We start from the raw sequence: 57671 nt of genomic DNA on the forward strand, positions 1-57671 counted from the left end.
TTTTGAAATCAACGTCGTCGACGACCCGGAGCCGCCGCCCCGGGGCAGCCACGACGACCAGGACCGGTTCGGGCCGACGGACTACGACTACTCCGAGCCGCCCACCGCCGAGCGGCCGTTCGTGACTCCGCAGCCGCAGACCCCGCCCGCCGCGTACGCACCGCCTCCGGTGCCGCCGCAGCGGCAACCGGAGCCTGCGTACGCTCCGCCGCACGCGGAGCCGGCCAGTTCCTGGGAGGCGATGGCGAACCCGGTCCCGTTCCAGGCCGGGCACCCGGAGGAGACCGAGATTGCCGCCCGACGGCTGGCCGCGATGCTGCGCGACAACCCCAGCCTGCTGGACGACTGATCCCGACGGACGAGAAAGGCGGCCACCTCACGGTGGCCGCCTTTTTCTACTCTCCGTAGCAGGTCGCATGCGCTTCGCAATCGTCGATCACTCGTCCGCACCGGTGCACCCGCGTCCGCTTTCGCCGACCGCGGGACGTCTGAGATGTCTGACATGGGCCTTTCAGGCGATATGCGGCGCTGCCCGGACGACAGCCCTTTGAGTCACGCTAAGTAGCTCCGTAATGTCCTATTACGTCCATGAGCGCGGCCGACCTCGCTCCTGGAATCTCACGAATGGTGACGGGGACGGAGGTAGCGATGTCGGTATCGGACGGCTGGCTCATCGCGGTCGCGGGCTACGCGATCCTGCTGGCCTGGCCGCTCACCACCGTCATCCTCGTCTGGTTCGCGATCCGCTACGTCGGCACGCACCGCGCCTCGGTCGTCAACCGGAAGCTGGCCAGCGGCGGCGGCCGGCCCGACCACTTCTGGATCATCGTGCCGGCGCTGAACGAGGAGGCCGTGGTCGCCAACACGGTCACCGCGGCGCTCGGCCTGCGCGGCCCGGCCGGCACGCTGTCCCGGGTCCTGGTCGTCGACGACGGGTCGGACGACCGTACGCCCGAGGTCCTCGCCGCGATCAGCCACCCGCGCCTGCACGTCATGCGCCGTGAGCTGCCCGAGGCCCGGCAGGGCAAGGGCGAGGCGCTGAACGCGGCGTACCGCTTCATCGCCGGGCTCACCGAGCGCGAAGGCGTCCCGGCCGAACGGGTGGTGCTCGGCATCATCGACGGCGACGGGCAGGGCAGCGACAACATCCTGGTCGAGGTCGCCCGGCTGATGGGCGACACCAAGGTCGGCGCGGTCCAGGCACAGGTCCGGATCCGCAACCGCGACAAGCTCCTCGGCGCCGTGCAGGACCTGGAGTTCGGCGCGATCGTGGACGCCTGCCAGAACATGCGCAACGCGCTGGACACCGTCGGCCTCGGCGGCAACGGCCAGTTCAGCCGGCTCTCCACGCTGATCTCACTGGGCACCGCGCCCTGGTCGAGCTGCCTGGTCGAGGACATGGAGCTGGGCCTGCGGATGCACCTCTCGGGGATGTCGATCCGCTACACCTCGCGCGCCTCGGTGACCCAGCAGGCGGTGGTCGACATCCGCCGGCTCACCCGGCAGCGCACCCGGTGGGCGCAGGGCAACCTGCAGTGCGCCCGTTACCTCGGCTCGCTCTTCGCCTCCGGCAACATCGCCCGTACCGCGCTGGTCGAGATCTTTCACTACCTGGTCTCGCCGTGGGCCAACGCGGTGGTCACCATCCTGCTCACCCTGACCGGCGCGGTCGGCACCCTCGGCCTGTTGATCGGCCACCCGCTGCCGATCCTGCCCACCTGGTTCGCGCTCGGCGAGAGCCTCGGCATCTGGCTGGTCGTCACCATGTTCCCCGGCCTGGTCTGGGTGCTCGTGCACCGGGCCAAGCGCGCCGACGAGGCGTTGCCCCGGATGCTGCTCGCCGCCCTGGCCTACCCGGCCTTCCTGCTCCTCGGCATGGCCGCCACCTATCGGGCGCTCGGCCGGCAGCTGACCGGCAAGCACTCCTGGGCCAAGACCGAACGCCTCGTCGAAGAGCCGCTCGCCCTGCAGACCGCCTGATCCCGCAGGCCCGCTCCACCCTCTCCCCCCGTAAGTGAAGGAAGGCTCCCCCATGTCCCTTCGCGAAGTCCATCTGATCGGCGGCACCCGCCCCGAAGCCGTGAAGCTCGCCCCCGTCGCCCTCGCCTTCCGCGAGGCCGGCCTGCTTCGCCCGGTCCTGCTCGCCAGCGGCCAGCACCCGACCATGGTCAGCCAGGCGCTGGCGGCGTTCGACCTGGAGCCGGAGATCACCCTCACCGTGGAGCGCTTCACCGGCACCCAGGCCGAGCTGCTCACCGCGATGATCCAGCAGCTCGACGAGCTCTGGTCGGTACGCACCCCGGCCGCCGTGATCGTCCAGGGCGACACCACCACCAGCCTGGCCGGTGCGCTCGCCGCGTTCTGGCGCCGCATCCCGGTCGTGCACCTGGAGGCCGGTCTGCGCTCCGGTGACCTCGAGTCGCCGTTCCCCGAGGAGGCCAACCGCCGCCTGGTCGCCCAGGTCGCCGCGCTGCACCTGGCGCCCACCTCGCTGGCCGCGATGAACCTGCTGGACGAGAAGATCGCCACGAGCGACGTGCTGATCACCGGCAACACCGTGGTGGACGCGACCCTGGCGATCGCCGCGCGGCGACTGCCGTACGAGAACCCCGCCGTCGCCGCCGCCCGTGCGAGCAGCACCAACCGCCTGATCCTGGTCACCGCGCACCGCCGCGAGTCGTGGGGCGAGCCGCTGGACCGGATCCTCGGCGCGGTCAAGGAGCTGATCGCCCGGTACCCGGACATCGACGTGGTGCTGCCCAGCCACCCCAACCCGGCGGTCCGCGCCCAGGTGGACGCCGCGCTGGCCGGCGTGGAACGGGTCACCGTCACCGACCCGCTGCCGTACCCGGACCTCGCCCGGCTGCTCTCCGAGGCCTACCTGGTCCTCACCGACTCGGGCGGCATCCAGGAGGAGGCGCCCTCGTTCGGCGTGCCGGCGCTGGTGCTGCGCGATGTCACCGAGCGCGTCGAGTCGCTGCACGCCGGCTGCGCCAAGCTGGTCGGCTCCGACCCCCAGGTGATCCTCGCCGAGGCGTCCGCGCTGCTGGACGACGAGTCGCGCCGGAACGCGATGACCGCCGGCGGGAACCCGTACGGCGACGGCCGCGCAGCCGCCCGCACCGCCCAGGCCACCGCCGCCCTGCTGGGCCTCGCCCCCGTCCCGGAGGCCATGCCCGTCCAGCCGGCCCAGCGGCCCACCACCCAGATCGGAACCGCCGCCTGATGCGCACCTCGAAGGTCACCCGACGCGCCCTGCTCGCCGGGGGTAGCGCCGCCGCCGTCGCCACCGCGGTCGGCCTCAGCACCCTCCAGGCCGACGCCGCGACCACCGCCCCGGCCACCGGCACCGCCGGGACCAGAACCGGCAAGGGCGGTCCCGGAGCCGGCTCGGCCAAGACCCTGGTCCTGTACGACACCACCGGTGACTACGGATGGCTCGGCGAGGTCTACGCCACCCAGACCGCGAACCTGAGCTCGCGTTTCGGCAGCTGGACCGCCGCGCCGGTGGCCCGTTACAAGGCCGGCGATCTGTCCGCCTACACCGCGGTGATCTACCTGGGCTCGACGTACGACGAGCCGCTGCCCGCCGCGTTCCTGACCGACGTGATGGCCACGACCAAGTCGGTGACCTGGGTCTACGACAACATCTGGCAGCTGGCCGCCAAGGACGGCTTCGCCGCCAGGTACGGCTTCGCCAGCGGCGTTTTCGACCTCGCCGAGGTGACCGAGGTCGGTTACAAGGGCCGGAAGCTGACCCGGAGCGGCGACAACAAGTCCGGGATCATGAACCTGTCGATCAGCGACAGCGCCAAGGTCACCACGCTGGCCACCGCGGTCCGCGCCGACGGCACCAGCTTCCCGTGGGCGGTACGGTCCGGCAACCTCACCTACATCGGCGAGATCCCGTTCTCCTACGTCACCCACGACGACCGCTACCTGGCCTTCGCCGACCTGCTCTTCGACTCGCTGGGCGGCGGGACGACCGAACGGCACCGCGCCCTGATCCGGATCGAGGACGTCGGGCCGGACGCCGACCCGGAGCAGCTCCGGGCGGTCGCCGACTACCTGGCCGCGGAGAAGGTGCCGTTCAGCGTCGCGGTCTACTCGCGGTTCCGGGACCCGAAGGGTGTGCACAACAACGGCAAGGCGCAGGACTACACCCTGGCGAACCGGCCGAAGGTGGTGGCCGCGCTGAAGTACATGCAGGCCAAGGGCGGCACGCTGATCATGCATGGGTACACCCACCAGTACGGCTCGGTGGCGAACCCGTACGACGGGGTCAGCGCGAACGACTTCGAGTTCTACCGGGCACACGTCGACTCGAGCGACACCGTGATCTACGACGGCCCGGTCGCCGAGGACTCCGCGGCCTGGGCCACCTCCCGGATGCTCGCCGCCAGACAGATCTTCACCGCCACCGGCTTGGGCGCCCCGAAGATCTTCGAGTTCCCGCACTACGCCGCCAGCGCGCCCGACTACCAGGCGGTCGAATCGCTGTTCGGCAAGCGCTACGACCGGGGCCTGTACTTCCCCGGCGTGCTGACCGGCGCCAAGTACGACTACAAGCGCCAGTTCGGTCAGTTCTTCCCGTACCCGGTGCGCGACGTGTACGGCTCGGTGGTGGTCCCGGAGAACATCGGCAACGTCGAGCTCGAGGCGTTCAACAACCACCCGGTCCGGATGCCGGCCGACATCGTCGCGTCGGCCCAGCGCAACCTGGTCGTCCGGGACGGCGTGGCAAGCTGCTTCTACCACGCGTATCTGGGCACCGACGAGCTGAAGAACCTGGTCACCGGCATCAAGTCGGCCGGTTACTCGTTCGTGAGCGCCGACTCGATACTCAACGGCTGATCCTGTCGTTTCGAGGAGGCCGCCGCCCGGACCATCGGGCGGCGGCCTTCGCATATACTCACCAAGAGGACATATGGACGTCGTGGACTACTGGGTACGCTCCTGGACCTCGGACGATCTGATCGCTGCCCGCAAGGTGCTCACCCCGCACGTCGAGGTGGAGTGGAACCTGGACGCCCCGGTCGACGACGAGGAACTGCTGCAGGTGCTGCACCGGATCGCCGCGTTCGCCGACCGGGTCGAGATGACGTCCAGGACGGACGCCCTGGACGGCGCGGCGCTGATCTACGACCTGACGGCGCCGTTCGGCAACGCCCGGCTCGTCGAGTTCCTCGCCGTCGAGGACGGGCTGATCACCGAGATCCGCCACGTCTACGACGTCACCGCGATCGACCGCTACTTCCCCGGCCTGTACGCGAACTAGCGCGCCGGGGTCGGCAGCGCCCGCTCCAGCAGCTCGAACAGCGCCGCCCAATGCCGCCGCTCGCCCTCCGCGTGGTGCGCCGCCGTGTCGGACATGGTGAACCCGTGCGGCGCACCCTCGTAGAGCTCCGACGTGTACGTGACACCGGCCCCGGCCAGCGCGGCCTCCAGCGTCGCGATGTTCTCCGGCGTCATCGACCCGTCGTTGTCGGCGTGCCCGAAGTAGACCTCACCGGTGATCGAACCGACCCCCAGATGCGGGCTCTGCGCTTCCTCGCGGACCACCCCGCCGGCGTGGAAGCTGCCCAGCACCGCGATCCGGTCGGGCAGCGCGGAGATCGCGATCAGCCCGTTCCGCCCGCCCATGCAGTACCCGACGATCCCGGCCGGCCCGGGCGCGACACCCTCCTGCGCGCCGAGGAAGTCCAGGTACGCACGGACATCGGCGACCAGCAGCTCCGGGGTGAGCGCCCGCACCAGCGGCATCACCTCCCCGAACACCGCACCGCGCCGCTCGGCGTCGAGAAGATCGGCCGGGTCCACCAGCGGGCCACGGCGGCTGCGGTAGAACAGGTTCGGCAGCAGGACCGCGTACCCCCGCTCCGCGATCCGGTCGGCCATCTCGCGCAGCCGCGGCCGGACGCCGAAGGCGTCCATGAACATCAAGATCGCGGGGTACGGCCCCGGCCCGGCCGGTTTGACGAAGTACGCGTCGGCCCGGCCGCCGGCGGCCGGAACATCGATCGAGATCTGCTGCATCGCCGCATCCTCTGCACCTTGGTCATGATCCGCGCGACCGTAACATCGCGCCTGGCGGCTTTCCCGCCCCAACGTCGTATTCTGTGGCGCATGGCCACCCGGCTCCGCGCGGATGCCCGCCGCAACCGAGCAGCCCTGCTCTCCGCCGCTCGCGACGTCTTCGCGGAACAGGGGCTGGATGCTTCGCTGGACGAGATCGCCCGCCGGGCCGGAGTCGGCAACGCCACCCTCTACCGCCGTTTCCCCAGCCGCCGGCACCTGATCGCCGAGGTCTTCGCGAGCCACATGACCGCCGCGGTCCGCCTCGCCGACCAGGCCTGTGAGCACCCGGACCCGTGGGCCGCCTTCGTCGGCTACCTGACCCGGGTCTGCGAGCTGCAAGCCACCGACCGGGGCCTGGCCGAACTGCTGGTGACCAGCGCCTTCGACGACGACGAGCGGCTCTCCGCGCTGCGGACCGCCGCTCAGCAGCGCGCGGTGGACGTGCTGACCCGGGCCCAGCGGGCCGGCCGGCTGCGCGCCGACTTCACCTGGCACGACCTGTGGCTGGTGATGATGGCGAACGCCGGCGTGAACCGGCACGCCACCGAGCCGAACGCCTGGCGCCGGCAGTTGTCCCTGCTCATCGGCGGTCTCGCGACCCGGTGACCGGCCGGTCACGGTGCGGCTTTTAAGGATGTTTAAGGCAGCTGCCGGAGACCCTTAAGACGGCTTGGACAAAGAATCTTCTCCGTCAGCATCCCCCTTGATCGGAGTCGTCCATGCAACGCACCCGTCTGCGACTCGCCATCTACTCCACGGCCGCAGTCCTCGCGGTCGGCGGCGGCATCGGCGCGGCGCTCGCCGCCACCACGAGCAGCGCGGGCAGCCTCACCGCCAGCTTCGTCAAGGAGAGCGACTGGGGCACCGGGTACCAGGCGCACTACACGATCACGAACAACACCGGCACCGCGGTGAACGGCTGGCAGCTGGTCTTCGGCCTGCCGGCGACCGCCAAGCTGGGCAGCGCGTGGGACGCCACGGTCACCACCAACGGCAACATCGAGACCGCGAAGAACGCCTCGTACAACCCGACCATCCCGGCCGGCGGGTCGGTCACCTTCGGCTTCGTGGTCGCCGGCCAGGGTGACCCGACGAGCTGCGCGATCAACGGCGCGTCGTGCACCGGCGGTGCCGCGACCACGGCACCCACCGCGGTCCCCACCAAGACCGCGACCACGGCGCCCACCGCGACCCCCACCAAGACCGCGACCGCCACGCCCACGGCGACCGCCACCAAGACCCCGACCGCGTCGCCGACCGCCAGCCCGACCAGCTCGAACGGCTCGTCCAGCGGCGTCCTGGTCGCCCCGTACGTCGACATGGGCGTCCTCTCCAACGGCGGCACGCTCTCGGCGCTCGCGGCCGGCGGCAACGTCAAGTCGTTCAGCCTGGCCTTTGTCACCGCCTCCGGCTGCAAGGCGAGCTGGTTCGGCGCGTTCGACCCGCGGGCCAAGCAGTTCGCCGACCAGATCAGCGCGGTCCGCGCGGCCGGCGGTGACGTGAAGGTCTCGTTCGGCGGTGCGACCGGCGTCGAGCTGGCCCAGGCCTGCACCTCGACCAGCGCGCTGCAGGCCGAGTACCAGGCCGTCGTCGACGCGTACAACCTGAAGTACATCGACCTGGACATCGAGGGCGCGGCCTCGGCCGACACCGCCTCGATCGCCCGCCGCTCGACCGCGCTCGCCGCGCTGCAGAAGGCGAACCCGGGCCTGAAGATCTCGCTGACCCTGCCGGTGCTGCCGGAGGGCCTGACCGGGGACGGCCTGAACGTGGTCAAGTCGGCCAAGAACGCCGGCGTCGACCTGGACCTGGTCAACATCATGGCGATGGACTACGGCCGCGCCGGCCAGGACTACGGTGACCTCGCGATCCAGGCGGTCAAGTCCACGAAGGACCAGATCAAGTCGATCTACGGCAACAGCGACGCGGCGGCCTTCAAGATGGTCGGCGTCACCCCGATGATCGGCAAGAACGACGACAACGGCACGTTCACCCAGAGCGACGCCCGGGACCTGCTCGCGTTCGCCAACACGAACCACCTCGGCTTCGTCTCCTTCTGGGAGCTGCAGCGGGACAAGAACGCCTGCCAGGGCGCGCTCTTCCAGTGCACGAACATCAGCCAGACCGCGTTCGAGTTCTCCAAGATCTTCGCCGGCTTCAAGGGCTGAGCAAGCCACGCTGAACAAGCGCGGTTCCCGGGCGGACACCCCCGGGGACCGCGCCTTTTCGTACCCCTGATCGGGTTCGTCGGTTGCCGGAAGGTCAGGCGAAGCCGCGCCCGGTCTCGGCGAGCGACTCGCGGGCCAGGTCGTAGAAGCTGACCTCGGGGCGATGCTCCAGCCACACGTTCAACGACACCCGCAGGACCGTCAGGAACGTCGCGGCGAGCAACTGACTGCGTACCCCCAGGGGGTCGGCCGGGCCCAGGCGGACCGCGAGTTCCGCGGAGATCTCGCGTTCGAGCGCGGCGAACGTCTGCACCTGCGCCGCGGCCAGCGATGGATGCCGGCGGACCATCCGGCTGCGCGCGACCCACTCCGGGTCGACGACGCCGAGCCGGCGGTAGAAGATCTCGGCGGCCGCGCAGAGCGCGACCCATGGCGACTCCGTCGCCGGCCGCTTCCGGAGGATGCCGGCCAGCAGCCGCATCCGCTGCAGGTCGCCGTAGAAGAGGGCCTCTTCCTTGTTGGCGAAGTAGTTCGAGAAGGTACGCCGGGAGACGCCCGCCTCGTCCGCGATCGCCTCGACCGTGACCTTCTCCGGCCCGTGCTCGAACGCCAGACGCAGGGACGCCTCGTGCAGCGCCTGCCGGGTCGCCGCCTTCTTCCGCTCCCGAAGTCCGGGTTCGGGCGTCGTGTCCCCCGCAGCCTCGCTCATGCACAGAGCGTACCGGCGACGCGTATCACTTCCCGACGGGAAAGTTTGCGCACCGGGAACCCCCGAAAGATAGTTGTACGTGGCAACAACTACGTCAGGAGCCGCCTTGACTCACCCCGGTGGCACCCAGCCCGGTGCCATGACCCACCGCGAGATCCTGGAAGCCCTCTCCGGCCTTCTGCTCGTCCTCTTCGTCGCGATGTCCAGCTCCACCATCGTCTCCACCGCTCTACCGACGATCATCGGTGACCTGAACGGGACGCAGAACCAGTACACCTGGGTCGTCACCGCGACTCTGCTGACAGCCACCGCATCCACCCCGATCTGGGGCAAGCTCGCCGACCTCTACAGCAAGAAACTGCTGGTCCAGGTCTCGATCGTGGTGTTCGTACTGGGCTCGATCATCGCCGGCCTCACCCAGAACACCGAGCAGCTGATCGCCGCCCGGGCGTTCCAGGGCCTCGGCATGGGCGGCGTGCAGGCGCTGGTCCAGGTCGCCATCGCGGCGATGATCGCGCCCCGCGAGCGCGGCCGGTACAACGGCTATCTCGGTGGCGTGATGGGCCTGGCCACCGTCGCCGGGCCGCTGCTGGGTGGCGTGATCGTGGACACCGACTGGCTCGGCTGGCGCTGGTGCTTCTTCATCGGCATCCCGATCGCGATCCTCGCGCTGATCGTGCTGCAGAAGACCCTGCACCTGCCGGTCCTCCGCCGGGAGAACGTGAAGATCGACTACCTGGGCGCCACCCTGATCGCGGCCGGCGTCAGCGTCATCCTGATCTGGGTCTCGTTCGTTGACGACTCGTTCGCCTGGATCTCCTGGCAGACCCTCGCCATGGTCGGCGGCGGCGTGCTCCTGCTCGCTCTCGCCACGTTCGTCGAGTCGCGGGCCGCCGAGCCGGTGGTCCCGTTGTCGATCATCCGCCAGCGCACCACCGCCCTGGCCATCCTGGGCAGCCTCGCGGTCGGCATGGCGATGTTCGGCGGTGCCGTCTTCCTCGGCCAGTACTTCCAGATCGGCCGCGGCTACAGCCCGACCGAGGCCGGCCTGCTCACCATCCCGATGATGTTCGGCCTGGCCTTCGCCTCGACCGTGGCCGGACGGCTGATCACCAAGAGCGGCAACATCAAGCCGTACGTGGTGGTCGGAACGATCATCCTGGTCGGCGGCTTCGGCAGCCTCTCGGTGCTCGACCACGACACCTCGCTCTGGTACGTCGGCGGCGCGATGTTCCTGGTCGGCGCCGGGGTCGGCATGTCGATGCAGAACCTGGTGCTGGCCGTGCAGAACACCGTCGCGCTCAAGGACATCGGCGCGGCCAGCTCGACCGTGGCGTTCTTCCGCTCGCTCGGCGGCACGATCGGGGTCTCGGTGCTCGGCGCGGTCCTGGCCCACCGGGTCGCCGACTCGATGACCGAACAACTCACCGCGATGGGCGTGCACTCGACCGGCACCGGATCCGGGGTCAGCGCTCTCAACCTGGGCAGCCTGCCGCCGGCGATCCAGCACGTCGTGCGGGTGGCCTACGGCGACGCGACCGGGCACATCTTCCTGATCTCGATGTTCATCGCGGTGGTCGGGGTGATCGCGGCGGTCGCGATGAAGCCGACCAAGCTGCGCAGCACGGTCGACCTGGCCGCCCCGAAGCCGGCCGAGCCCGAGCCGGCCGCAGCCGCGGTGACCCAGGGCTGATCACCGGCGCGGTTTTCCTCAACCCGGGGCCGGCGCGACCGAATGGTCCCGCCGACCCCGGAGAGGAGAACTCGGATTGAGCAAGCGTGCGATGGACGCCGAGAAGCTGTCCGCTGTCCTCCTCACCATCGAGGACCGGCGTTCCTGGGATGCCAGGGCCGAACTTGCCCGCGCGATCGAGCTGGAACAGGTTGCCCGGGATCTCGGCGACGACCTGCTCGCCGCCCGCGCCCGGCTCTGCCAGATCAACATGCGGATGCGTCGCGGTGATGTCGCGGCGGCCGCCGAGCAGATCTGGCACGTGCACCAGTGGGCGGTCGAGCACGACGCCCGTCAGCTGCTGGCCCGGACCCACCTGATCTGGTCCGCGATCCACCTGCACCTCGGCGACGCCGAGCAGGGGCTGGAGCACGCGGTGCTCTCCGTCGAGCTGCTCGACGACGAGTCCACCGAGCACATGCACGTCTGGCACCGGACCAAGCTGGCCGACGCCCTGTACTTCGCCGACGACATGGAGACGGCCCGCGTCCGGTACGCCCAGGCGGAGGAGATCGCCCTGCGCGCGGGCTCGCCGGCGCTGCTCTGCATGCTGAACAACTACGCCTATGCCGAGTCCTGCAGCGGCAACCGGCAGCGCGCCGGGGAGGTGGTCGACCGCCTGCAGCAGCTCGCGCTCGACTGGAACACCCCGCTCGAGCCGGCGTTCCTGGACACCATCGGTTCCGTCCAGGTCAGCAACGGGCAGTACGCGCGGGCCGAGGCGACGATGCAGACCTGCATCGAGCGGTACGCCGAGGGCCAGTGGGACGACGCCAACGCCATGGCGCAGTACCTGGTCACCCTGGCCCAAGCCCAGCGCGGTCTCGGCCAGCACGACGAGGCCCAGGCCAGCCTGGACAAGGCCCTCCAGGAGTGCCGGAGCCGGGATCTCGGCGAGTCGCTGGTCCGCGCCCACCGGGAGCAGGCCGAGCTGCACGCGGCCCGGGGCGACTTCGCCGCGGCCTTCACCGCGCACCAGGCGTTCTTCAAGGTCTACCACCGGCAGCAGTCGCTGAAACGGGAGGCGCGGGCCCGTACCCGGCAGGCGATGTTCGAGACGACCGAGGCCCGGCAGGAGGCGGAGCGGTTCCGCGAGCAGGCCCGTCGCGATCCGCTCACCGGCCTGCACAACCGGCGGTACGTCGACGAGCGCCTGCCCGATCTGATCCGTACCGACCCGGCGCTCACCGTCGCCCTCGTCGACCTGGACCACTTCAAGCAGATCAACGACCAGCTCTCCCACGACATCGGCGACCAGGTCCTGGTCCGGGTCGCCCAGGTGCTGACCCGGGAGGTCGCGGCGGCCTGCTCGGACGGCTTCGTGGCGCGGATGGGCGGCGAGGAGTTCCTGGTGGTGCTCCCCGGCACCGAGGTGCCCAGCGCCACGGCCCACCTCGACGGCATCCGGCTGACCATCCGCAACCAGCACTGGTCACCGATCACTCAGCATCTGCCCGTCACGGTCAGCATCGGCGTGGCCGGCCTCGTCGACGCCCCGGAAGACGCCCAGGCACCCCTGCTGTCCACAGCGGACAGTCATCTGTACGCTGCCAAGCACGGCGGACGCGACCGCGTCGTGTCGGGCACGGGACTTCGCGGATGCATCGGCCATCCGTCGGCCGCCTAGTCTCGTCCCACGCTGTCATGCCACGCCGTGACCACCTTCGGATTCCGGGGGTGATATCGGTCAATCGTTGGCGCTAGGCTGGACCGGTTGTCGAAGATCGACGGTCGGGGTCGGGCGCAAGGAGGCGGTCGTGCAGCAGGACAGTGACAGCTCCGTACCCAAGGAGACCGCGCCGCCCGGGGTCAACCCGAACATTCCGCACTCCGCCCGCATCTACGACTACTGGCTGGGCGGCAAGGACAACTTCGCCGTCGACCGCGCGGTCGGCGAGGCCATGATCCAGGCCATCCCCGGCATGCGCTACATGGCCGGCGAGAACCGGAAGTTCGTCCACCGCGCCGCCCGCGACCTGGTGGCGAAGGAGGGCATCCGGCAGTTCCTGGACGTCGGCACCGGCATCCCCACCTCGCCCAACCTGCACGAGGTCGCTCAGCAGGTCGCCCCCGAGACCCGGGTCGTCTACGTCGACAACGACCCGATCGTGCTGGTCCACGCGCGCGCCCTGATGCGCAGCTCCGCCGAGGGCCGCAGCGAGTACATCAGCGCCGACATCCGCGACCCGCGCTCGATCCTCGACGACCCGATCCTGACCGACACACTCGACCTGACCAAGCCGGTCGGCCTCACCCTGATCGCCATCCTGATGCTGATCGCCGACGAGGACGACCCCTGGGGCATGGTCGCGGAGCTGCGCGACGCGATGCCATCCGGCAGCTGCCTGGCCATCACGCACCCCACCGCGGACTTCAACCCCGACGAGGTCGGCCAGGCGGTCGCCGCGGCGACCGGCGCCGGGATGACCCTGGTGCCCCGCACCGAGGAGGCGGTCGCCCGCCTCTTCGGTGACTGGGAGCTGCTGGAGCCCGGGCTGGTTCCGGTCTCCGGCTGGCGCCCGGACTCCCAGGTGGACGACCCGCAGGCTGCTTACTACTGGGCGGGAGTCGCCCGCAAGCCCTGACCCCGGTGGTCAGCCCAGATCGTGCCCACTCAGGTTTCTTCCACGCAAAGACCTGAGGCGGGTGCACCCAGATCGGCCCCGTCCACTGCCCGGGCGGGGCCGATCCAATTTCGCCGCCGCGTCGCCGGCTGAGGCGTTCGGCGGCAACCTCGGGGTTGGACCGGATGGGTGGCCCAGCACGGGGAACCGGGCCACCCAACCGGCGTCAGACGGGCGTGTCGCGCAACGCCCGAAGTCGTGGCCGCTTGCAGGCCGGCGGAACCGGAACCCGTCCGGCACGGATCAACACTTCCCGGACGGCACCCTCGCGCCCATCCGGATCGACCACGACGCCCCGCACCCCGAGCCACATCTCGCCCTCGTGCGGGATCGGCCGACGCCAGTCGACCCGGAGCACGCGCAGCCGGATCGCACCGATGCCGTAGCAGTAGTCGGACTCGGCGAACTCGCACACCGGCCAGCGAGGCCGGGAGGGCCGCAGCCGGTCCTCCCGGACCCGCGGCGCCGAAGCCATCCATCGCGAGCGGGCGTGCGGGCGCCCACCGGTCCGGCGGCAGGTGACGAGCTCACTCGCGCGCGTCGGAATCACCCTCTTCGGTCCGCGGCTCGGCGACGGTCGTCCCGCCGGGCCGGCTCAGTGCGTAGCGAACACCACCGAACCGGTGACTGAGCGCACTGGCCCGGGTGGAGGCGGCGAGCACGTCGCCGGTTATCTCCGAGTGCCGATGAATCGGAGGCGGATTACCCCGGCGCGGACTGTCAGTCACGCCGGGGTCACCCGAATCAGGATGTTCCGGGCCGATGTTAGGTACCGACACACTCGTCACCTCTCGCTCGGACGCCCCCGCCAGGGAGCCTTGCGCCGAGGCCGCAGACGTCGCTCCGCGACCGACCCGTCACCCAAAGAGTTCACTCTGCGTGACCCTCCTTGGATGGGCTCACGTGAGTTATCATGCTCAGAATCCCGTGCCTACGCAAGGCCAGATGCACGTGCATTTGCATCACCGCCACAAATAGCCACGAGGACAACACACCCCGGGTCGAACGGCGATCCGGGCGAACCGAGGGAGCTTGGAATGACCTACGTGGTCAACGGCATGCCAGCCGGTCAGCTGCAGGGCGTGACCTGGCAGAAGAGCCGTCGCAGCAACCCGAGCGGCAACTGTGTGGAGTGCGCTGTCCTGCCCGGCGGCGATGTCGCTGTGCGCAACTCCCGCGACCCCGAGGGGGCCGCGTTGATCTACACCCGGGCCGAGATCGAGGCCTTCCTCGGCGGGGTTCGCGACGGAGACTTCGACAACCTGCTGGCCTGAACGCCAGGCGTGCCACCGGCCCGACAGGCCGACCCACACGAAAAAAGGTCCGGCCGGACGAGATCGCCCGGCCGGACCTTCAACCCTTTGGATGTCCCGCGAACACCTCAGATCGGGCGCCCGACCTCGTTGAGCAACTTTCCGAGGATCTCCGGCGTGTGATTCGGCGGCTCCGCGTCGATACAGACGCGCTCCATCGCCATCGCGTACTGATCCACGTCCTCGCGTTTGTCGAGGTAGATCGCGCTGGTCAGCTGCTCCACGTAGACCACGTCGGGCAGTTCCGGCTCGGGGAACCGCAGGATCGCGAACGGGCCACCGGCCGCCGCGTGCCCGCCCGCGGTGAACGGGATGATCTGCAGCCGCACGCTCGGCAGCTTCGACGCCTCGATGAGCGCCTCGATCTGCGAGCGCATCACCTCGACACCGCCGATCGGCCGGCGCAGCACCGCCTCGTCGATCACCGCCCACAGCTGCGGACCACCCGGGCGGGTGAGAATCTGCTGCCGCTGACGGCGCACCTCGACCCGGCGGTTGATCTCCTCGGCGGTCGCGCCGGCGTGACCGAGCATGATCACGGCCCGCGCGTACTCCGGCGTCTGGAGCAGGCCGGGGACAAACTGGATCTCATAGGTACGAATGAGCGTGGCGGCCGCCTCCAGCCCCAGGTACGCCTGGAACCAGGAGGGCAGCACGTCGTTCAGCTGCTGCCACCAGCCGGGGCTGTTGGCCTGCCGGGCGAGCCCGATCAGCGCCTCACGCTCGTCCTTGTCGACCACGCCGTACAAGGTCAAAAGGTCCGCGACATCGCGTTCCTTGAAGCTGACCCGGCCGAGCTCCATCCGGCTGATCTTCGAGCCCGAGGCGCGGATCTCGTAGCCCGCCGCGTCCCGGGTGATCGCTTTCGACTCCCGCAACTTGCGGAGCTGAGAGCCGAGCAGAATGCGCAGCACGGTTGGACCGCCGCCCGGCGCCTCCTCCTGCGAACCCGCGCTCACTTGACTCCTCGTCGCCGCGCCGTGACTGCCGGAAGACAGCCGCATGCATCCTAGAGCGGAGATCGTCTACCGCGAAACCATGTCAAGCGTAGTCCCGCCAAAGCTGATGCGCGCTCAGATGCACGTGCAGACGGCCTTGCGGACGCACTTGATGACGAGCATGATAGCTGACAGACACGTATCGACTGCTAACGCAGCGTGCCGAAAACTTCGGCTGCTCGGCCCTTGCGCGCAGTTGATGCTGCCTGATGGCCCCTTGACGCCGCCTCGAGAGCTTGGAGGCATCGCAATGCCGAACTGGCTGACATCAACGCCGACACTCACTCCTCCGCAGCGCGACCCGGCGGACGTGGCCCCGGCCGAGAGTTACCGCCCGGCCGACCCGGTCTGGGTCTATCGGGACGGCTGGCGAGCCGGCGTGATCGAGGCCGCCTCACCCCGCGCCGTCACTGTCACCTACCGCCCAGGCGCGCACCGCGGCACCGGTGTCGACACCTTCACCGCGCCCTACGTGACCTCACGCGATGACGATGACCCTACGCTCGACCACCGTGGCCTGCGGCTGGTCCGGCGGAAGCCGATCGCGTCATGACCGGCGCCGTCACCGTCTCCGCGATCGTCGGCCTGCTCAGCCTCTTCTCCGGCGTCGCCCTCGGGTGGTACCTGCGGCGCACCAACGACTGGTGCCCCACCTGCGGCGAGCAGCTCACCTGCGGAGACTGCAAGATGAGCGTGCACTGGCCGGAGCAGGCCGCCGCCGGTCACCGTTAGCTGATCCCGCCGACCGATCAGCCGGGCGGGCTTGGCGCCGCCTCGTGCGGCTCTCCAATCGTCGGCCGCTAGCTTTTAGCGGTGGATACACCTTCTGAAGCCGGCCTGACCGGTCTCTCCGCGGCCGGCCGCAACCTGCTCTTCACCGACGCCCGCACCGCCTCGTTCTTCGCGCCGACCCCCGTCACCGACGAGCAGCTCAGCGAGATCTGGGAGCTGGCCAAGTGGCCGCCGACCCAGGCGAACACGCAGCCGCTGCGGGTGCTCTACGTCCGTACGCCCGAGGGCAAGGACCGCCTGATCAAGCACCTCGCCGAGGGCAACCGGGCCAAGTCGCAGAGCGCGCCGGTCATCGCGGTGCTCGCCCTCGACACCCAGTTCCACGAGCACGTGCCGCAGGTCTTCCCGCACGTGCCGGGCCTCAGGGACGTCTTCGAGAACGACCTCGACAAGCGGATCACGGACGGTACGTTCAGCGCCGCGCTGCAGGCCGGATACTTCATCATCGCGGCGCGCGCGATCGGTCTGTACGCCGGCCCGATGGCCGGTTTCGACAAGGCCGGCGTGGACGCCGAGTTCTTCCCGGACGGGCGCTTCAAGTCGCTCGTGGTGGTCAACCTCGGTCACCCGGCGGAGAACGCGTACCGGGACCGGCTGCCCCGGCTCGACACCACGACCACGGTGCAGTGGGCCTGAGCGATTGAAAACGGACGGCCCGGCGGTCAACCGCCGGGCCGTCCGCCGTCGTCGAGCTGTGGACCCGCTATGGGTTGTGCCGCTCTGGCGACATTCCCGGTTGATCGGCCCCCGAAAGGGGTAGTTTCGAGCCGTCCATCTTCGCAACGGAGGTGACGGCGTGCTCGAACCGCGGGAGCAGCGGGAATTCGACGACATGACGGCCCGGCTACGGGACACCGATCCAGCCTTCACCCGCCGGGTCAGCCGGTTGCCGCTTCACCAACGCCGGCGCTGGCTGACCTCGGCGATTCTGCTGTGGAGCCTCGCCCCGATCTGTCTGATCTACGGCGGCTGGACCGGCGCCCTGGAGGCCACGCTGGCGATCGCCTACGGCGCCTGGCTGCTGCACAAGCGCCGCCGGGCGACCGGCCAGTCCTCCTGGCCCTCTTCCACGGACCGTCGTCCGGCCGCGGAGACCTGACCGCTCAGCTCCAGCGATCGCCGGTGAGTCGCTCGTAAACCTCGACATACCGCGCCCGGGTCGCCTCGACCACCCGCTCCGGCAGCTCCGGACCCGGCTCGGTCCGGTCCCAGTCGGTCTCCCTGGTCGCCCAGTCCCGCAGCACCTGCTTGTCGAGGTAGCGCTGCACGTCGCCGGGCTGCCACTCCTCCGCCGCCCAGAACCGCGAGGAGTCCGGCGTGAGCAGCTCGTCCCCGAGCTTCAGCTCCCCCGCCTTACGCCCCAACTCGATCTTGGTGTCCGCGATCAGGATCCCGCGGGCCGCCGCGATCTCCGACCCCCGCCGGTAGATCTCCAGCGTGATCCTGCGCAGCTCCTCGGCCTCGTCCTTGCCCTCCTGCTCGACCACCTGCTCGAAGGTCATCGGCTGGTCGTGCCCGGCCCCGACGGCCTCCTTGGTGCTCGGCGTGAAGATCGCCTCCGGCAGCTTGGACCCCTCGACGAGCCCGGCCGGCAGCGGAACGCCACAGATCGCCGCTTCCCGCTGATAATCCTTCAGCCCGGAGCCGGCCAGGTACCCACGGGCGATGCACTCGACCTTCACCATGTCCAGGCGCTCGCACCGGATCGCCCGGCCCTGCCACTGCTCCGGCACGTCGGTCGAGGAGATGACATGGTTCGGAACGACGTCGCTGAGCTGGTCGAACCACCAGAGCGACAGCTGAGTGAGGATCTTTCCCTTGTCCGGAATCGGGGTCGGCAGGATCACGTCGTAGATCGAGATCCGATCCGAGGCGACCAGGATCAGGTCCTCACCGTCCGCATAGACGTCCCGAACCTTGCCGGAGTGCAGCAGCTCCACGTGTTCCCCTCAGATCTGGCAGGTAGGCGTGCACTTTCACGCTATCGAATGGCCCCCGCAGCAGGTCGGCAGGTAGGAACAGAAGATCTCGGGCGCCCGATGGAGGATCCCGAAGCAGCCACGAGCCGATAGGTGCCACGGTAATCCGACAACGCCGATCAGGCCGCCACCACCGCCGGCATCGGCCGGGTACCCGCTCCACGCGATCCGCTTCGAGTCAGCCCGATCTTTCCGCTGCGCATCCGCCTGGCGCCAGGTCGGGACCGGCATCGAACCAACGAAGCGATCGGATCGTCACCGTTCGCATGAACCTGTTCTACATCAACACGCGGACCGACCTCACCCGCCTCGCCAGGCGCCGCCGTCGCCAGGCATGTTGCGCCGAACAGCAGTCCGAAACAGCCACAACCGGCGAAGTACCTGGCGGCGACGCCGGCTAGAGTAGCGATCATGGCGCAGACCTATCGAGTTGTCGACCTCTTCGCAGGGTGCGGCGGCATCACGTCCGGACTGCACAAAACCAAGCGCTACGAAACGGTCCGCGCCGTCGAGATCGATATCGCTGCCGCCACGACATACACCGAGAACTTCGGCGAGGGCCTGGTCTACCCGGACAGCATCACCGGCTGGGAGGTTGACGACCGGGCCAGGAAAGCAGACGTGGTGGTGGGTGGTCCCCCATGTCAAGGCTTTTCAAATCTGGGCCTCAAGCGGCCGGACGATCCTCGCAATCAGTTGTGGCGTGAATATGTCCGAGTCCTTAACGCGATCGAACCCAAAGCCTTCATCATCGAGAATGTCGACCGCTTCCTGACCAGCGAGGAATTCAAACTGCTGGACAAGGAGTCCAAAACAGGAAAGCTCCGGGACTACGAGCTCCGGCCTCACCTGGTCAATGCAGCCGAGTTCGGTTCTGCCCAACTACGTCGCCGGGCAATCGTGATCGGCACTCATCGCGATCTTGACCCGATCGAGATTCCTTCCGAAGGTCGGCTCCCACGAGAAAAGTGGGTCACCGTGAGAGATCGCTTGAAATACGTCGATCAGCGAGTCGCCGAGGATAATCAGCTCCTTCCGAAAAGGTCGATCAGCCATCACGGAAAAGTTCTTCCCGGCGCCTTCTCGGGACTCGAGATCCACGTAACCCGACGCTACGAGGACTTTTCCCGCGAGAGATTCAGGGAGATTCCTGCCGGCGGTAACCGGTTCGACCTACCGGACCGCCTGAAGAGTCCTTGCTGGCTACGCCACACAACCGGATCCGGTGACGTGATGGGCCGGCTCCGTTGGGACCAGCCCTCCGTCACGATTCGAACCGAATTCTTCAAACCGGAGAAGGGTCGCTACCTGCACCCTTCGGAGCATCGAGCGATCACCCACCTGGAGGCCGCCCTGCTGCAGGGATTCGACAACGACTTCAAATGGTGCGGCTCAAAGGTGCAGATCGCCCGACAGATCGGGAACGCCGTGCCAGTCGAATTGGCAGAGGCCATCGGCAGGGTTGTTGCCGAAAGCTTGGACGCGCAGGGCTGATCGCCCCAGATCACTCCGAGCGTGGGGAATCGAGCCGGACCATCGCCGCGATCCGAGCGGCAGCCTCGATGGGATCCTCGTGCTCCCAGATCCGAACCACCTGCCATCCCAGCTCGGCCAGGTGGCGATTCGTCGCCGCGTCCCTTTCCTGGTTGGTGGACAGTTTCTTCGCCCACCAACCGGAGTTGGCTGCAGGACTGGTCGCATGTTCGGGGCACACATGCCAGAAGCAACCGTCGATGAACACCGCGATGCGAGCCCGAGTGAATGCGATGTCCATCGTCCGTCGTGGCATGCCGGGCACCGGAAGCATCACCCTGAATCGCAGACCCATTGCATGCAGGAGCTTGCGGATCGCGAGTTCAGGCTGCGTATCGCGCCGCCGCTGACGGCTCATCCGGCCCGACACCGACACGGAGCTGGGCACAGGGACCTGTATATCCGGCACACCATCGACACTACCCGTTGAGCGTCCACCTACCTGCGAACGTACCTCCCGATCGACACCTCGTCGACCCCGTCTGCATGAGCACGCGTGCGCGCATGCCGGACATCCAAGATCGTGCGGGCGATCTCAGGACGCAGCAAAGTCTCGGGCAGACCGAACAGATCCTGAAAAGCGCCCCGACGCATCAGGATCTTGAGCACATCCCTCAGCGCTTCGGTCTCGTTTGTTCCCGTCCAGTCCTTGGGCCATTCCTTGGCGAGTGAACGAATCAGCTCGGGAGACCCTCCGATCGATCGACGTCTCGCGAGAATTTGGTCGAAGTTTCGTTCCGGGAACACATCCAGCAAGTGATACGGGTTGTCGATTCTTACGTCGTCGCGGAGCAACTCAGCGCGCCACCACAGTCGACCGAACACATGCCGTGTGATGTCAGTGGCGAGCAGCCGGTCCTCCGGCGGTTGCGGAAATCTCCATACAGTGACGTCAGGAAGCAGAACCGCGGCCAGGAAGGCCCACATTGGTCTCACCGCCGCCTCGGCGGGTACCAAGTTCATGTCGGCATGAAGCAAGCGTGCGAGTGTGGTGTCGAACTCGTGCACCGATCGACCGAGTGGCCGGCCAGGGAATCCGTGCCTTGCAGCAAGATCGACCACCTGGCTTCGAAGCCAGGCAAGCCGATCCTGTGCTGCCCTCACCCCACCCGTTGCCGCGAAATACTGGCCCAAATGGGAGGTGTCCGAAAGTCGAGCCAGGTCAACTGCCCCCTTGTCCCGGATCTCGATATACCGTTCTTTCGCTGCGTTAGCCGGCAAACGCGGGTATAGAGTACTCATTCCTCGGCCGCCAAAAGTTCGGTGGCACCTTGAACAAGGGTCGCGAACAAAGGTAGATCGTTCTCCCTGATCCGCCTGAGTTCGACCAGGCCATCGTCCAGATGACTCGACATGTAGAACCGCATGAGGCCCTGAAGCACGGTCCCCAGAGAATCCTTCCCAAAATCCTCTGACATTCCGAAGGCCTCGTCTGCCAATGCCCGTTCCAGCATTGTTCGGGTGATGTCCGTCCTCAGCATCGACAACACCGCACGATCGATGTCGTTGGGTGAGCCGGCTCTCCCGACCGCCGCGACGATCGACGGATGTTCTTGATTTATCAACAACTGGATGGCACCGAGAGCTGTCGCATGCAGGTCAGAGCCGATCTCGAGAAACCATGCACCGCGGTGCGGAAGACTCGACTCGGAGAACGGGACGAGCGCGATGGGGAACAACGGGGCGTCCCCCTGGAGGCGAATCTCCGTCGACTCACTCCACAGGTTGCTTCCGACGAGATGAGCGGTGCCTGGCCGTGGATCAGCCGGTGCCGCGAGTACGACCAGCGTCTCCAGACTCACGACACCGCCCAGCCGTTCCCCGGCAATGTCCACGTCGATCACGTAATCATGCACATCGTCTCTGAGCGGCAGCCAGATGGCCGAGCCTCGCAACAACGACGGCACCGCATTCCAACGAACGCTGATCGCCAGGGCGGTATCAGGTCCGAGACCGACCGCCTCTCGACAGACTGCCGGATCGATTGCCAGCCGGCGGCGAAGCCGTAGGCGGGTCTGGTAGTCCCAGTCAGGCAGGCTCACCGGAGCCTCCCGCTCGCCTTCTGAGTCCGGATCGATGACCCATGCTGTAGCATCCACCATCCCACGGGCAATACGTCGGTACGGCCATGCCCGGGTTCCTCTAGCTGCCATGGGGGATCTTGCCTTCGGCTCGCAGGACCGAGATGTCCATCTGTGTGATCGTGTCGGGTACTGGCTGAACGACAAGAGCCACCCGTTGGCCTGCGGTCGCGTCCGACAGGTCGAGTTCGTCACCTTGGCGTTCACCCGTGCCGTAACGCCAGCCCAGGACCACCGGTTCGTCGAACCCGTCCGGGGGCTCCTGCTCGCGGCTGCCGTCCGCCACCATGATCCCGGCTGTTCCCTGTACGACGAGATGCCCGTTGCCCACCACGAGAGCGTCCTGTACCAGCAACAAACCGATCTCCGAGTCCTCGAAGTACGGGTCGCCGTCCAAGCGAATCGAGACGCGCTCCCTTCCGGATCGTTCCGACCGTTCGGAGCCGATTGCGGTCGAAGTCGCTGGGGCCACGTCGTTTCCCTGCGGCTCGGCACGTCCGCGCTCGGCCCCGACACCACCGGGAGCCATCTGTGGCGCCAGTGCGGATGCTGCACCGGTTCCCGTTGCGGCTGCGACAAGAGAACCGAGGAAGTTGCTCACGGCGCCGAGAGGGGCTCGAGCCGCGTTTGACCTGACCTCGGCAGGCCTCGCAAACTCAGCCAACCGCTCCTTGATTCGGGTGAAAGTCGTTCGGACGAATGTCCTTTCCAGCCCTTCCAACTGGGTGAACACCCAATCGTCATGGGTGGGGGGCTCAGCAGCCGCGTACGTTCGGTCCATGTCGTCCAACGCTTTGAATACACCGGCATACGCAAGGTTCGCGCTGATGGGTTCCGGGCCGGCGTGATACTTGACGACAAGCTCCGGTGCTCGCATCAGACAGACATGGTGAGGCGCACTCGTGATGCCGAGATCCTGAGCGGCGGCAGGAGGTTCGAAGACGGGAATGAGTTGCCGCTCGAGCGCAATGCGGCCGAGCTGCTTCTTCGGATTTCCACACAGCAAGGTCTGAGCCTCATCGCCCTCCTGAAGCCGTCGATATGCGGCCACGAACGTCTTCAGTCCTCGGGTCTTCTCCGGAATCGGTACAGGAACGCTCAGCCCGTTGTGCCAGACCCGGGGGACCATACGTTCCGTGCCTCGTTGCTCCAGCAGGATCGGCCACAGGTTCCATGCGATCGCGTCCGCGAGATATCGAACTGCCTCGTCGTCGCTCTGATCGCCGAGGTCCGGTTCGACGATGATCACGTCTGTGCCGGATTCATCCGCATCGAACGGCTGCAGGCCGAGTGCCTTGGCTGCCATCTCGGCGTCAACGCCGACCAGCGGCTCCACGTGAGCCTTCTCGGCATCTCCCCACCAGTGACGTCCGGTGTACGGGCGAAGCTCACCGTTCTCGCCGGCTATTTCCATCGACTCACCCAGGCAGATGCCGATGAGTCGATTTTGCAGGCCCGCCGGTGTTGGAGTGCGCGTGTGCACCAGGATCGTGCCCGCCCGGGACATCTGATAGAGAATGCTCTTGCCGTAGCCGTAGGTACCCCCACCGCGTTTGGTGTCAGGTGGGTCGCCGACATTGAGGACGAAGGACACCCAGTCTCTCGGCTCATCGCCGCGTGCGATATCGGCTCGTGTCGGACCACCCAGCCCTTTGGTGCCGCGATCGCTCACCGTGAGGGTGCGAACGATGGTCGAGTGCCACTCACGACCCCTGAGGATCTGTCTCAGCGGGAACTTGTCGCTGTGCGGGGCGCCTTCGAGCAACAGCGTTCGCCAAGCGTTTGCATTCTGCGGCGGGACGACCGAAAGATTTATGGTGAACCCGACCGGGCGTCCCCCGACCCGGGCATCCCAGCTGTTCTGTGCCGACTCCCTGATCAGAATCGCCGGCCAAGGTATCGGCGGCTTTCCGAGCGTGCGCTTGATGCCCTCGGCGCTGATCGATCCGGCCGGCGGGAATGGCTGCGAGTACCAGCGTGCCTGTTTCAACTCTTCACCAGTGCTGTCATGAACTCGACGACTTCGTCACGCTGCATGGGCGGCGGCGCGAAATCGAGATCGATCGTGTAACGGACGTTCGAGAGTCCCGGCGGGAGACCCTCGGAGAAGGATGACGGAACGATACGGGGGAATCCGTCCGAAACCCGGAAGCTTGCTTCCTCGACAACCGTGAAACGGACCCCGGCATACTTCTCCTGGTCCGCAATCATGTAGCCGGCCTGGGCGAGAAGATGCCAGAATTCGCGCGGACGGTGGACCCGGTCGGCGATCGCGGCCACCAACTCCGGCAGAGATCTGCCCCCAGCGTCCGCGGTATCGAGACGCATCCAACGCAACATCAGCCCACCACCGGGCGGCTCGACCAACTGATCGATCCCATGGATGCGAGCCGGTCGCCCCTCATCCGAGACCGTCACCTTGATCTCCGCCGCCCTGCCGTTGGCGAGAAAGTCGTGCGGCGCGCGGTTCGGACCATGCCAGGCCCCGACCGAATCGAGGTCAAGATCTAGTAAGGAATCGAGGAAATGCAACTCGCCGTACAGGCCTGCCAGCTGCTCCACACCGAGCTGTCGCCCGCTCCGGAAAAGCTCGTGCCATCCGTCGATGACCTGGCCGACAACCGTCAGCGGGTCCTCCGGCTCGGCGGCCAACGCCGCTATCACATCTGCGCAGAGACCCGTAAAGATGTCGGAAAGGTCTGCACGATGAAGTGCCAGGTTCGCATAACTCCGAGTACCGGACTCCGCTTGCAGACTCAGCGGCAGTAGATGGACCGCCGCCGCACGGGTGTCCGCGCGAATGTGGTGCCCCACCGGGACCGGCACCAACAGGTGCCTGCTGCGATCCGGCCCGAGAGCACACAGGAGCGGCTCACCGGACGTCTCGACCGGCAGCGCAGATGTAAGCCACGTCGGGCGTCGACGTGTCCGTTCCAATGCCTTCCAATGGTCCGCCACAACACTTCTGAGATCGCTCACGGAGCATCGTCCTCGAGCTCCTGCTTCAAGATCTCCGGGTCCTCTTCCTCCCAGTATCTACCGCCCTCGACCCGGGAGAGATCAGCGGAGACGTAGTCATGCTCGACCTCGCTGTCGCGGGAGGTCGCCGGTGTCGGGAACACGAAGGCCGCACCGAGCACGACGTCGTACGGGGCATTCAGCGGATGCCGCCCTCGCTTGGCCGAACTTTCCGAGATCGGGTCGATCGGATACAGCAGGAGCAGACCGTGTTCCGGTCGCTGCGCTCGACGGAGTTTGTCGACCTCGGATCGTTTGGTCACGTCGATGCCGTCCGGAACAGCCAGGTTGATCGCTGCGTCTCGAGGACCGGACAGCGTCTTGATGTCCGCCAGCGCGTCCTCGACACCGTTGATTCTGCTACGGCGAATCATGCCGATCTTCGTGCCGTCGGGCAGCTTCCAGCTCGGCGCCTCCTTGCTCGAGCTCCCGAAGACCGCGACGTCCCAGTTGAGCAATGAGTTCTGCTCGACCCGCTTCTCGATGTACCGCTTGAGCAACGGAGGGCGCGCCTCTTCGGATCGCTCGTCGAACTGATACTCGCCCAGAAAGCGAATGACGTCACGGTAGGTGACGTCACGCCAGAGCCTCCGATCAGAGGCATCGAGCTTTTCCGGCCGACCATGCTGCTGCGCTGCCTGGACCAACCGGAACCCGGCGTCCGCATTCTGCCTGAGCCAGTCGGAATCATCCCGGCCCGTCCGGAAATAGCGGCTCTCCACGAGGTCCCCGCCGTATGCCGCATGCGCTGTGACCGCGGTCTTCATTCTCGCCGGCGCCGTGACCAACATCTTCGGGTGCGTCCGAATCCGGACGGCGAACGTCAGCGGATTCTTGTCCTCCGTCAGATAGCGATCGATATCTTTGCGGATCTCGGCCTCGACCACGGCCAGGTGCCGGAACCAACCGGCAAGTTCGGCAGTCATCCAGATTCTGGGCAGATCGCCGTAGCCAGCGCGGTGACCGAACCATCGACCCATTTGCAGGAGTGTGTCGTACGCCGAAGAGGCGCGAACAAAATAGCTGGTCACCAGCCCTTCGAGCGTCAGGCCGCGACTGAGCGTGTTACCCCCGACAGCGATTGCCACGACCGGGCCGGACTCGTAGTCCAGCCGGTCCCTGCTCCGAAAGTTGTCGACGACGACCCGGCTCCGCTCCAGCACTGCCGGCAGATGCCGCAGAACCGCGTCGAACGGAACGCTCTCCTGGCCGAAATCCGCCGCCTCAACTCGGCTGCGCTCGTCCGCCCACTGTGTTTCCAAATCCATGTACAAGTCGTGATCATCACTGCGAAGAGCGAGTAGTACTTCCTGACGCAGCCCTTCGAGGGGGGCACGAAAGTCTTCGTGAATCCCTGTCTGCAGGGTGGTGTGGACCAGCATGGTCGAATGCGGTATGCCGGTCGCCCGCTCGTGGCGCGCAGCCGTGGCCAACCAGAAGTAGAGAACGGCTTGCCGAAGTGACGGCGTCATCGTGGGCATGAAATCGACCGCGGCCGCCCGGTTGATCGGCCGCACGAACTCGACCTCCTCGTCGGGGATCTCCCGGATCATGTCCTCGCCGCCCGGAACCTCGTTCGGGTCCTCGCCGTCCAACGGATCACGGCCGAACAGCAGAGCAGGCCCCTGGTAACCCTCCGGCGCCTTGAGCCTGACGATGAAGTCCCGCGGGTAGAAATCCTCCTTGACGGCAGGATCTATGAGCAGATTCGCGAACGGCGTCGCCGTGTAGCCGATGTAGTCGACCTTGGTGAACGACTTCAGAAGCTTGCTCATCAACGGATTTATCACCTTGCCGCCGACGGTGGCCTGGTCGGCCTCGTCATCGATCACCAAGGTCGGGCAGTCGCGCAGGTACTCCCTCGCGGAGGAGAGCCAGTCGTTGAGCTTTTCGAGTACCTTGGCGTTCTTCTTGACCACCAGGAGCACTCGCTGGTTCTTTGCGGAAAAGTACGCCGCCGCGTTGCCTTTGGGGTGGAAGTCCGAGTCAACCGTCGTGACCTCGTGCCACTGAGCAGGGTTGAGACGCACCAACTCGCCGGCAAGTCGCGCCTGGGTCTGCCGCCTCAAGGCGTTGTGGATACCGGAGAGCACGATGAACAGCCGATATCCGCGGTCAGCTGCTTTCGCCATGACGGCGGTGAAGTTCGCGGTCTTGCCCGACTGGACGTAGCCGAGGGCCAGACCCATGCTCCGGAAATCTTCCGAGCCGGGATGGTCCAAGAGGCCGACCACCTTGGTCGACTCCTCGTCGAGAATCTCGATCGCATCATCGCTCCAGGGGCGTGGGCCGCTCCGGAGTTTGTTCTTCAGTGCGGGCCAGAACCGGTCATCCGAGCGGGGACCGGTATACCAGGTCAGACGCCCTGATTGATAGACAACGTTGGGCTCCCGCATCTCACGAATCTTGATGACCTCGGCCTCGTGCCGCTGCCTGATCATTTCGATAATGTCGTCAGGAACTCTGAGCAGACGAAGGCGCTGAACAGCCTTCTCGGGCGTGCTTCGATCCGCGATCGATTGGAATGCCTCGTACTGGTCGTCCAGCTCGTCCTCGTCCATCATGCAGCCATACTCCCCGTTCACACGCCCAGACCCGCGCCGAGACTTCCCGACGTTCGCCTGAGATCTCATCGACGGTTGGCGCCTGAAGCGCGACGAAAGCCCGATCGCGCAACAGATGAAGATGCAACAAGACGATGATGCCGGCCTTGTGCCGACGGCCGTATGGCATCGCTGGCACAGCGTCGTATGAGATTTGACGAAGCGGCAGGTGACCGTGGTGATCACGGGCTCGTACGGCTTGAACCAGCTCTCCTCGGCATCATGACCCGAGTGGTCTCGGTGCGACAGGACAGGTCGCCGGCCAAGGCAGATGGGGTTGCGACGAGACGACAGAAGACCCTATTTCGATTCAAAAAGTACATCAAGACAGATGGCCCGGCTATCAGCCGAGCCATCCGTGCGCAGGATGCAGCGAGGGTCAGCCGTTCAGGAGTTTCAGCATCTGCTGGACCTGGTCGGCGCGGGACTGCTTGACCCGCTCCGCGAACTGTTTGGTCAGTTCGTTCGCGCCCTTGTCCAGCTCCAACTGCGCCATCTCCACCGCGGCGTGCTGGTGCCCCAGGAAGAGGTTGAGGAACGCGGTCTCGAACTCCGCGTCCTTCACCGTCTTCAAGGACTTGATCTCGGCGTCGGTGGTGCCCGGCAGGCCGCCGTGATCGGCGTGGACGCTGACCCGCTTGTCGACCGTGGTGGGTTTGCCCCATTCGGTCAGCCAGTTCTTCATCATGGTCAGCTCGTCGGTCTCGGTGAGCTGGACGGCCTTGGCCAGGTCGGCGACGTCGGTGCGCTGTGCGCGGGAGGCGCCGATCGCGGCCATGTCCAGGCCCTGCTGCTGGTGGTCGACCAGCATCTGCAGGAACATCACGTCGCGATCGTTGAAGGTCGAGCCGGCGGTGACCTCAGCGACGGCCGCGGGCGCGGACTTGGTCGGCTCGGGTGCGGGGCTCGTGCCGCAGGCACTGACCAGGAAGAGCAGCGCTACCGCTGCCATCCGGCGCTTCACAGCGGCAGCCAGAGGGCGAGCGTGAAGATCGACGGCTCCCAGCTGCGGATCGACGTGTGGCCCTGACGGCACTTGTAGGAGACGCCGTTGTAGGTCACCACATCACCGGTCTTGTAGCTGACGCCCGGCGCCCATTCGCTCCCGCCGGGGGCGGCGGTGGTCGGCGCGACGGTGGTCGCGGTCGGCGCGGCCGTCGGAGGCTTGGTCGTCGGCGCCGTCGTAGGCGCCGTCGTCGGGGCGGTCGTCGGGGCGGTGGTCGGTGTGGATCCCCCGCTGCCGCCGATGTTCAGGTCCACGCAGTTGTAGAAGGCGTTGGCCGTGTCCCCGATGTTCCAGACAGCGAGCACGGTGCGCTTGCCCGGGAACCTGCTCAGATCCACGGTGTGGCTGACGATCGCCTCGGGGATCGCGTTGTTGTCGTTGAACGTGGCCGCCTCGACGCCGTCGACGTAGTAGACCCAGCTCGCGGTCCGGTGCCGGGCGGTCAGCACCCAGTTGAACTTGACCGAGGTGCCGACGGTGGTGGCCGGCCAGCTCCGCGACTCGTCGTTCAGGACCGTGAAGCTGGCGTTGCCGCCGTTGCACTGCTTGGAGCCTTTCGGAGCCTCGACGCTCTGCGGCTCGAACTGGATCGCGCCGCAGTCCTTGACCGTGCCGGCGGCGCATTGGGCCTGCCGGCTCGGCGGTGACGAGACGTAGCCGTGGGCCAGCGCCGGTGAGGCGATCACCAATGTCGAGCCGGCCATCCCGAGGGCGGCCAGTGGATAGGCGATCTTCCTGCGCATCTCGGTTCTCCAGACATCGTCCCGGCTTCGTTACGAGCCGGAACGGTATGGGGACCTGCCATAACGCAGCCTTAAGACGACCGAAAACCGGCCTGAAAACGACGCTCCTCGACAGCGGTCAGCAGGAAACCGACACGAGCACCGCCCAACGGGCTTCGCCCGACAACCAGTTCCCCCTGTACGGTGTCGGCCGCCCGCCGCACGATGTCCAGCCCGAGCCCGGTCGAGCCGGCGCCGCTGAAGCCGCGACGCACGGCCGCCTCGGGGTCGGCGATGCCCGGCCCGGCGTCGTCCACGAGCAGCCCGGTCGAGGAGACGCTGACCCGGAACGCGACGCCGTCCGGCGTGTGCGAGAAGACGTTGCCGAGCATCGCGTCGACCACCAGGATCACGTCGCTGCGCGACATCGGCACCGTCACCGGCTCGTGGCCGCCGACCACCTGCCACGGACGCTCCTGGTCCTCGGCAAGCACCGACCAGAAGGCGAGCCGGTCGGCGAGCACCTCGACCAGGTCGCAGGTCTCGGTGCTGCGCGCCTCGGTGCCCAGCCGGGCACCGGTGATGATCGCTTCGAGCTCGTCGTCGAGCAGGTCGCAGGCCTGGCGCATCCTCTCGGCGATCGGGCCGGGCGGGATCGCTTCGGCGTCGAGGCGGAGCGCGGTCAACGGCGTACGCAATCGGTGGGAGAGGTCCGCGGCCAGCTCGCGCTCGCGGTCCAGGAGGCGCCGCAGGTCGCCGGCCATGCTGTTGAATGCCTGGGCCGCGTCGCGCAGCTCGCTCGGGCCGCTCGGGGTGATCCGCTCGCTGAGTTCGCCGCCGCCGAGGCGGCGGGTCGAGGCGGCGAGCTGGCGGGTCGCCCGCACCAGTTGGGCGCCGAGCCGGTCGGCGAAGAACGTCGACCCGAGCACCAGCACCACGGCCAGGCCGAACAGGGCCAGCCAGGCCTTGTAGACGCCGCGGTACATCTCGGCGTCGCTGACGAACACCTCGACGACGACGGTCCGGCCGTCGGTGAGCACGGTCGGTTGCAGGTATGCGAGTCCACCGGCGGCGACGGCGGTCCCCGACCGGCGCTGTTTGGCGGCGCGCTCGACGGTCTCCGGCGGGAGGTGCGAGGTCCCGATCGGGTCGAGGCCCGGCAGGTGTACGGCGAGCAGCCCGGCGCTGCCCGCCGAGGTGCTGGCCACCGCACTGGTCAGCGCGGTCGGGTCGGCGTTCACGCCGAGCACCGTGACGATCGAGGTGGCCTGCTGCCGCGCCTCGGAGATGGCCTTGTCGTGGGCGATCTGGCGGGTCGCGACGGCGAGCGGCACCAGGAACGCCAGCGCGACCATCGAGGTGATCGCCAGGGCCAGCCGGTTGAGTGCCCACCTCATCGCGGGTCGACCATCATCACGCCGACACCGCGCACGGTGTGCAGGAATCTCGGTTTGGCGGCCGTCTCCCCGAGTTTGCGGCGCAGCCAGGAGATGTGCACGTCGATCGTCTGCTCCTCGCCGATCCGGACCTGGTTCCATACCTGATTCATCAGCTCCCGCCGGCTGATCACCTGGCCGACCCGTTCGGCCAGGTAGGTCAGTACGTCGAACTCGCGACGGGTCAGTTGCAGCGGCTCACCGCGCAGCTCGGCGCGGCGCTGCCGGGGCTTGATCACCAGTTCGCCGACGGTGATCGCGCTCGGTGCCTGCTCGGTGACGGTACGGGCGCGCCGCAGCACCGCCGCGATCCGGGCCAGGATGTGGCCGCCGGAGAACGGTTTGGTCACGTAGTCGTCGGCGCCGGCGCTCAGCAGTGCGATGATGTCCGCCTCCGAGCGCCGGGCGGTCGCCACGATCACCGGCACGTCGGAGACGGTGCGCATCATCCGCAACGCGTCGGTGCCGTCGATGTCGGGCAGCCCGAGGTCGAGGATGACCAGGTCAGGCCGCTCTTGAGTGACGATCTTCAGTGCCTGGGCGGCCTGGCCGACGGGTCGCACCACGTGGCCGGCGTCGGTCAGGGCACGGGTCAACGCGGCCGCGATGTTGCGGTCGTCCTCGACCAACAGGATCAACGCCATGGCGTACACCATAGGACCAGGTGAGAGGATGAGCCTCGTGCGATCTTCCAGGTGGTTTCCGGTAGCCGGCTGGTTCGTGGCGACCGCGACCAGCATCGTGCTCTCCTGGGTGGCGCTGCTCCCGGTGCTCAACGCCGCTCGCGCGGATGTCGGGGCATTGCCGGACATCGATCAGATCCCGGCCGCCGACGTCACGCTGGCGCCCCCGGCGACGAGCACGCCGACCGGTTCCCCGGCCCGGTCCGCGCCCGCGACGGCGGCGCCCGGCGCGGAGCCGACGAAGACCGGCGGCCCGACGAGGAAGCCGGCGACGACCAAGCCGACGGCCGCCGCGACGACGAAACCGGCGACTACCACAGTGGACGGTTGGACGGTCACCACGGGCGCCGACGGGGTTCGGACGTACGTCCGCTCGTTCTCGGTCGAGGGTGGCCGCGCTGTGATCAAGATGACCAGCGACGGCGTCGTCTCTCTGGTCACCGCCACTCCCGCGGACGGTTTCACGGTGGAGAAGACCCAGAGCTCGCCGACTGACCTGGCGGTTTACTTCAACGAAACCAACCACAGCTTCATCATCCGCGCGATCTGGTTCAACGACGCGCCGTTTACCGAGGTCAACGAGATCGGTTCATAGAAGTTCCTTAATTTAAAGCGCTCTCTCGCCCGAACGAGGGTTTTCCCTGATTCGGGGACGTTCGTCGATGCCTAACGTCTCACCACAAGTCATCCAGTGGTGTGACCCATCGTCCACGGACGGTCGAGCCCGCCCGCAACCCCCCGGGCGGGAAAGGAGCAGTGCGTGAAATCCCGTACCCCTGTCGTCGTTGCCGCGGTCTCCGCGACCGCGGTGGCCTCGGTGGCTGTGGCCCTCGCCGGACCGGCGACCGCCCAGCCGAGTGTCTCCGCATCGCCCGCCGCAGCCGCAGCCCAGGCCGCTTCATCCCTCTTCGCAGCCCGTCCCGCTGCCCTGCACGCCGCCGCGGACGAGACCTTCGTCCAGCACGACGTGATCTCCACCGAACGACTCCAGTACGTGCCGTTCGACCGGCTGTACAAGGGCCTCGCCGTGATCGGCGGTGACGGCGTCGTCGTCACCGACACCGCCGGCCAGGTGAAGTACACGTCGGTGGCGCAGGACGCGCCGCTCGGCGCGATCAACACCACCCCGACCCTGAGCGCCGCCGACTCCCTGAAGATCGCCAAGAGCGAGCTGAAGACGGTCGCCGGCGTCGAGGGCACCAAGCTGGTCATCCTCGCCACCACCGGGACCCCGGCCCTGGCCTGGGAGTCCACCATCAAGGGCACCAGCACCGACGGCCCCAGCCGACTGACCGTCGACGTGGACGCGGCCACCGGCAAGGTGCTGCGGACCTACGAGCACGTGACGGACGTGGCCGGCACCGGCACCGGCTGGATCAACGGCTCGGTCAGCCTGGACACCACCCTCTCGGGCAGCACGTACAGCCTGAAGGACCCGAGCATCGCGACGCTGACCTGCCAGGACGCGTCGACCAACACGACCTTCAGCGGCACCGACAACGTGTGGGGCAACGGCACCGGATCCAACAAGGAGACCGGCTGCGTCGACGCCTTCTACTCGGCGCAGAAGGAAAAGGCCATGCTCTCCACCTGGCTGGGCCGGACCGGCTTCAGCAGCAGTGGCGGCGCCTGGCCGATCCGGGTCGGCCTGAACGACCAGAACGCGTACTACGACGGCACCCAGGTCCAGATCGGCAAGAACACCGCCGGTAACTGGATCTCCTCCGCCGACGTGCTGGGCCACGAGATCGGCCACGGCATCGACGACAACACCCCGGGCGGCATCTCGAACAACGGCACCCAGGAGTTCGTCGGCGACGTGTTCGGCGCGGCCACCGAAGCCTTCGCGAACAACCCGAACGACCCGCCGGACTACCAGGTCGGCGAAGAGGTCAACCTGGTCGGCAGCGGCCCGATCCGGTACATGTACAACCCGTCGCTCGCCGGTGACGACAACTGCTACTCCAGCAGCACCCCGAGCCAGGAGGTGCACGCCGCGGCCGGCCCCGGCAACCACTGGTTCTACCTGCTCGCCGAGGGCACCAACCCGACCAACGGCCAGCCGACCAGCACCCGGTGCTCCGGCTCCGGCGCCATCACCGGTATCGGCATCCAGACCGCCACCAAGATCTTCTACAACGCGATGCTGATGAAGACCAGCAGCTCGTCGTACCTGAAGTACCGCACCTGGACGCTGACCTCGGCCAAGGCTCTGGACAGCACCTGTGCGCTCTTCAACACCACGAAGGCCGCCTGGGACGCGGTGAGCGTGCCGGCCCAGTCCGCCGACCCGACCTGCACCGGCGGCGGCACCACCCCGCCGACCAGCTCGCCGACCTCCAACCCGACCGGTTGCACCGGCACCAACGCCACCGACGTCTCGATCCCGGACGCCGGCTCGGCGGTCACCAGCTCGATCACGATCAGCGGCTGCGCCCGCAGCGCCTCGTCGACCTCGACGATCGCGGTGAACATCGTCCACACCTACCGGGGTGACCTGAAGGTCGACCTGGTGGCGCCGGACGGCACGGTCTACGCCCTGAAGGCGACGTCCACCTCGGACAGCGCCGACAACGTGATCACCACCTACACGAAGAATCTCTCCAGCGAGGCGGCGAACGGCACCTGGGGCCTCCGGGTCCAGGACACCTACTCCGCGGACACCGGTTACATCAACACCTGGACGCTCACCGTCTGACCGTCCGACCGCTAACGGGGCGCTGCCATCCGGCAGCGCCCCTCCGCGCATCCCGAGGTTCGCTCCTCACTCCCGCTCAAATCCATTTCGCCGGTACGCCCTACGCGTCCCGCGCACAGGCCTCTCGGCCGAGCACCGTCTGATGTGGTGCGACGAGGGTCACAGTGACGCCGGAACGTGATCTAGGACGCTTACGGTTCCCGGCAACGCTTGGACGGAAGGTCACACAGTGGCTGACGTATACGGGGCCGTAGTGCCCTTGCGCCCGACCGGGGTGCTCGCCGACGTGTGGGGCCGGTCCGCCGTACGCGATGTGATCCTGACCCTCGGCGCCGCCGGCGCTGTCGGTCTCGCCGCGCAGGTCGTGATCCCGGTGCCCGGCTCGCCCGTGCCGATCACCGGGCAGACCTTCGCGGTGCTGCTGGCCGGCGCGGTGCTCGGGCCGGGCCGTGGCGCCGCCGGCATGCTGCTCTACGTGGTGGCGGGCGCCCTCGGCATCCCGTGGTTCGCCGGCGGCTCGTCCGGCTGGCCGGCCGCGACCGGCGGCTACCTGCTCGGCTTCGTCATCGCCGCGGCGCTCGTCGGACAGTTCGCCACGCTGGGCGCCGACCGCCGCCCGGGACACACGATCGGCCTGATGTTCATCGGCAACCTGCTGATCTACCTGGTCGGGATGCCGTGGCTGGCGCTGATGACCACGATGGACCTGCCCACCGCGTTCAGCAAGGGCGTCGTGCCGTACCTGATGGGCGACGCTCTGAAGATCGCGCTGGCAGCCGCTCTGCTGCCCGGCGCCTGGCTGCTGCTCAACCGCAGGCGCGGATAACCACAGGCTGTGCGCACAGCCTGTGGATAACTCGAACGGGTGTGCGAATGACGGCGATCGGATGGCACGATGATCGCGTGTCGTCAAACGAGCTCCGCCCGACGTACCCGGTCAAGACCGAACGCCTGCTGCTGCGCCCGCTGACCACGGCTGACGCAGCGGCGTTGCTGGCCTACCGCAGCCGTCCCGACGTCTGCCGCTATGTGCCGTTCCACCCGATGACCCTCGAGGTGATCGCCGAACGGCTCAGGACTCACTGGGCCACCACCACACTCACCGACGAGGGCCAGCACCTGACCCTGGGCATCGAGGAGGCCGGCACCGGCCGGCTGGTCGGCGACGTGATCCTCTTCTGGCACAGCCGTCTGCACCGCGGCGGCGAGATCGGTTACATGATCAATCCCGAGTTCTCCGGCCGCGGCTACGCGACCGAGGCGGCCCAGGCCATGCTGAAGCTCGGCTTCGAGGACCTGGGCCTGCACCGGATCATCGGGCGGATCGATGAACGCAACGAGCCGTCCGCCCGGGTCCTGCGCCGCCTCGGCATGCGGCAGGAGGCCCGGCTCGTGCACAACGAGCTGTTCAAGGGCGAGTGGAGCACCGAGGTCGACTTCGCGATGCTCGCCGACGAGTGGTTCGCTAGATATCCAGATTCGCCTCGATCCGTTTGAGCTGGTGCCGGGCCAGCGCCAGGTTGGCCCGGTCCTTGTGCAGCGCGAGGTAGAGGAAGAGGCCCTGCCCGGAGCGCCCGGTCAACGGGCGGATCAGGTGGTACTGCGAGTCGAGGGTGATCAGCACGTCCTCGATGTTCTCGCGCAGGCCCAGCATCTCCATGGTGCGCAGTTTCGCGCGGACCACCTCGGTGTTCGCCGCCGACGCGACGGTCAGGTCGAAACTCCGGTCACCCCCGGCGACGCCGAGGGCCATTCCACTGCTGCGATCGACCAGTGCGACGCCGATGGCGCCGTCGATCTGCATCGCGTCCTTCAGGGCTACGTCCATATCCGGCACTTCGGGTTCCTCCCATGGCTCGCTCCGATCGACATCGACTTTCACCGACCCCGGGGAAACCCCGTCGCACATGATGTCCGGCTTGAAATGTCGGGCTCCGCCACTCTTGAATTGGCAGCGAGCGAGTTGAAGATTTTCGCAACTCCGAAAGTCGCCAAGACGCGTAACCGGGCTGTTCTCCCCGCGTTGGCCGGTGTGAATGACTGGAGGGGACCCGTCGTGTCAGTGCCGCTGTACCAGGCGAAGGCCGAGATGTTCCGGACCCTCGGCCACCCGGTCCGGATCCGGGTCCTGGAACTGTTACAGGACGGGCCACGACCGGTCCGGGACCTGCTCGCCGAGATCGACGTGGAGGCGTCGAATCTGTCCCAGCAGCTCGCGGTGCTGCGCAGGGTCGGCATCGTGGTCTCGTTCCGGGAGGGCTCGCTGGTGATGTATGCCCTGAGCACGCCCGATGTCGCGGACCTGCTCGCGGCCGGCCGCCGGATCCTCGGCGCCGTGCTCACCGACCGCGACGGCCTGCTGGTCGAGCTACGCGCTCAGAACCGGCCCGGAGCCCGGACCTGACACCCGCCGTGCCGCCTAGCCGGTGGCCTCGGCGGTCGCTCGCCGCGCGGGGCCGGCCACGGTGTACGCGACGAGCCCGCCGGCGCCCAGCAACAGCGCCGTCACCACGGCGGCGCCGCTTCCCGGGGCCTGCGTCTGCCAGGTCAGAACCGGTCCGAGCGTCCCCTCCGAGCGTGGGAAGAGGATGGCCGCCAACGTCCAGCCCAACGGCACGAACCACGACCGGGACGGGCTGATCACCGTGGCGCCCAGGGCGGTCAGGCCCAGCAGCCCGGCCGCGTCCCGCGCCACCAGCGACGCGGGCCCGAAGCGTGCCGGGGTGACGAGCGTGACCGCGAGCAGCGCCACCACGAGCAGCAGAGCCGTCACCAGGTGCGCGGCCCGCCGGAGCGGCCAGGAGAGCGCGGCCGTGCGCTCCAGGGCGCCGTCCGGGCTGACCAGGGTGGTGGTGAGGGCCGCCACCAGCAGGAGCACCGTCAGTACGACGAGCTCTGGGCCCGCGTCGCGGCTGTCGGAGAAGATCATCCACAGTGACCACATCAACGCCGTACAGCCGCCGGCCATCGCCAGCGCCATCGGGGCGCGCCGGGAGCGCAGGTAGAGCAGCAGCCACCTCACGCCGCCACCTCCGCATCGCTCCGGCGTCGACCTGAGCCAACTGATTCGCTCGCAAGCTCGCTCACGCCGCCACCTCCGCTTCGCTCCGGCGTCGACCTGAGCCGACACCTGAGCCGACTGATTCGCTCGCAAGCTCGCTCACGCCGCCACCTCCGCTTCGCTCCGGCGCCGACCTGAGCAGACACCTGAGCCGACTGATTCGCTCGCAAGCTCGCTCATTGCGTGCAGCCCGCCGCGGCCTTGCGGATCGCGGCGACGCGGGCCGCCGCCTCCGGGGCGGGCAGGCCGCGAAGCTCCTGCCAGCGCCGCACGGCGTCGGGGCCGACCTCCGCATCCTCGTACTCGGAGAGGGCCACCGGCTCGGTGCCGAGCAGCCAGAACCCGGCCGCGCGCGCGTCCGCCGGGCGCGGACCGCCCTCGCACTCGGGTGCGGCGGAGAACGCCGCGACCACCAGTTCCCGCACCACCTGACCGGTCCGCCCGGGCTCGACCCGGAGCAGCACGACGTCGGGGCTCTGCGGCGCCGGCACGAACGGGACATACGTGGTGTTGTCCTCGTGCACCCGCGTCGGCGCGCCGGGAATCCTCGCGAGGACCGTCAGCGCCTCCCTCGCCTGCGGGACCAACTCGGGCAGCAGCCCGGCGTGCACCCGGCTGACGCAGACCCGCGGCTCGTCCTCAGCGCAGACCAGTTCCTTCGCGACCGGATCGACCGCGTCGACGACGAGCCGGTTCCGGTGCGGCATGACCGAGATCGCCAGCGTGGCGCCCAGCACCACCGGCAGCAGCGCGGCCACCCGGATCCGCCGGCCGCCGGACGCGAACAGCATCACCGCGGTGACCGCGAGCGCGGCCATCCAGACGGCCTGGGCGGCGCTGGCCCGGCCGGGCACGGTCGCGTACTCCTCCGGCAGGTTCATCTCGTAGATCGGCGAGAAGACCAGCGCCAGCCACCCCCGGGGACGGGTGGCCGCGGGGATGAGCAGAAGCAGTCCCAGGCCCGCCACGGCCAGGGACGGCGCCGTCACCAGAGACGGCAACAGACGGCCGACCGCCAGGCCGACCCAGACCGCCGCGATCAGCGACAGCGCGCCGACCGCCGTGACGGCCAGGACCGGCAGCGGCAGGTACTCGGCGGTGCCGATGAGCGAGACGCCACCCGCGACCCCCATCAGCAGATATCCGCAGACGACGGTGAGGGCCATCGCACCGAGCGTGGGAACCGTCCGCGAGGCGCGGGACCGGGGGGTGCTCGCGAACAGCTCGGTCACGTTCGACTGCCGCTCCCGCCGGCCCTGCCAGGCACCGGCGGCCAGCGCCAGGGGCCACAGGAGCGCCAGGTACAGCCGCTGCGTCATGACCAGCTGCATCCATCCGCCCGACCAGTCCGACTCGTCGACGAAGTACAGCAGTGCGACGCCGACGACCAGCAGGATCAGGGCGGACCCGACCGCCGCGGACCGGCGAAGCTCGATGCCGAAAACGCGTCTCATGCCGCTACCTCCGCTTCGCTCCGGCGTAGACCTGAGCCGACTGATTCGCTCGCAAGCTCGCTCATGCCGCGGCCTCCGCCCGGTGCCGGCGGAGCAGCGCCGAGTAGCCCCGCTCGGCGGGGCTGTCGCCGGCGTCGCCCTCGCTGCCCTGCGCGATCAGGGCCTCCGGTGTGCCCTGGAAGAGCAGCCGGCCCTCATTCATCATCACCACGTCGGTGCACGCCGCCACCACGTCCTCGACCAGATGGGTGGAGACCAGGACGCAGCTGTCGACGCCGAAGTCGCGCAGCAGCTCCCGGAAGTCGAGGCGCTGCTCCGGGTCGAGGCCGACGGTCGGCTCGTCGAGCAGCAGCACGGCGGGGTCGTTGACGATCGCCTGCGCGATACCCGCCCGGCGCAGCATGCCGCCGGAGAGCGTCTTCATCCGGGCGTCGGCCCGGTCGGCGAGGCCGACCCGTTCGATCGCCCGCTGCACCGCACCGGGCACCGCGGTCTTCGGCATCTCCTTGAGCCAGGCCATGTATTCGACGAACTCCCGCACCGTGAAGCGGGGATAGAACCCGAACTGCTGCGGGAGATAGCCCAGCCCGCGGCGCACTTTCCGGTAGTCGCCGCGCCCGTCCACGGACTCACCGAGCAGGGTCAGCCGGCCGCCGGCCGGTTCCACCACGGTGGCCAGGGCCCGCATCAGCGTCGTCTTGCCGGCTCCGTTCGGGCCGAGCAGGCCGTGAACGCCGTTGCCCAGCGCCAGGTCGAGCCCGTCCACGGCCAGGTGCCGCCCGGCCCGGACGCGCAGTTGCTCGGCGTGCACCACCCAGGGATGGGTGGTGGGGGCGGTTTCGGCCGCACTCACCGTACGCATGATCGTTCTCCTTTCAGTTGCGGCTCGAGAGCCGCCGGAAGCGGTCCGCCCGAGTCACGGCGAAACCGGCCGAAGCAACGGTGACCAGCACCCAGACCGCGATGCCGCCGGGCCGCAGCAGCACCGGAAGATCGGCGGTGAGCAGCGCGGGAAGGGCCACCACGAGTCCCCAGGCGGCAGCGAGCCCGATCGCGGCGCGACGTACGCCGACGACGACTCCCAGCGCGATGGCCATGGTGGTGAAGGCGAGACAGGGCGACAGGGCCAGGGCCAGCGAGACGCCGGTGCGGTTGCTCGCCAGGCCCAGCACCGGCACGATCACGGCCAGCACCGCCGCGGCACGCCGCAACAGCAGCGACAGGCCGGCCGCGGGTGTGCTGGCGACCAGTTCCCATGCCGGATCACTGCCCCGGCTCCACGCGACCGCCACCCCGGGCAGGGGCGCGACCGGAGCCAGCAGCAGCACCAGCGACGGCAGGCTCGGCCTCAGCGCCTGGAGCAGCACCGCACAGCCCAGGACCGTCGCCGTCATGGTGAGCCACGGCACCAGCCGCCAGACCAGCCAGCGGTGGCGCCGCGCCGACCAGCGCCGACGGGCCGGGGCGGGCCCCGCCGCGACCTGGAGTTCCACGCCGGCGCTCACCCGTTCGAGCAGTGCGACGACGTCGCCCGGCGCGCTGCCGGCCAGGCGGGCGCGGCAGTCCGCGCACTCCTCGAGATGCACCTCGACAGACCAGAGCGTGGCCTCGTCGAGGTCCAGGTCGCCACCGGCGTAACGGGAGATCACCGAAGGACTCGGGTGCCCGGTCATGACAGCGCCTCCCGCAGAGCGATCCGGGCCCGCCGCGCCCGGGACTTCACGGTGCCTTCCGGCACCCCCAGCAGCAGCGACGTCTCGCGGACGGAGAGCCCGTCGAGAACCATCGCCCGCAGTACCTGCCGCACGTCCGGCGGAAGCGTGAGCAGCGCCTGTTCCAGTTCCTGACCGACCCGCCCGGCCATGACCTCGTCCTCGGCCGCGGGGGCGGTCGTCGCGGCCGGGACCGGCGCCTGCTGCTGGCGGGCCCGGCGCCGGAACGCGTCGACCAGCCGGTTGGCGGCGATGGTCCACAACCAGCCGACCGCGCTGCCGGAGGCCGCCGACCCGGCGAAGTCGCCGGCCGCGCGCCAGACAGCCAGGTAGGTCTCCTGCATCACGTCGGCGACCACGTCGTCGTCGGCGCACCTGCGGCGCAGCCGCACGGCGAGCCACGGCGACGTCCGCCGGTACAGCTCGTCGAACGCGTGCCGGTCGCCGGTGGCGGTGCGGCGCACGAGTTCCGCCTCGTCGGCCGTGTCCAGGCTTCGTCTCACAACCAGCAAGACGACGACAGGCCCGCCACGGTTCTCCATTGAACGTGATCCACGTCACACTAGGTCGGCCGGTGTGACTGACTTCAGACTGCTGGGATGGCGACTGGTCTGCGAGTTCTCCACGGTGGTCACGGCGACCCGGTTCTTCTGCTGCTGCACGGTCTGGGCGGGACCGCCGACGTGTGGAACGGCTGGTCGGCACTGCTCGAGCGGCGCTGGCCCGGTCGCTGGGTGGCGCCCGATCTGCCCGGTCACGGCGGCTCCGCGCCGTTGGCCCGCTACACCTTCGACGACCTCGCCGCCGCGGTGGCCGAGGTGATTCCGCCGGACCAGCCGACCTTCGTGGCCGGGCACTCGCTGGGCGGGGTCGTCGCGCTCGCGCTGGCCGCACGCCTGCCCACGACGGTGCGCGGGGTCGTCGGGCTCGGCGTCAAGGTCGCGTGGAGCGATGAGGAGCTGCAGCGGGCTCAGGCACTGGCGGCCCGGCCACGGGCCTGGTTCCCGACACGGGACGAGGCCGCCGCCCGCTACCTGCGGGTGGCCGGGCTGGACGGTCTGCTCGCCATCGACGACCCGGCCGTGGACGCGGGGCTGGTCCGGCAGGACGACCGGTGGGGCACGGCCCTCGACCCCGCGGCTTTCGGCGTGGGCAGGCCGGACCTGCCGGGGCTGCTCGCCGCGTGCCGGGCGCCGGTCATTCTGGCTCGGGGCGCGCACGATCCGATGAACACCGACGAGCAGCTGGCCGCGCTGAACGTCACGGCGGTCACGCTGGCCGAGGTCGGCCACAGCGCCCACGTACAGGATCCCGAGCTGACGTACACGCTTCTCGAGCGACTGCAACGCTGAGGAGCGGACCGGGACCGGGCCGGGACGTCGTTGGCCCGCCGGTCCCGGGGATCAGCGGACGCTGCGGTACCCGGCGATCGTCGCGGCCAGGATCTCGCGGCCCGGGCGCTGCCACAGGACGTCGTTCATCACCTCGACCTCGATCGCGCCGGTGTAACCCGCCTTGTCGACCGCGTCGTGGAACGGCCGCATCTGGATGCAGCCGTCGCCGGGCAGGCCACGGCCGGTCAGCACACCGGCCGGCAGCGGGGTGATCCAGTCGGCGAGCTGGTAGATCGCGATCCGCTCGCCGGCCCGCGCGATCTTCTCCAGGACGGTGTCGTCCCACCACAGGTGGTAGGTATCGACGGTCACTCCGACCTGGCCGACCGGGTGCTGCTCGGCGATCGCCATGGCCTGGTCCCACGTGTTGATCACGCAGCGGTCGGCCGCGTACATCGGGTGCAGCGGCTCGATCGCCAGCGTCACCCCGGCCTCGGCCGCGTACGGGACCAGCCGCGCGATCGAGTCGGCGACGTGCTCCCGGGCACCGGCCAGGTCCTTCGAGCCCTCCGGAAGGCCGCCGGAGACCAGCACCAGCACGGACGTGCCGAGGGCGGCGGCCTCGTCGACGGCCCGGCGGTTGTCGTCGAACCACTCCGGGGCCTGGAAGAACCCGCTGCGGCAGAGCGAGGTGACGGTCAGGCCGGCGTCGCGGACCAGGGTGGCGGACCGTGCCAGGCCGTACTCGGCGACCGGCTCGCGCCAGAGCGCGACCTGGCCGACCCCGGCCTCGACGCAGCCGGCGATCATCTCCGGCAGGTCCCACAGCTTGGCCGTGATCTGGTTGAACGAGAAGCGGCTCATCCGACGGTCACCTCGAAGAATCGGTTGGCGCGGTGTGCCGCGAGGTCGGGGTCGGGCAGCAGGCCGGCGGCGTCGGCAAGCTCGATCAGTTCGGCGAAGTGCGGCACCGATCGGCCCGACTGCAGGCCGCCGACCATGGTGAAGTGCGGCTGATGGCCGGCCAGCCAGGCGAGGAAGACGATGCCGGTCTTGTAGTAGAACGTGGGCTTCTTGAAGATGTGCCGGGAGAGCGGGACCGTCGGAGCGAAGATCCGGTCGTAGGACTCCAGGTCGCCCCGGTCCAGGGCGGCGAACGCGGCCGCGGCGGCCGGGGCGATCGCGGCGAAGATGCCGAGCAGCGCGTCGGAGTAGCCCTGCTCGTCGCCGCGGATCAGCTCCGGATAGTTGAAGTCGTCACCGGTGTAGAGCCGGACCCCGGGCGGCAGGCGACGGCGCAGCCGGATCTCGTGGTCGGCGTCAAGCAGGGAGATCTTGATGCCGTCGACCTTCGCCGGGTTGCTGTTGATCAGCTCGAGGACGGATTCGGTGGCCTTGTCCACGTCGGACGAGCCCCAGTAGCCCTCGAGGGCGGGGTCGAAGGCGGTGCCGAGCCAGTGCAGCACGACCGGCTGGTCGGCGACGTCGAGCAGCGGCCGGTAGATCGCCAGGTAGTCGTCGGCGTCGTGGGCCGTGGCGGCCAGATGGCGACTGCACATCAGGACGGGCACCGCGCCGGCTTCGCTGACGTCGGCGAGCTGACGTTCGTACGCGAACCGGATCTGATCGAGGCTCGCCGGACCCGGCGGCAGCTGGTCGGTCGCGACCCCGGCCACGATCCGCCCGCCGCAGGCGGCGGCCTCGGCCGCGCTGCGCCGGACGAGCTCCCGGGTCGCCGCGTAATCCAGGCCCATGCCGCGCTGGGCGGTGTCCATCGCCTCGGCCACGCCGAGACCGTGCGACCAGAGGTGGCGGCGGAAGGCCAGGGTGGCCTCCCAGTCCAGGACGGCGGGGGCGCCGGGCGCGTTCTCCGCACGCGGATCCGCGACGACATGCGCCGCGGCGTACGCGATCCGGCTGCTCGGCGGGCCCGCCGGCGTCTCCCACGCGGTCCGGCCGGAGAGGGTCAGGGGCCCGGACGGCAGGTTCACCACGGCCATGTCAGGCGTTCCCCAGCTCGATGCGGCGGCCCTCGCGCGCCGACCGCAGGCCGGCCTCGGCGAGCCGGACGCCGCGGGTGCCGGAGGCGAAGTCCCAGTGGAACGCCTCGCCGGCGACGACGTGCCGGAGGAACGCCTCCCACTGCACCTTGAAGCCGTTGTCGAACTCGTCGTTGTCCGGCACCTCGGTCCACTCGTCGCGGAACGACCTGCCGGAGAGCGGAAGGTCGGGGTTCCACACCGGCTTCGGCGTCGTCGCCCGGTGCTGGATCTTGCAACCGCGCAGGCCGGCGACCGCGCTGCCGAGCACGCCGTCGACCTGGAACTCGACGAGCTCGTCGCGGTTGACCCGGACCGCCCAGGAGGAGTTGATCTGAGCGATGACGCCGCCCTCGAGCTCGAAGATCGCGTACGCGGCGTCGTCGGCGTCGGCGGTGTACTCGTCGCCGCGCTCGTCGACCCGCGTCTCGATGTGCGTGGCGATCGTGGCCTGCACGCCGCGGACCGCGCCGAACAGCTCCTCCAGCAGGTAGTTCCAGTGCGGGAACATGTCCATCACGATGCCGCCGCCGTCGGCCAGCCGGTAGTTCCAGCTGGGTCGCTGGGCGGCCTGCCAGTCGCCCTCGAAGACCCAGTAACCGAACTCGCCGCGCACCGACAGGATCCGGCCGAAGAAGCCGCCGTCGATCAGCCGCTTCAGCTTGCGCAGGCCGGGCAGGAAGAGCTTGTCCTGCACCACGCCGTTGCGGACGCCGGCCGCCCGGGCCAGTTCGGCGAGCTCCTCGGCCGCGGCCGAGCTCTCGGCGAGCGGCTTCTCGGTGTAGACGTGCTTGCCGGCGCTGATCGCATGGCGGATCGCCTTCTCCCGCCGCTGGGTGACCTGCGCGTCGAAGTAGACCTCCACGTCCGGCCGGGCGAGCGCCGCGTCCAGGTCGGTGGTCCACTCGGTCAGGCCGTGCCGCGCCGCGATCGCGGCGAGTTTGTCCGGGTCACGGCCGACCAGGATCGGCTCGGGCCAGATGTGACCGCCGCCGGGGAGGGCCACGCCGCCCTGCTCCCGGATGGCGAGCAGGGAGCGGACCAGGTGCTGCCGATAACCCATTCGGCCGGTCACTCCGTTGATGACGATGCCGATCGATCTACGCGCTGCCATGTGCGGTTACCTCCGAGCGTCAAGGAAAGCGCTTTCCTGCTGCTGGCAGCCTAGGGCCACGAGCCGCTTGGGACAAGGGTGGAGACGAAGCCGCCCACGTTTTGCAAGGTGACGACGATGCCGCCGCCCAGATTCATGACCTAGGTTGGCCATGCCACGTCGAGATCGAGGAGACTGCGTGACAGCCGACCTGCTCTTCACCGGGGGCCCGGTGTTCACCGCCGACCCCGCGAGGTCCCGGGCCACCGCGGTGGCCGTGAAGGACGGTCGGATTCTGGCCGTCGGGCACGACCTGGGTGAGCTGCGTGGCCCGAAGACCGAGGTCGTCGATCTGGCCGGGCGGCTGCTGATCCCCGGCTTCCAGGACGCGCACGTCCACGCCGTCTTCGGCGGGGTGGAGATGGGCCAGTGCGACCTGACCGGCACCACCGACCCGCGCGAATACCTGAACCGGATCACCGCGTACGCCGCCGCCCACCCGGATCGGGAGTGGATCACCGGCAGCGGCTGGTCGATGGAGAGCTTCCCCGGCGGCGTTCCGGTGAGGGAGCTGCTCGACCGCGTCGTCCCGGATCGGCCGGTCTACCTGACCAACCGGGATCATCACGGCGCCTGGGTCAACTCGGTCGCGCTGGAGCGGGCCGAGATCACCCGGGACACCCCGGACCCGGCGGACGGCATGATCAACCGGGATGCCGGGGGAAACCCGGTCGGGGCGCTGCAGGAGGGCGCGGTCTCCCTGGTCAGCGACCTGATCCCGGAGAGCACCCCGGCCGAGCTGGTCGCCGGGCTGCGCCGGGCCCAGTCGCTGCTGCACTCGCTGGGCATCACCGGCTGGCAGGACGCCATGCTGCGCGGCTCCAACGGATACCCCGACCCGGCCGACGCCTACCTGACCGCGGCCACCGAGGGCTGGCTGACCGCGTCGGTGACCGGCGCGCTCTGGTGGGACCGCGACCTCGGCGCGGAGCAGATCGCCGCGCTGGTGGCGCATCGCGAGCAGCTCACCGTCGGCCGGCTGACCTGCTCGACCGTGAAGATCATGCAGGACGGCGTGGCGGAGAACTTCACCGCCGCGATGACCGCGCCCTATCTGGACGGTTGCGGCTGCCCGACGCCGAACAGCGGGCTGAGCTTCGTGGACCCGGCGGCGCTGCCCGGATACGTCACCGAGCTGGACGCCCTCGACTTCCAGGTGCACTTCCACGCCCTCGGTGACCGGGCGGTCCGGGAGGCCCTGGACGCGCTCGAGGCCGCCCGCGCCGGGAACGGGTTCCGGGACACCCGGCCGCACCTGGCCCACCTCCAGGTCGTGCACCCGGACGACATCGCCCGGTTCCGCCGGCTCGGCGCGACCGCGAACCTCCAGCCGCTGTGGGCCGCGCACGAGCCGCAGATGGACGAGCTGACCATCCCGTTCCTCGGGGCGGAGCGGGCGGCGTGGCAGTACCCGTTCGGCGATCTGCTGCGCTCCGGGGCGACCCTGGCGGCCGGCTCGGACTGGCCGGTGAGCAGCCCGAACCCGATCGAGGGCATCCACGTCGCGGTGAACCGGGCCGTGCCCGGGGCCACCGACGGACGGGTGTTCCTGCCCGAGCAGCGGCTGGATCTGGGGACGGCGCTGGCGGCGTACACGGCCGGAAGCGCGTATGTGAATCACCGTGACGACAGCGGCAGTGTTCGTACCGGAAACGTCGCGGACCTCGTGGTCCTCGATCGTGACCCGTTCGACGGTCCCGCCTCGGAGATCTCGGCGACCAAAGTCACTATGACCGTCGTCGCCGGCCAGGTGGTGCATCGGGCCTGATCGAACCCGGCTCACAACCGCGGTCACAACGCGGTGAGGATCGGGTAACTCGCGAAGCACTCAGGGGTGACAGGGCGGTAATCGCGACTTCCTAGCGTGACCGTTTGAGGACGACACTCGGACGGAAGGACCTGCCTGTGGCCGCCGATGTCACTCAAGTGCGCACCGTGTGCGGCTATTGCGGGGTGGGCTGCGGCATGGTGCTCGACGTCGCCCGGGACTCCGGTGGCCGGCGCCGGGTGCTCAAGGTGAGTGGTGACAGGAACCACCCGGCCAACGGCGGCCGACTCTGCACGAAGGGCGCGACCAGCGCCGACCTGCTCGCGGCCGAGGGCCGGCTGGGGTACGCGATGGTCCGCGCCGAGCGGGGCGCGGAGCCGCAGAAGCAGCCCCTGGACGAGGCGATCGCGGAGACTGCCCGCCGGTTGCGGGCGGTCATCGACGAGCACGGCCCGGACGCCTTCGCCATGTACGTCTCCGGCCAGATGACCCTGGAAGCTCAGTACCTGGCGAACAAGCTGGTCAAGGGTTTCATCGGGACGAACAACATCGAGTCGAACTCGCGGCTCTGCATGGCCAGCGCGGGCACCGGCTACAAGCTGTCGCTGGGCGCCGACGGCCCACCCGGCTCGTACGACGACCTGGACCACGCCGACGTCTTCTTCGTGATCGGCGCGAACATGGCGGACTGCCACCCGATCCTGTTCCTGCGGATGATGGACCGGGTCAAGGCCGGCGCCAAGCTGATCGTGGTGGACCCGCGGCGCAGCGCCACCGCCGACAAGGCCGACCTCTTCCTGCAGGTCCGCCCCGGCACCGACCTCGCCCTGCTGAACGGCCTGCTCAACCTGGTGGAGAAGGACGAGGAGTTCATCGCCGCGCACACCGAGGGCTGGGCGGCGATGCCGGACCTGCTCGCCGACTACCCGCCGGAGCGGGTGGCCGAGTTGACCGGCATCCCGGAGCAGGACCTCCGCACCGCCGCGGAGTGGATCAGCGGCGCGGAGAACTGGGTCACGCTCTGGACGATGGGGCTGAACCAGAGCACCCACGGCACCTGGAACACCAACGCGATCTGCAATCTGCACCTGGCGACCGGCGCGATCTGCCGTACCGGCAGCGGGCCGTTCTCGCTGACCGGGCAGCCGAACGCGATGGGCGGGCGGGAGATGGGCTACATGGGCCCGGGCCTGCCCGGTCAGCGCTCGGTGCTGGTCCCGGCCGATCGCGAGTTCACCGAGCGGATCTGGGACCTGCCCGCCGGCACCCTGCGCACCGAGGTCGGCAAGGGCACCGTCGAGATGTTCGAGCAGATGGCCGCCGGGCGGATCAAGGCCTGCTGGATCATCTGCACCAATCCCGTCGCGTCGGTGGGCAACCGGCGGACCGTGATCGCCGGCCTGGAGGCCGCCGAGCTGGTGATCACCCAGGACGCGTTCGCGGAGACCGAGACGAACGCGTACGCGGACATCACGCTCCCGGCGGCGATGTGGTCCGAGACCGACGGCATCATGATCAACTCGGAGCGGAACCTGACCCTGGTCCACCCGGTGGTCGACGCTCCGGACGAGGCGATCCCCGACTGGCTGCTGATCTGCCGGGTCGCGGTCGCGATGGGCTTCGAAGCGGCTTTCTCGTACGGGAGCGCCGCCGAGATCCTCGACGAGATCAAGCGGTTCGCCAACCCGCAGACCGGGTACGACCTGCGCGGAGTCTCGTACGAAAGGCTCGCGGACGGCCCGGTGCAGTGGCCCGCGGCGCCGGACGGACCGGCCCGCAACCCGATCCGGTACCGCGACTTCAAGTTTCCGACCGCGAGCGGGAAGGCGGTCTTCCACGCCCGCCCACACCTGGACCCGGCCGAGCTGCCCGACGACGACTACCCGTTCGTCCTGAACACCGGCCGGTTGCAGCACCAGTGGCACACCCTGACGAAGACCGGCAAGGTGGCCAAGCTCAACAAGCTGAACCCGGGTCCGTTCGTGGAGATCAACCCGGCGGACGCGGCGGAGCGCGGCATCGTCGAGGGCGACCAGATCGAGATCGAGTCGCGGCGCGGGCGGGCGGTGCTGCCCGCGGTGATCACCGACCGGGTGGCGCCGGGCGCGTGCTTCGCCCCGTTCCACTGGAACGACCTGTTCGGCGAGTACGTCAGCGTCAACGCGGTGACCAGCGACGCCGTCGACCCGCTCAGTTTCCAGCCGGAGCTGAAGGTGTGCGCGGTCGCACTCTCCAAAGTGGCCGCACCGATCGGGCCGGTGGCCGCGCCCTCCGATATCCACACCCTGCTCGGCCTGGATCCGCAGCCGCCCGCGCTCACCGACGGGCAGCGCCGCTACCTGGCCGGGTTCATGGCCGGGCTGCCGCCGGGACGGCCGGAGGCGCCCGTCCTGCCGGCCAACGCACCGTTCGACCCGGACACCGCCATGTGGGTGAACGGGCTGCTCGCGGGGATGTTCACCCCCGTACCGGAGAAGATTCTGGATTTTGCCAGACCTGCCGGGCCGCGCCTGCAGATCCTCTGGGCCTCGCAGACCGGGAACGCGGAGGATTTCGCGCGCGGGCTGAGCAAGCGGCTGGCCGCGACCGGACGGCAGATCTCGGTACGCGGCATGGACGCGGCCGCCCCCGACCTGCTCGACCCGGACGCCGACCTGCTCGTCGTGACCAGCACGTTCGGCGACGGGGACGCGCCCGACAACGGCGCCGCGTTCTGGCAGTCGCTGGCCGCCGACACCGCGCCCCGCCTCGACGGCCGCCGGTTCGCGGTGCTGGCCTTCGGCGACTCCAGCTACGACGACTTCTGCGGCCACGGCCGCCGGCTCGACGAACGCCTCGCCGAGCTGGGCGCCGTCCGACTCGCGCCTCGCGCGGACTGCGAGCCGGACTTCGAGGACACCGCCGACGACTGGTTGGAGACGGTCATCGCGGCGCTCACCACGAAGCCGGCCCCGGCACCGACGAAGTCCTCCCCGCTGAAGTCGACGCTGGTCGGGAACCGGCTGCTCAGTGGCCCCGGCTCGGCCAAGGAGGTCCGCCGGTTCACGTTCCACACCGGCGGCCTGCTGGACTACCAGGTCGGTGACGCGCTCGGCGTCTGGCCGGTCAACGATCCCCAGCTGGTCAACGAGTGGCTGAGCGTCACCGGTCTCACCGCGGACACCGCGGTCGAGCTCGACAGGGTCGGCATGATCCCGCTCTCCGAGGCGCTCACCCGGCACCTGGACATCACGAAGATCACCACTGACCTGCTCCGGTTTACCGCCGAGCGCGGCGGTGACCCCCAGCTGAAGACCCTGCTCCGCCCGGACAACAAGGGTGAGCTGGCGAAATGGACGTGGGGCCGGCAGGCCGTCGACGTGCTCGCCGAGCAGGGCGTGCGCGCCTCCGCGCAGGAGTGGGCCGGCGTGCTGAAGCGGTTGCAGCCCCGGCTCTACTCGATCAGCTCGACCCCGCTGGTCGACCCGGACCAGGTCAGCCTGACCGTGTCGGTGGTCCGCTTCGACAGCCTGCTCGGCCGGGCCCGCAAGGGCGTCTGCTCCACGCACCTGGCCGACGCCACGCTGGACCTGGAGGTCCCGCTCTTCGTGCAGAAGGCCCCGCACTTCCGGCCGCCGGCGGACCCGGCCACCCCGACGATCATGGTAGGCCCGGGGACCGGGGTGGCGCCGTTCCTCGGCTTCCTCCAGGAGCGGCAGGCGACCGGGGCGTCCGGGGCGAACTGGCTGTTCTTCGGCGAGCAGCGCCGGGACACCGACTTCTACTACCGGGAGGAGCTGTCGGCGCTCTCCGCCGCGGGCACGCTGACCCGGCTCGACCTGGCGTTCTCCCGGGATCAGCGGGCCAAGGTCTACGTCCAGGACCGGATGCGCGAGCACGGTGCCCAGCTGTGGGCGTGGCTGAAGGACGGGGCGCACTTCTACGTGTGCGGCGACGCCAGCCGGATGGCCAAGGACGTGGACCGGGCGCTGCACGAGATCGCGGTCAACCACGGCCGCCTGTCGCCCGAGGCGGCCACCGCCTACCTCAAACAGCTCACCGCCGACAAGCGTTACGTTCGCGACGTGTACTGACGGCCGGTACGCCGGCGGGAAGGCCGGGTGGCAGGCTCTGCGGTATGGACCTGACCGTGATCCTCGGCCCGATGAAGGGCGGCAAGTCGCTCGAGATGATCAGCTTGCTGTCGCCGCTGCAGCACACCGGCATCCCGCACCGCATCTACCAGTCGGCGCGGCACGGGCGGGACACCGCGGTGATGTCCCGGGTCGGCGGCAGCCTGGAGACGGTGAAGGTGCACTCCCTCGCCGGGGCGGCGGACGGGGACGTCGAGGTGATCGGCGTGGACGAGATCCACATGTTCACCGCCGACGACATCGCGGTGCTCGGCGTCGCGGTCCGGCGCGGGATCAAGGTCGTCGTCGCCGGGATCGACCTGGACCACCGGGGGCAACTGTTCGCGCCGGTCCGGGCGCTGTTCGAGCTGGCGCCGGAGAAGGTGATCTACCGGCGCGCGGTGTGCGACGTCTGCCGCTCACTGGACGCGACGCACACCCAGGTACTGGAGAGCGGCAAGCCGTTCCTCCTGGAGCTCGCCCCGTCGACGGCGTTGCCGGACGACGGCACCTATACCTATGAGGCCCGCTGCCGCCGCTGCGTCGTCCTGCCCTGAACCGCCCATGATCAGATCTGTCGATCTTCTGACAAAGGTCCACTGAAGATCGGCGGCTCACCGAGGCCATTCGCCCGAACGATCTACGCCCCCGGCCATAAAACCGTCATCGGTGCACACCCGGGCATGGCGCTCCCCAGCAAGACCCGATACGTTCCAAAACTGACAGTGACGGACGTAGCGCGTAGGGGAGGCGATGACGCGTGGGCGAATTCCCGGACCATCCAGGGGAACCGGACCCGCTGCTCACCCGCCTGGAGCGCGTCGAGGCGCAGCTGGCGGAGTTCCACCGGCGCTCGGCGCACCGCGAGACCGTCATCGACCGGCTGCACGAGGAGAACCAGCAGTTCCGTGACGGCCTGCGCCGGGTGATCCTGGAGCCGGTCGTCACCGACCTGCTGCGGCTGCACGACTCGCTGGCCCGCGAGGCGCAACGCCTGGCCGAGGACGATCCGCGGACCGGCAAGCTGATGGGCAGCTTCGCCGACGACGTCACGCTCGCCGTCGAGCGCTGCGGGTATGAGCTGTTCCCCGCCGTTCCCGGCGAGCCGTTCACGACCGGCCGGCACGCTCCGGCCGGCACCGTGCCGACCACCGACCCGAGCCGGGACAGGACCGTCGCCGAGCCGCTCGCCGCCGGCCTGCTGGAGATCGAGACCGGCCGGGTGCGCCGCCCGGCCCGGGCCCGGCTCTACCGGTACGAGGCGCCCCCGGCCACGGACGACTCCGTCGACCTCGCGCTGGTGGACTCCGGCCCGCAACCCGTTCACCCTGACTCCGTCGGAAGCGAGTAGCCCCATGGCCACCTTCGGCATCGACCTGGGCACGACCTACTCCTGCGTCGCCCACATCGACGACACCGGACGGCCGGCGATCATCAAGAACCGGCCCGGTGACGACACCACACCGTCGGTCGTGTACTTCGAGAGCCCGGACAACGTGGTCGTCGGCAAGGAGGCGAAGGCGGTCGCGAAGATCCAGCCGGATCTGGTGGTCTCGCTGATCAAGCGGCAGATGGGCAAGTCCTTCGAGATCACCGTGCACGGCCAGGCGCACAGCCCCGAGTCGATCTCCGCGCTGATCCTCCGCGAGCTGGCCGACGCCGCGGGTGAGAACCTCGGCGAGGAGGTCCGGGACGTGGTGATCACCGTCCCGGCGTACTTCGGGGTCGCCGAGCGCAACGCCACCCGCAAGGCCGGGGAGATCGCCGGGCTCAACGTACTGAGCATCGTGGACGAACCGGTCGCGGCCGCCCTGCACTACGACGCGATCTCCGCCGGCGGGACGAAGACCATTTTCGTGTACGACCTGGGCGGCGGCACCTTCGACACCACGGTCATCAAGGTCTCACCCGAGGAGATCCAGGTCGTCTGCACCGACGGCGACCACCACCTGGGCGGCGCCGACTGGGACGACCGCCTCGCGGAGTACCTGCTGGAGCAGTTCCTGGCCGAGCACCCGGGCACCGAGGCGGCCGACGACGAGGAGTTCCTGCAGAGCCTGGCGGCCGGTGCCGAGGACATCAAGAAGCAGCTGAGCCGGATGCAGAGCCGCCGGTTCAACGCCCGCTTCGGCGGCGACACCTCGCAGATCGAGGTCACCCGGGAGAAGTTCGAGGAGCTCACCGCCGAGCTGGTGGAGCGCACCGCCACGATCACCCGGCGCACCCTGCGGACGGCCGCCGACCGGGGCATCACCGAGTTCGACGACGTCCTGCTGGTCGGCGGCTCCAGCCGGATGCCCGCCGTCACCGCCGTACTGGAAGGGCTCGGCCTCAAGCCCCGGATGCACGACCCCGACCTGGCCGTCGCCAAGGGCGCGGCCCGGTACGCCCTGATCGAATCGATCAAGGTGCACCTGCCCGAGGAGGGCGGCGAGGCGCCGGCCGAGGTCGTCGAGGAGGTGGCCGAGCAGCTCAACATCCCGGTGGAGAAGGTGCGGGCGCTGGCCGGCAAACGGGTGGCCACCGTGGTCCCGCGCGCCTTCGGCGTCAAGGTCGTCAACCGCGAGGGCGGCCGGGAGCACTACACGATCGAGCACGTGCTGCGGGCCAACACGCCGCTGCCCGCCGAGACCGAGCCGCAGCGCTTCGGTACGGCGTACCCGAACCAGATCGAGATCTCGGTGGAGATCTGGGAACAGTCCGGTTCCGTCGAGTCGGAGGCGCTGGAGGACAACGAGCACATCGCCGAGGGCCTGATCAGCGGCCTGCCGCCGCTGCCGGAGAACTCGCCGATCGACATCAGCTTCCAGATGGCGGCCGACGGCCTGCTCCGGGTGCACGCCGTCGAGCTCAAGACCCGGCAGGACCTGCACATCGAGGTGCAGATCCGGGGCGGTCTGAGCGACGAGCAGGTGCACGCGGCGCGCACCGCGGTGGCTCGCTACAACGTCTCGGCGTGAGGCCGGCCGGCCGATGTTCGACTCCGAGCGGTACCGGGAGGAGGTGCTCGATCCGGCCCGGAAGAACGGGAACACCCCGCCGGCGGATCTCCTGCTGCGGTACGGCATCGACCCCGGCCGGCCACCCCGCGGCGACGCCTTCGACGCGCACCTCACCACGGTCGTCAAGTACTGGCGGCAGCTGGGTACCCAGCGGATCGCGTACCGCAAGATCGTCGAGGCGCTGAACGCCGCCCACCGGCAGTTGGCGGAGAGCGACCTGCTCTCCGCCGAACACTTCCTCAAGGACCGGGAGCGGGTCGCGCAGGCGACCGGCGCGGCCCTGGAGGAGATCGTCAAGGATCTGGCCGGCGATCCGGTGGTGTCCGCGGCCGCGCTGACCGCGACCGCCGCCCGGCTCGGTGGCGGCGCGGCCACCGAGGCCAAGCTGCGCGCCCTGCTCGGCCGGCGCCGGATCCGGGTGATCGACGAGTTGTGGCCGCTGCCGGAGAGCCCGCCGGCCCGGGGCAGCACGGTGCTGCGCAGCATCCGCACCCTGGGCCTGCCGCTCTCACTGCACGTGCTGGCGGACGGTAGACCGGCCGTCGACTTCACCCTGCGCGCCGGTCTCCGGGTGGACGGCCGCCCGCTGACCGCCGACCGCTTCGGCGTCGTGCGCGAACGCATCGAGCGGGGGAAGCAGGACGATCGGAAGACCGCCACCGACAACCTGCTGACCGCGATGACCGCCGCGCTCCGCGACGGCACCCTCGACCAGCTCGTGCTCTGGGAGCTCACCGAGGCCGTCCGGCCGGCCGCCGGCCTGGGCAAGCTGCGCGTGGTGGCCCGGGAGGCGAACCGGCTCGGGCTGCAGCGCGAGGAGGCCGAGGAGTTCGCGCTCGCCGTCCTCAACCGGGGCGGTGTCGTGCCCGTCCAGCGGGACGTGGCCGCCGAGGTCGAGGAGTTGCTCGGCGCCGGCTCGCTGCGCGCGGCTGAACGGCTGGTCCTCGCCATGCCCGCCGACCAGGGCGCGGAGGTGCGCGACCGGGTCCGGGCGGCCGCCGGGCGGGTGGACGAGCTGGCTTCCCGGGCCCAGCGGGAGATCGCCGCGGGCCGGCCGGAGCACGCGGCCGAGCTGCTCGCCACCGCGGTCCGGGAGGCCGCCGACGACACCGACCTGGCCGGACGGCTGCGCATGCTGGCCCCGCCACCGGCACCGGCCGTGCGAGCCGGCACGGCGGCCGGTGACCGGGTCACGATCAGCTGGACGCCGAGCCCGGCCCGGACCGGCGGGATCGCGTACCAGGTGGTCCGGACCCGGCAGCGGCCGGCCGGATCGGCCACCGACGGTGACGTGATCGGCCGGACCGACGGCAACGAACTGGCCGACACCCGCGCCCCGGCCGGCGACGACCTGCACTACACCGTCTTCGCGAGCCGCTCGGACGGCGTCTGGTCGCCGGGCGCCACGGCCGGGCCGGTCTCGCTGCTGCCCGAGGTCACCGGGGTCAGCGCGGTCGCCGACGAGTCGAGCGTCCGGGTCACCTGGTCGGCTCGCCCGGACGTCACCGGCTGCACGGTGCTGCGCGAGCCGGACGGGATCCCGGTGAAGGCCGGCCGCAACGGTTTCTCCGACGAGGACCTGGAGCCGGGGGTCGAGTACCGCTACCTGATCCGGGCCGGTTATCCGGCGCTGTCGGCCGGGATCACCGTCACGGCCACCCCGCAGGCGGCCCCGAAAGAGGTGCCCGACCTGGCCGTCGAGCCGCTGCCGGGCCAGGATCCGGGGCGGCTGCGGCTGGCCTGGACGTTGCCCGCGAGCGGCGAGGTGACGTTGCGCTCGTCGACGCACCGGCCCCGCTGGAGCCGAGGCGCCGAGATCACCGGTGCGGAGCTGACGTCGTACGGGAAGGAATTGGTGGGGCGGACGGACCCGGTGGCGAACCGCCGCGCCGCGCTCGTCCTGCCCATGCCCGCCGGGCGGCTCTTCGTCACCGCCTTCAGCTCCGGCGGTGGGCGGGCGATCGTCGGCCCGACCGTCTCGGTGACCAACATCGCGCCCGTCACCGACCTGCGGGCCCGCCGCGCCGGACCGGTCGTCCGGCTCAGCTGGACCTGGCCGGACGGCGTCGCGCTGGTGCGGGTCCACTGGTGGCCGGAGGACGGCTCGCCCGAGCGGGCCGAGCAGGTGGACTGCTGGCTGCGCGCCTACCGCGACGACGGCGGGCTGCAACTCACCACGGGCGTCGGGCCCGTGCGGATCTCGGTGGCCACGGTGAGCCGGGACGGCGAGGGCGAGACCGTGGGCAGCCCGGTGGGCGCCCGGGTCGCCGGCAGCGGCGTGCCGGTGAACTACCGGTTCGTGCAGGCCGGCACGTTCCGCCGGAAGACCCGGCTGGAGCTGACCAGCGACCAGCCCTGTCCACTGCCGAACCTGGTGGTGGTCCAGTCGCCGGGGCGGGTGGTGCCGCTACGGCCGGAGCAGGGGACCCCGGTCGCGCGGATTCCGGCACAGCGCCTGGAGCCGGGCCGGCCGGTCTCGGTGGAGGTTCCGGTGCAGGCCACACGTGGGCCGTACCGCCTCGGCTGTTTCGTCGACGACCACTCCGGCCACGGGCCGGACGTGGTGCTCAAGGGCGTTCCGGGGGGCGGCTGAACCATGGCGAAACTGACCTGTCCGTACTGTTACCGGCCGTTCGCCGAAAAGGAGATGCGGTTTCGCTGCAGCGGAATGCGGGCGGCGGACGGCAGGTTCTGCGAGGCGGCGCCCGACCCGGTCCGGGTCGCGCTCGGCGACCAGATGGTCGTGCTGCCGGTGGTGGAGGGAAACGGCAGGAAGCTCTCCGCGACCTGCCAGGCGTGCGGCAACGCGGCGACCGTCCAGATCTGCCCGCACTGCCATGCCCAGCTACCGGTGCACTTCGGCAAGATCGACACTCGGATGGTGGCGATGGTCGGCGCCAAGTTCAGCGGCAAGTCGGTCTACACCACCGTGCTCATGCACGAGCTGATCCACCGGGTCGGCCGGCGCTTCGACGCCGCGGTGATCGGGGCGGACGAGGAGACCCGCAAGAAGTTCGGCAACGAGGAGCGTGCCCTCTACAACGAGGGCGTGCTGCCGGACACCACCCGGCCGGCGAACGCCGGCGAGCAGGGGCGCCAGCCGTTCGTCTTCAAGTTCTCCCTCGGCGAGCGAAAGCGTTTCCGCAGCACGCTGCGGCACACCGTGCTCTCGTTCTTCGACACCGCGGGCGAGGACCTGGAGACCTCGCGCGGCGTGGCACAGAACGTCACCTACCTGAGCAGCGCGGACGGCATCATCGTGCTGCTCGATCCGCTGACCGTTCCCGGGCTGGTGCAGACCCTCGGCATCGACCCGGACGTGCTGCCGGCGCGCTCGCAGCAGGAGGCGGCGCGGGGCGACAGCCCGATCAACATCCTCACCCGGGTCACCGAGCTGCTCCAGAAACTGCCGGGCGCCGGGCCGAACCGGATGATCGACGTGCCGGTCGCGATCGCCTTCTCCAAGGTGGACGCGCTCTGGGAGGCGCTGCCCGAGGACAGCCCGCTGCGCCAGCCGGCGCCGGACGCCGCCTGCTTCCCGGAGCAGGACAGTCTCGCCGTGCACGACCACGTTCAGGCGCTGCTGCTCCAGTGGGAGGGCGGGCAGATCGATCAGCTGCTGCACAAGCACTACCGCACCTACCGGTACTTCGGCCTGTCCGCGCTGGGTGCCGTGCCGCCCGCGAAGGAGCCGGCCCAGGCCCGGCAGCGGGTCGCCAAGTCCGGCATCCAGCCGCACCGCGTGGAGGACCCGTTCCTGTGGCTGCTGAGCAGGCTCAAGGTGATCGAGACGGGAAGGGGCTGAGATGGGCGTCCCGCAGATGTACTACACCTCCTGCGAAACGGGTCTGGCCGGTTACCCG

The 57671-nt window shown here is 69.3% G+C and carries 55 protein-coding genes (2 of these 55 cut by a window edge); 30 read left to right on the forward strand and 25 right to left on the reverse strand.

Annotation, left to right across the window (positions count from 1 at the left end; genetic code table 11):
• From CHC09_RS21965 to CHC09_RS21985, 5 genes are all read left to right on the forward strand, one after another.
• Window positions 1-349: the 3' portion of a hypothetical protein gene (locus CHC09_RS21965; protein WP_089295054.1), read on the forward strand. 290 nt of this gene lie to the left of the window's left edge; only the last 349 of its 639 coding nucleotides appear in the window; its start codon lies beyond the left edge, outside the window; its stop codon occupies window positions 347-349.
• Window positions 350-648: 299 nt separating this feature from the next.
• Window positions 649-1980, forward strand: a complete 1332-nt coding sequence (locus CHC09_RS21970; protein ID WP_089295055.1) for a glycosyltransferase family 2 protein — start codon at window positions 649-651, stop codon at window positions 1978-1980.
• A gap of 52 nt (window positions 1981-2032) precedes the next feature.
• Window positions 2033-3226: a non-hydrolyzing UDP-N-acetylglucosamine 2-epimerase gene (gene wecB / locus CHC09_RS21975; protein WP_089295056.1), complete on the forward strand. Its 1194-nt coding sequence runs from the start codon at window positions 2033-2035 to the stop codon at window positions 3224-3226.
• Entirely contained in the window at window positions 3226-4854 is a 1629-nt protein-coding gene (locus CHC09_RS21980; protein ID WP_089295057.1) for a DUF2334 domain-containing protein, read from the forward strand. Before wecB ends, CHC09_RS21980 begins: the two co-directional genes overlap by 1 nt.
• A gap of 73 nt (window positions 4855-4927) precedes the next feature.
• On the forward strand, window positions 4928-5278 hold the full coding sequence (locus CHC09_RS21985) for a hypothetical protein (RefSeq protein ID WP_089295058.1): 351 nt from the start codon (window positions 4928-4930) through the stop codon (window positions 5276-5278).
• Here the strand turns inward: CHC09_RS21985 and CHC09_RS21990 are convergent.
• Window positions 5275-6036 (reverse strand): dienelactone hydrolase family protein, encoded by a 762-nt coding sequence (locus CHC09_RS21990; RefSeq protein WP_089295059.1) that lies wholly within the window; start codon window positions 6034-6036, stop codon window positions 5275-5277. The two genes, CHC09_RS21985 and CHC09_RS21990, sit on opposite strands and share 4 nt — an antisense overlap.
• 90 nt (window positions 6037-6126) lie before the next feature.
• Between CHC09_RS21990 and CHC09_RS21995 the strand changes: the two genes are divergently transcribed.
• Both CHC09_RS21995 and CHC09_RS22000 read left to right on the forward strand, forming a co-directional pair.
• Entirely contained in the window at window positions 6127-6684 is a 558-nt protein-coding gene (locus tag CHC09_RS21995) for a TetR/AcrR family transcriptional regulator (RefSeq protein ID WP_089295060.1), read from the forward strand.
• Window positions 6685-6797: 113 nt separating this feature from the next.
• Window positions 6798-8246: a cellulose binding domain-containing protein gene (locus tag CHC09_RS22000; RefSeq protein WP_089295061.1), complete on the forward strand. Its 1449-nt coding sequence runs from the start codon at window positions 6798-6800 to the stop codon at window positions 8244-8246.
• 94 nt (window positions 8247-8340) lie between these two features.
• On the opposite strand, the gene CHC09_RS22005 is transcribed toward CHC09_RS22000, so the two are convergent.
• Entirely contained in the window at window positions 8341-8955 is a 615-nt protein-coding gene (locus CHC09_RS22005) for a TetR/AcrR family transcriptional regulator (RefSeq protein WP_089295062.1), read from the reverse strand.
• Between the two features lie 139 nt (window positions 8956-9094).
• Here CHC09_RS22005 and CHC09_RS22010 point away from each other — a divergent pair, with 139 nt between their 5' ends.
• The 3 genes from CHC09_RS22010 to CHC09_RS22020 all read left to right on the forward strand — a co-directional run bounded on the left by CHC09_RS22010 (window position 9095) and on the right by CHC09_RS22020 (window position 13272).
• Window positions 9095-10648 carry an MDR family MFS transporter gene (locus tag CHC09_RS22010; RefSeq protein ID WP_089295063.1) on the forward strand — a complete coding sequence of 518 codons (1554 nt, stop codon included), beginning with the start codon at window positions 9095-9097 and terminating at the stop codon, window positions 10646-10648.
• Between the two features lie 76 nt (window positions 10649-10724).
• Window positions 10725-12314, forward strand: a complete 1590-nt coding sequence (locus CHC09_RS22015; RefSeq protein ID WP_239138413.1) for a GGDEF domain-containing protein — start codon at window positions 10725-10727, stop codon at window positions 12312-12314.
• Between the two features lie 130 nt (window positions 12315-12444).
• Complete coding sequence (locus CHC09_RS22020) at window positions 12445-13272, forward strand: SAM-dependent methyltransferase (RefSeq protein WP_089295065.1); 828 nt, start codon at window positions 12445-12447, stop codon at window positions 13270-13272.
• A 205-nt stretch (window positions 13273-13477) separates the two neighbouring features.
• On the opposite strand, the gene CHC09_RS22025 is transcribed toward CHC09_RS22020, so the two are convergent.
• Both CHC09_RS22025 and CHC09_RS45310 read right to left on the reverse strand, forming a co-directional pair.
• On the reverse strand, window positions 13478-13786 hold the full coding sequence (locus CHC09_RS22025) for a hypothetical protein (protein WP_089295066.1): 309 nt from the start codon (window positions 13784-13786) through the stop codon (window positions 13478-13480).
• A 52-nt stretch (window positions 13787-13838) separates the two neighbouring features.
• A complete protein-coding gene (locus CHC09_RS45310; RefSeq protein WP_143232458.1) occupies window positions 13839-14039 on the reverse strand; it encodes a hypothetical protein in 201 nt (66 codons plus the stop codon).
• A gap of 309 nt (window positions 14040-14348) precedes the next feature.
• Between CHC09_RS45310 and CHC09_RS22030 the strand changes: the two genes are divergently transcribed.
• Entirely contained in the window at window positions 14349-14585 is a 237-nt protein-coding gene (locus tag CHC09_RS22030) for a DUF397 domain-containing protein (protein ID WP_089295067.1), read from the forward strand.
• Window positions 14586-14692: 107 nt separating this feature from the next.
• Here CHC09_RS22030 and CHC09_RS22035 read toward each other — a convergent pair whose 3' ends face one another.
• A complete protein-coding gene (locus CHC09_RS22035; RefSeq protein WP_089295068.1) occupies window positions 14693-15583 on the reverse strand; it encodes a helix-turn-helix domain-containing protein in 891 nt (296 codons plus the stop codon).
• A 289-nt stretch (window positions 15584-15872) separates the two neighbouring features.
• Here CHC09_RS22035 and CHC09_RS22040 point away from each other — a divergent pair, with 289 nt between their 5' ends.
• From CHC09_RS22040 to CHC09_RS22055, 4 genes are all read left to right on the forward strand, one after another.
• On the forward strand, window positions 15873-16175 hold the full coding sequence (locus tag CHC09_RS22040; protein WP_089295069.1) for a hypothetical protein: 303 nt from the start codon (window positions 15873-15875) through the stop codon (window positions 16173-16175).
• Window positions 16172-16354, forward strand: a complete 183-nt coding sequence (locus CHC09_RS22045) for a hypothetical protein (RefSeq protein WP_089295070.1) — start codon at window positions 16172-16174, stop codon at window positions 16352-16354. Before CHC09_RS22040 ends, CHC09_RS22045 begins: the two co-directional genes overlap by 4 nt.
• Before the next feature lie 81 nt (window positions 16355-16435).
• On the forward strand, window positions 16436-17050 hold the full coding sequence (locus tag CHC09_RS22050) for a malonic semialdehyde reductase (RefSeq protein ID WP_089295071.1): 615 nt from the start codon (window positions 16436-16438) through the stop codon (window positions 17048-17050).
• Window positions 17051-17210: 160 nt separating this feature from the next.
• Window positions 17211-17513: a DUF3040 domain-containing protein gene (locus CHC09_RS22055; protein WP_089295072.1), complete on the forward strand. Its 303-nt coding sequence runs from the start codon at window positions 17211-17213 to the stop codon at window positions 17511-17513.
• Window positions 17514-17517: 4 nt separating this feature from the next.
• Here CHC09_RS22055 and CHC09_RS22060 read toward each other — a convergent pair whose 3' ends face one another.
• The gene (locus tag CHC09_RS22060) at window positions 17518-18354 is read right to left on the reverse strand and encodes a phosphoribosylaminoimidazolesuccinocarboxamide synthase (protein WP_089295073.1); all 837 of its coding nucleotides are present in this window, start codon (window positions 18352-18354) and stop codon (window positions 17518-17520) included.
• A gap of 450 nt (window positions 18355-18804) precedes the next feature.
• Here CHC09_RS22060 and CHC09_RS22065 point away from each other — a divergent pair, with 450 nt between their 5' ends.
• The gene (locus tag CHC09_RS22065) at window positions 18805-19887 is read left to right on the forward strand and encodes a DNA cytosine methyltransferase (protein WP_089295074.1); all 1083 of its coding nucleotides are present in this window, start codon (window positions 18805-18807) and stop codon (window positions 19885-19887) included.
• A 10-nt stretch (window positions 19888-19897) separates the two neighbouring features.
• Here the strand turns inward: CHC09_RS22065 and CHC09_RS22070 are convergent, their stop codons facing one another.
• From CHC09_RS22070 to CHC09_RS22115, 10 genes are all read right to left on the reverse strand, one after another.
• Entirely contained in the window at window positions 19898-20314 is a 417-nt protein-coding gene (locus CHC09_RS22070) for a very short patch repair endonuclease (protein WP_239138412.1), read from the reverse strand.
• A gap of 50 nt (window positions 20315-20364) precedes the next feature.
• Window positions 20365-21168 (reverse strand): DUF6339 family protein, encoded by an 804-nt coding sequence (locus tag CHC09_RS22075; RefSeq protein ID WP_483398207.1) that lies wholly within the window; start codon window positions 21166-21168, stop codon window positions 20365-20367.
• Window positions 21165-21968 carry a hypothetical protein gene (locus tag CHC09_RS22080; RefSeq protein ID WP_143232459.1) on the reverse strand — a complete coding sequence of 268 codons (804 nt, stop codon included), beginning with the start codon at window positions 21966-21968 and terminating at the stop codon, window positions 21165-21167. Before CHC09_RS22080 ends, CHC09_RS22075 begins: the two co-directional genes overlap by 4 nt.
• Window positions 21969-22068: 100 nt before the next feature.
• A complete protein-coding gene (locus CHC09_RS22085) occupies window positions 22069-23997 on the reverse strand; it encodes a hypothetical protein (RefSeq protein ID WP_143232460.1) in 1929 nt (642 codons plus the stop codon).
• Window positions 23994-24986, reverse strand: coding sequence for a PD-(D/E)XK motif protein (locus tag CHC09_RS22090; protein ID WP_179277218.1), 993 nt, complete (start codon window positions 24984-24986; stop codon window positions 23994-23996). The genes CHC09_RS22085 and CHC09_RS22090 overlap by 4 nt, the downstream gene beginning before the upstream one ends.
• A complete protein-coding gene (locus CHC09_RS22095) occupies window positions 24983-27589 on the reverse strand; it encodes a Z1 domain-containing protein (protein WP_203833164.1) in 2607 nt (868 codons plus the stop codon). Before CHC09_RS22095 ends, CHC09_RS22090 begins: the two co-directional genes overlap by 4 nt.
• A gap of 418 nt (window positions 27590-28007) precedes the next feature.
• Window positions 28008-28580 (reverse strand): DUF305 domain-containing protein, encoded by a 573-nt coding sequence (locus CHC09_RS22100; RefSeq protein ID WP_089295257.1) that lies wholly within the window; start codon window positions 28578-28580, stop codon window positions 28008-28010.
• A gap of 8 nt (window positions 28581-28588) precedes the next feature.
• Window positions 28589-29377: a lytic polysaccharide monooxygenase gene (locus CHC09_RS22105; RefSeq protein WP_089295079.1), complete on the reverse strand. Its 789-nt coding sequence runs from the start codon at window positions 29375-29377 to the stop codon at window positions 28589-28591.
• 71 nt (window positions 29378-29448) lie between these two features.
• Entirely contained in the window at window positions 29449-30753 is a 1305-nt protein-coding gene (locus CHC09_RS22110; protein ID WP_089295080.1) for a HAMP domain-containing protein, read from the reverse strand.
• Entirely contained in the window at window positions 30750-31436 is a 687-nt protein-coding gene (locus tag CHC09_RS22115; RefSeq protein WP_089295258.1) for a response regulator transcription factor, read from the reverse strand. Before CHC09_RS22115 ends, CHC09_RS22110 begins: the two co-directional genes overlap by 4 nt.
• A gap of 28 nt (window positions 31437-31464) precedes the next feature.
• Between CHC09_RS22115 and CHC09_RS22120 the strand changes: the two genes are divergently transcribed.
• From CHC09_RS22120 to CHC09_RS22135, 4 genes are all read left to right on the forward strand, one after another.
• On the forward strand, window positions 31465-32070 hold the full coding sequence (locus CHC09_RS22120; RefSeq protein ID WP_089295081.1) for a DNA mismatch repair protein MutL: 606 nt from the start codon (window positions 31465-31467) through the stop codon (window positions 32068-32070).
• Between the two features lie 165 nt (window positions 32071-32235).
• Window positions 32236-34173, forward strand: coding sequence for a M4 family metallopeptidase (locus CHC09_RS22125; protein ID WP_089295082.1), 1938 nt, complete (start codon window positions 32236-32238; stop codon window positions 34171-34173).
• 229 nt (window positions 34174-34402) lie between these two features.
• Complete coding sequence (locus tag CHC09_RS22130; RefSeq protein ID WP_089295083.1) at window positions 34403-34999, forward strand: biotin transporter BioY; 597 nt, start codon at window positions 34403-34405, stop codon at window positions 34997-34999.
• A 77-nt stretch (window positions 35000-35076) separates the two neighbouring features.
• Window positions 35077-35670 (forward strand): GNAT family N-acetyltransferase, encoded by a 594-nt coding sequence (locus CHC09_RS22135; RefSeq protein ID WP_239138411.1) that lies wholly within the window; start codon window positions 35077-35079, stop codon window positions 35668-35670.
• On the opposite strand, the gene CHC09_RS22140 is transcribed toward CHC09_RS22135, so the two are convergent.
• Window positions 35639-36010 carry a hypothetical protein gene (locus tag CHC09_RS22140; RefSeq protein ID WP_089295085.1) on the reverse strand — a complete coding sequence of 124 codons (372 nt, stop codon included), beginning with the start codon at window positions 36008-36010 and terminating at the stop codon, window positions 35639-35641. The genes CHC09_RS22135 and CHC09_RS22140 overlap by 32 nt on opposite strands.
• Window positions 36011-36229: 219 nt before the next feature.
• Between CHC09_RS22140 and CHC09_RS22145 the strand changes: the two genes are divergently transcribed.
• Window positions 36230-36577, forward strand: coding sequence for an ArsR/SmtB family transcription factor (locus tag CHC09_RS22145; protein ID WP_089295086.1), 348 nt, complete (start codon window positions 36230-36232; stop codon window positions 36575-36577).
• Between the two features lie 15 nt (window positions 36578-36592).
• Here the strand turns inward: CHC09_RS22145 and CHC09_RS22150 are convergent, their stop codons facing one another.
• The 5 genes from CHC09_RS22150 to CHC09_RS22170 all read right to left on the reverse strand — a co-directional run bounded on the left by CHC09_RS22150 (window position 36593) and on the right by CHC09_RS22170 (window position 40942).
• A complete protein-coding gene (locus CHC09_RS22150) occupies window positions 36593-37195 on the reverse strand; it encodes a hypothetical protein (RefSeq protein ID WP_089295087.1) in 603 nt (200 codons plus the stop codon).
• Between the two features lie 215 nt (window positions 37196-37410).
• The gene (locus CHC09_RS22155; protein WP_089295088.1) at window positions 37411-38688 is read right to left on the reverse strand and encodes a hypothetical protein; all 1278 of its coding nucleotides are present in this window, start codon (window positions 38686-38688) and stop codon (window positions 37411-37413) included.
• A 61-nt stretch (window positions 38689-38749) separates the two neighbouring features.
• Window positions 38750-39550: an ABC transporter ATP-binding protein gene (locus CHC09_RS22160; RefSeq protein ID WP_089295089.1), complete on the reverse strand. Its 801-nt coding sequence runs from the start codon at window positions 39548-39550 to the stop codon at window positions 38750-38752.
• A 13-nt stretch (window positions 39551-39563) separates the two neighbouring features.
• Window positions 39564-40361 carry a cupin domain-containing protein gene (locus CHC09_RS22165; protein ID WP_089295090.1) on the reverse strand — a complete coding sequence of 266 codons (798 nt, stop codon included), beginning with the start codon at window positions 40359-40361 and terminating at the stop codon, window positions 39564-39566.
• Window positions 40358-40942, reverse strand: coding sequence for an RNA polymerase sigma factor (locus tag CHC09_RS22170; protein ID WP_089295091.1), 585 nt, complete (start codon window positions 40940-40942; stop codon window positions 40358-40360). Before CHC09_RS22170 ends, CHC09_RS22165 begins: the two co-directional genes overlap by 4 nt.
• A 57-nt stretch (window positions 40943-40999) precedes the next feature.
• Here CHC09_RS22170 and CHC09_RS22175 point away from each other — a divergent pair, with 57 nt between their 5' ends.
• Window positions 41000-41752 (forward strand): alpha/beta fold hydrolase, encoded by a 753-nt coding sequence (locus CHC09_RS22175; RefSeq protein WP_089295092.1) that lies wholly within the window; start codon window positions 41000-41002, stop codon window positions 41750-41752.
• Window positions 41753-41803: 51 nt separating this feature from the next.
• Here the strand turns inward: CHC09_RS22175 and CHC09_RS22180 are convergent, their stop codons facing one another.
• The 3 genes from CHC09_RS22180 to CHC09_RS22190 are packed head-to-tail and all read right to left on the reverse strand — an operon-like array spanning window position 41804 to window position 44887.
• Window positions 41804-42598: a sugar phosphate isomerase/epimerase family protein gene (locus tag CHC09_RS22180; protein ID WP_089295093.1), complete on the reverse strand. Its 795-nt coding sequence runs from the start codon at window positions 42596-42598 to the stop codon at window positions 41804-41806.
• Entirely contained in the window at window positions 42595-43734 is a 1140-nt protein-coding gene (locus tag CHC09_RS22185) for a dihydrodipicolinate synthase family protein (RefSeq protein WP_089295094.1), read from the reverse strand. Before CHC09_RS22185 ends, CHC09_RS22180 begins: the two co-directional genes overlap by 4 nt.
• A gap of 1 nt (window position 43735) precedes the next feature.
• On the reverse strand, window positions 43736-44887 hold the full coding sequence (locus CHC09_RS22190) for a Gfo/Idh/MocA family protein (protein WP_089295095.1): 1152 nt from the start codon (window positions 44885-44887) through the stop codon (window positions 43736-43738).
• A 178-nt stretch (window positions 44888-45065) separates the two neighbouring features.
• Between CHC09_RS22190 and CHC09_RS22195 the strand changes: the two genes are divergently transcribed.
• From CHC09_RS22195 to CHC09_RS22230, 8 genes are all read left to right on the forward strand, one after another.
• A complete protein-coding gene (locus CHC09_RS22195) occupies window positions 45066-46694 on the forward strand; it encodes an amidohydrolase (RefSeq protein WP_239138409.1) in 1629 nt (542 codons plus the stop codon).
• 137 nt (window positions 46695-46831) lie between these two features.
• On the forward strand, window positions 46832-50767 hold the full coding sequence (locus CHC09_RS22200; RefSeq protein WP_089295097.1) for a bifunctional nitrate reductase/sulfite reductase flavoprotein subunit alpha: 3936 nt from the start codon (window positions 46832-46834) through the stop codon (window positions 50765-50767).
• A gap of 44 nt (window positions 50768-50811) precedes the next feature.
• A complete protein-coding gene (locus CHC09_RS22205) occupies window positions 50812-51363 on the forward strand; it encodes a thymidine kinase (RefSeq protein WP_089295098.1) in 552 nt (183 codons plus the stop codon).
• Window positions 51364-51566: 203 nt separating this feature from the next.
• The gene (locus tag CHC09_RS22210; RefSeq protein WP_179277219.1) at window positions 51567-52157 is read left to right on the forward strand and encodes a nucleotide exchange factor GrpE; all 591 of its coding nucleotides are present in this window, start codon (window positions 51567-51569) and stop codon (window positions 52155-52157) included.
• A 4-nt stretch (window positions 52158-52161) separates the two neighbouring features.
• Window positions 52162-53766: an Hsp70 family protein gene (locus CHC09_RS22215; RefSeq protein WP_089295099.1), complete on the forward strand. Its 1605-nt coding sequence runs from the start codon at window positions 52162-52164 to the stop codon at window positions 53764-53766.
• Window positions 53767-53779: 13 nt separating this feature from the next.
• Window positions 53780-56401: a hypothetical protein gene (locus CHC09_RS46425; RefSeq protein ID WP_089295100.1), complete on the forward strand. Its 2622-nt coding sequence runs from the start codon at window positions 53780-53782 to the stop codon at window positions 56399-56401.
• Between the two features lie 54 nt (window positions 56402-56455).
• Entirely contained in the window at window positions 56456-57613 is a 1158-nt protein-coding gene (locus CHC09_RS22225; RefSeq protein ID WP_203833163.1) for a TRAFAC clade GTPase domain-containing protein, read from the forward strand.
• Window position 57614: 1 nt separating this feature from the next.
• On the forward strand, window positions 57615-57671 hold the 5' portion of the coding sequence (locus tag CHC09_RS22230; protein WP_089295102.1) for a GTPase-associated protein 1-related protein. Its footprint extends 2307 nt past the window's final position; only the first 57 of its 2364 coding nucleotides appear in the window; the start codon lies at window positions 57615-57617; its stop codon lies off the right edge, out of view.

Source organism: Actinoplanes regularis (assembly GCF_900188005.1).
GTDB lineage: Bacteria > Actinomycetota > Actinomycetes > Mycobacteriales > Micromonosporaceae > Actinoplanes > Actinoplanes regularis.

Coding starts and splice junctions, on each gene's coding strand:
- CHC09_RS21970 (WP_089295055.1), top strand. CDS start 649: ATGTCGGTATCGGACGGCTGGCTCATCGCGGTCGCGGGCTACGCGATC.
- wecB (WP_089295056.1), top strand. CDS start 2,033: ATGTCCCTTCGCGAAGTCCATCTGATCGGCGGCACCCGCCCCGAAGCC.
- CHC09_RS21980 (WP_089295057.1), top strand. CDS start 3,226: ATGCGCACCTCGAAGGTCACCCGACGCGCCCTGCTCGCCGGGGGTAGC.
- CHC09_RS21985 (WP_089295058.1), top strand. CDS start 4,928: ATGGACGTCGTGGACTACTGGGTACGCTCCTGGACCTCGGACGATCTG.
- CHC09_RS21990 (WP_089295059.1), bottom strand. CDS start 6,036: ATGCAGCAGATCTCGATCGATGTTCCGGCCGCCGGCGGCCGGGCCGAC.
- CHC09_RS21995 (WP_089295060.1), top strand. CDS start 6,127: ATGGCCACCCGGCTCCGCGCGGATGCCCGCCGCAACCGAGCAGCCCTG.
- CHC09_RS22000 (WP_089295061.1), top strand. CDS start 6,798: ATGCAACGCACCCGTCTGCGACTCGCCATCTACTCCACGGCCGCAGTC.
- CHC09_RS22005 (WP_089295062.1), bottom strand. CDS start 8,955: ATGAGCGAGGCTGCGGGGGACACGACGCCCGAACCCGGACTTCGGGAG.
- CHC09_RS22010 (WP_089295063.1), top strand. CDS start 9,095: ATGACCCACCGCGAGATCCTGGAAGCCCTCTCCGGCCTTCTGCTCGTC.
- CHC09_RS22025 (WP_089295066.1), bottom strand. CDS start 13,786: ATGGCTTCGGCGCCGCGGGTCCGGGAGGACCGGCTGCGGCCCTCCCGG.
- CHC09_RS22030 (WP_089295067.1), top strand. CDS start 14,349: ATGACCTACGTGGTCAACGGCATGCCAGCCGGTCAGCTGCAGGGCGTG.
- CHC09_RS22040 (WP_089295069.1), top strand. CDS start 15,873: ATGCCGAACTGGCTGACATCAACGCCGACACTCACTCCTCCGCAGCGC.
- CHC09_RS22045 (WP_089295070.1), top strand. CDS start 16,172: ATGACCGGCGCCGTCACCGTCTCCGCGATCGTCGGCCTGCTCAGCCTC.
- CHC09_RS22065 (WP_089295074.1), top strand. CDS start 18,805: ATGGCGCAGACCTATCGAGTTGTCGACCTCTTCGCAGGGTGCGGCGGC.
- CHC09_RS22075 (WP_483398207.1), bottom strand. CDS start 21,168: ATGAGTACTCTATACCCGCGTTTGCCGGCTAACGCAGCGAAAGAACGG.
- CHC09_RS22095 (WP_203833164.1), bottom strand. CDS start 27,589: ATGATGGACGAGGACGAGCTGGACGACCAGTACGAGGCATTCCAATCG.
- CHC09_RS22100 (WP_089295257.1), bottom strand. CDS start 28,580: ATGGCAGCGGTAGCGCTGCTCTTCCTGGTCAGTGCCTGCGGCACGAGC.
- CHC09_RS22105 (WP_089295079.1), bottom strand. CDS start 29,377: ATGCGCAGGAAGATCGCCTATCCACTGGCCGCCCTCGGGATGGCCGGC.
- CHC09_RS22110 (WP_089295080.1), bottom strand. CDS start 30,753: ATGAGGTGGGCACTCAACCGGCTGGCCCTGGCGATCACCTCGATGGTC.
- CHC09_RS22115 (WP_089295258.1), bottom strand. CDS start 31,436: ATGGCGTTGATCCTGTTGGTCGAGGACGACCGCAACATCGCGGCCGCG.
- CHC09_RS22120 (WP_089295081.1), top strand. CDS start 31,465: ATGAGCCTCGTGCGATCTTCCAGGTGGTTTCCGGTAGCCGGCTGGTTC.
- CHC09_RS22155 (WP_089295088.1), bottom strand. CDS start 38,688: ATGAGACGCGTTTTCGGCATCGAGCTTCGCCGGTCCGCGGCGGTCGGG.
- CHC09_RS22160 (WP_089295089.1), bottom strand. CDS start 39,550: ATGCGTACGGTGAGTGCGGCCGAAACCGCCCCCACCACCCATCCCTGG.
- CHC09_RS22165 (WP_089295090.1), bottom strand. CDS start 40,361: ATGACCGGGCACCCGAGTCCTTCGGTGATCTCCCGTTACGCCGGTGGC.
- CHC09_RS22170 (WP_089295091.1), bottom strand. CDS start 40,942: ATGGAGAACCGTGGCGGGCCTGTCGTCGTCTTGCTGGTTGTGAGACGA.
- CHC09_RS22175 (WP_089295092.1), top strand. CDS start 41,000: ATGGCGACTGGTCTGCGAGTTCTCCACGGTGGTCACGGCGACCCGGTT.
- CHC09_RS22180 (WP_089295093.1), bottom strand. CDS start 42,598: ATGAGCCGCTTCTCGTTCAACCAGATCACGGCCAAGCTGTGGGACCTG.
- CHC09_RS22185 (WP_089295094.1), bottom strand. CDS start 43,734: ATGGCCGTGGTGAACCTGCCGTCCGGGCCCCTGACCCTCTCCGGCCGG.
- CHC09_RS22190 (WP_089295095.1), bottom strand. CDS start 44,887: ATGGCAGCGCGTAGATCGATCGGCATCGTCATCAACGGAGTGACCGGC.
- CHC09_RS22205 (WP_089295098.1), top strand. CDS start 50,812: ATGGACCTGACCGTGATCCTCGGCCCGATGAAGGGCGGCAAGTCGCTC.
- CHC09_RS22215 (WP_089295099.1), top strand. CDS start 52,162: ATGGCCACCTTCGGCATCGACCTGGGCACGACCTACTCCTGCGTCGCC.
- CHC09_RS46425 (WP_089295100.1), top strand. CDS start 53,780: ATGTTCGACTCCGAGCGGTACCGGGAGGAGGTGCTCGATCCGGCCCGG.
- CHC09_RS22225 (WP_203833163.1), top strand. CDS start 56,456: ATGCGGTTTCGCTGCAGCGGAATGCGGGCGGCGGACGGCAGGTTCTGC.